A 57,671-nucleotide genomic window follows, 5' to 3' on the forward strand; every position below is an offset into this window, starting at 1 on the left:
TTTGACATATTAGGGGCTATTCCATTTCATCGTCCAACAAAATGGGTGCAGTACACTTTGATTTATAGTCAGGTGGGGCTTTTCTCTGTCTGCCTTTTGGTGAATACCTGAGACAAACAGTCTCAAGCACCCAGACTTATTTTAGCGTAATAACCTCTTTTCCTCTCCTTAATAAATTCCGAAAAAAAATCTCATGAAATTAATATATGAGATAATTTTTATTCAGCAGAAGATTATTACAGGTAGCTGTATTATTTAGTGATAAAAAAAGTCTGCCATCTGGCAGACTTTTTAATAAAGGAGTTATTACTGCAGTAAAGAAATATCCGCAACGCGCAGGAATAATTCGCGCAGTTTTTCCAGCATGGTCAGGCGGTTGATACGCAGATCTTTATCATCAACCATAACCATTACTTTATCGAAGAAGGCATCAACCGGTTCACGCAGCTCAGCCAGCTCGACCAACGCATCCTGGTAACGACCTTCAGCGAAGTACGGCTCCAGCTTGTCGCGCAATACGACCACCTGCATCGCCAGTTTAATTTCTTCCGGCTCTTTCAGGGTGGAGGCATTCACGCGATCGCTCAGCACTTCGTCTGATTTCGCCAGAATGTTAGATACACGCTTGTTCGCCGCCGCCAGTGCTGCCGCTGCTTCCAGGGTACGGAAGTGCGATACTGCTTTCATACGCGCATCGAAATCAGCCGGACGAGTCGGACGACGCGCCAGTACCGCCTGGATGGTGTCGACGGTGTAACCTTCGTCCTGATACCAGGCGCGGAAGCGACCGAGCATAAAGTCGATAACGTCATCAACCACATTGGCGTTAGTCAGCTTATCACCGTACAAGCGCACCGCTTCTTCGGTCAGCGTTTGCAGATCAAGATTGAGGTTCTTCTCAACGATAATACGCAGCACGCCCAGCGCCGCACGACGCAGCGCAAACGGGTCTTTATCACCTTTCGGATGCTGACCAATACCGAAGATGCCCGCCAGGGTATCCATCTTGTCAGCAATCGCCAGTGCGCAGGCTACCGGGTTAGACGGCAGGGAATCACCAGCAAAGCGCGGTTGATACTGCTCGTTCAGCGCCACCGCGACATCTTCCGCTTCACCATCATGACGCGCGTAGTGCATACCCATAACGCCCTGGGTGTCGGTGAACTCAAAGACCATGTTAGTCATCAGGTCACACTTGGACAGCAGCCCCGCACGAGTTGCGTGGTTAACGTCAGCGCCAATCTGTTCAGCGATCCAGCCAGCCAGAGCCTGAATGCGGTCAGTTTTATCGCGCAGTGTCCCCAACTGTTGCTGGAACAGTACGGTTTGCAGGCGCGGCAGGTTATCTTCCAGACGTTTTTTACGGTCGGTGTTGAAGAAGAACTCGGCATCCGCCAGACGCGGACGAACGACTTTCTCGTTACCGGAAATGATCTGCTGCGGATCTTTCGACTCAATGTTGGCAACGAAGATAAAGTTCGGCAGCAGTTTGCCGTCATTCGCATACACCGGGAAGTATTTCTGGTCACCTTTCATGGTATAAACCAGTGCTTCAGACGGTACAGCGAGGAATTTTTCTTCGAATTTCGCGGTCAGAACAACCGGCCATTCAACCAGCGAAGCCACTTCTTCCAGCAGGCTTTCGCTTAAGTCAGCATTACCACCAATCTTACGCGCCGCTTCTTCAGCATCGGCTTTAATCTTCGCTTTACGCTCTTCGTAATCGGCAATGACTTTACCGCGCTCACGCAGAATTTCCGGATACTGATCGGCATTGTCGATGGTAATTTCCGGCTCACCCATAAAGCGATGTCCGCGAATTACGCGATCGGACTGAATACCCAGAATAGTTGCCGGAATGACTTTATCGCCCAGCAGCAAAGTTACGGTGTGCACCGGACGCACAAAGTGCACGTCAGACGCGCCCCAGCGCATCAGTTTCGGGATCGGTAGTTTCGCCAGCGAAGTGGCTACCATGTTCGGTACAAGCACCTCGGTGCTTTCGCCCTTCACGTGAGCGCGATACAGCAACCATTCACCTTTGTCAGTAGTCAGACGCTCGGCCTGGTCAACGGAGATCCCGCAGCCACGCGCCCAGCCTTCTGCTGCTTTACTCGGTTTGCCTTCGGCGTCGAAAGCCTGGGCAATCGCCGGGCCGCGTTTTTCGATTTCACGATCCGGTTGCGCTTCCGCCAGGTTAGCTACTTTCAGCGCCAGACGACGCGGAGCAGCAAACCATTGAACGGTGCCATGAGCGAGGCCAGCGTTATCCAGCTCCGCAGTAAAGTTCGCAGCAAAGGACTCAGCCAGGCTGCGCAGTGCTTTTGGTGGCAGCTCTTCAGTGCCGATTTCCACCAGAAAAGTTTTCTCAGACATAGCCGCCTCTTACTTATCTTTGTTGCACATCGGGAAGCCGAGGGCTTCACGGGAAGCGTAGTATGCTTCTGCCACTGCTTTGGTCAGGGTGCGAATGCGCAAAATATAACGCTGACGCTCGGTGACGGAGATAGCTTTACGCGCATCCAGCAGGTTGAAGCTGTGGGCGGCTTTCAGAATACGCTCGTAGGCAGGCAGCGGCAGCGGATTTTCCAGTGCCAGTAGCTGCTGCGCTTCTTTCTCGTACTGCTCGAAGCAGGTGAACAGGAAGTCCACGTCCGCGTATTCGAAGTTATAAGTGGACTGCTCCACTTCGTTCTGATGGAACACGTCGCCATAAGTGGTTTTACCCAGCGGGCCGTCGCTCCAGACCAGGTCATAAACACTGTCTACGCCCTGAATGTACATCGCCAGACGTTCCAGACCATAGGTGATCTCGCCGGTAACCGGTTTACACTCCAGACCACCAACCTGCTGGAAGTAAGTGAACTGAGTCACTTCCATGCCGTTCAGCCACACTTCCCAGCCCAGACCCCAGGCACCCAGCGTCGGGTTTTCCCAGTTATCTTCCACGAAACGAATATCGTGGATAGTCGGATCCATGCCCAGCTCTTTCAGAGAACCGAGGTACAGCTCCTGGATATTGTCCGGCGATGGCTTAATCACCACCTGGAACTGATAGTAATGCTGTAAGCGGTTGGGGTTTTCGCCGTAGCGACCATCGGTCGGGCGACGAGAAGGCTGGACATAAGCAGCCGCCATCGGTTCTGGCCCCAGCGCGCGCAGACAGGTCATTGGGTGAGAGGTTCCCGCGCCGACTTCCATGTCCAATGGTTGAACAATGGTGCAGCCCTGGCGAGCCCAGTAATCCTGTAAGGTCAGGATCAAGCCCTGGAAGGTCCTGGTATCAAACTTTTGCATATTATTTCGTGCTGGATACGTGTGGATTTAAAGGAAGGGATCAGTATACCCGCTGGATGGAAGATATACAGTACGAAACGGGAAAAAGCAGGGCTTAACGCATGGAAAGATGCAAAAAATGGCCATCCGCGTCAAAAGAACAGACAAAGTGCTCTTTCCGAAAGGTATAGCCGCGCATTTCGTAACTCCCCTGGAACTGTTCAAATGCGGTGACGTCGATTTTTTGCTCGCCGGTGTTATAACGTTTTGCTGCCTGATCCTTGCACAAGGCTTCCATATTCAACGAACGCAGAGGATCAACTTTTACCCGTTGTGCTTTCTGTACGGGTGGCGGTGTCGAGCATCCCACTAACACCATAAGCACCATTGCCGGAAAGAAATAGTTCATCATCATTAAATTACCGTCTGGTTTGCAGGTGAGTCTTATTATTTATATCGGTATAGTGGCTGATATCTTACGAATTTCCTCAAGCCTCTATAAGCTGTAGTGATAAAACTCAGATTATTCCAGTGCGCCAACCGAATGATTTATCGGTCAGACTTTTTTTAACCAGATACAGAGACACAGATGCAGCCCAAAATTTACTGGATTGATAACCTGCGAGGGATAGCGTGTTTAATGGTGGTGATGATTCACACCACTACCTGGTATGTGACCAATGCCCATAGTGTTAACCCCATCACTTGGGATATCGCGAATATTCTAAATTCTGCCTCTCGTGTCAGCGTACCGCTATTTTTCATGATTTCCGGCTATCTCTTTTTTGGCGAACGTAGCGCCCAGCTGCGTCATTTCTTACGTATCGGCTTATGCCTGCTGTTTTATAGCACTGTCGCACTGCTCTACATTGCACTGTTTACTTCCATCAATGTGGAGTTATCGCTGAAAAATCTGCTGCAAAAGCCGGTGTTTTATCACTTATGGTTTTTCTTCGCGATTGCGGTGATTTATCTGGTTTCGCCGCTGATTCAGGTAAAGCACGTCGGCGGTAAAATGTTGTTGGTGCTAATGGTGGTGATTGGCATCATCGCCAACCCAAACACAGTGCCACAGAAGATCGACGGTTTTGAATGGCTACCAATTAACTTATATATCAATGGCGATACCTTTTACTACATCCTGTATGGCATGTTGGGCCGCGCCATTGGGATGATGGACACGCAACATAAGCCACTGTCGTGGATGAGCGCCGCACTATTTATAGCCGGGGTATTTATTATCTCTCGTGGGACATTATATGAATTACGGTGGCGCGGAAATTTTGCCGATACCTGGTATCTTTACTGTGGGCCGATGGTTTTTATCTGCGCAATTGCGTTACTGACTCTGGTAAAAAATACACTGGATACGCGTACTGTTAGCGGGCTTGGACTAATATCCCGTCATTCTCTGGGTATATACGGGTTCCACGCGTTGATTATCCATGCGCTGCGCACCAGTGGTATTGAGCTTAAAAGCTGGCCAATACTGGATATTATTTGGATCTTTTGCGCGACGCTGGCAGCAAGCTTGTTACTTTCTGTGCTGGTGCAACGAATCGATAAAAACAGATTAGTGAGTTAAGTAAAAACCCGGTCACACTGGGCTGACCGGGCTTACCTGGATTATTCGCTATATTCTTCCTGCGCAGCCATCGTTTCTTTTGGGGCGTTGATTCCGGCATCACGGATATTTTTCTGCACCGCTACTGCACCAAACAAGCTTAAAAAGAAGGCCAGACCATAAAAGCCTTTTTCACTGAGTAATAACGTTGCATTCCACAGACCTACCATCAGTAACGCGACAGAGATGATAAATACCACCAGGCAGGTCATATAATAAATAGATGTGGTAGGAATACCTTCATACTTATCCCGAACGGTCTTTTGATAGGAAGCTGCCGAAAACAGCCCTAACACCAATACGGCAAAATAATATCCCTTTTCATTTAGCTGCATCTCTGCATTCCATAGCCCCAACAGATAGGTAACGATACCACCAGCAAGAGCTACCCATGACACAATACTGAATGCCGGAGAATAGGTTGATATTTTGTTTTCCATCACAGATTTCCTTTCATTCCTGAACTATTAAGAGCTTTATGGCGATCATGCCGAGCGAAACAAGTGCATTTGACCAAACAAGCAAACAAAAAAGGCAATCGGGTAGATCACCATTTCATAAGCGTTAATGGGTGCGTTTAAAACGCCGATAAACAAAAGGCCGATAGTGATTAACGCAACTAACTGGCAAATGCGAATAAAGAAATCATCCAGTTGCCCGAGTTTCTCTGCGCGCAGATAGGCATAGTTGCCAAAAGTCCCCGTCATTAACACGCCAAGAAAATAGCCTTTGCCACTTAACAATGGACATGAGATCCATAATCCAATCAGATAAACCAGCGCCCCGACCACAAATAATAGTTTTGCCACAGTCTTTGAGGTTTTCATAACGATCTCCGTATCTACCGGTGATACATTACGAGTAACCAACGAAAGACAAAACTGAAAAACACCATTAACAAATGATTTTCAGAATAAATCCATATAAAAAATTAATATATTCTAAATATATATAGATGGAGATTATCCCCCGCCACATAAGGCAGGGGGAAATATTATGCCATTAGCGGCAGAAGTTGCTGATAGAGACGACGGAACGTTTCACGCCGTGGCTGATAAGCAGCATAACGCTGCGCGTTCGGCAGATGCGACTGTTCTAAAGGAAGTTGCGGCAACAACTCAATGAGAGATTTATCTGGATTTACCGCAATCTGTGCCAGCCTTGCTGCGCCTAATGCTGGCCCCACATCCCCCCCCGTGCGGTAATCCAGTTGCTGACCGCTAATATCCGCCAGCATCTGACGCCAGTACTCGCTACGCGCTCCGCCACCAATCAGTGTAATGCTTTGCGGTTGAATGCCACAGGCATGTACGACATCCATGCCATCCGCCAACGCATACCCCACGCCTTCCAGTACCGCGCGTGCCAGTTCTGCGGGGCCGTGTTGATGGGTGAGGCCGAAGAAAACGCCCTTTGCCTGTGGATTATTGTGCGGCGTACGCTCGCCAGAAAGATAAGGCAAAAACCAGACAGGATCGACGCTCTCATCGGCCTGCTGGGCTGCGGCAATTAAAACAGGGACATCACTCAGACCGGTTAATTTCGTCGCCCAGTCCAGACACGACGCCGCACTCAACATCACAGACATTAAATGCCAACGCTGCGGCAATGCATGACAAAAGCTATGTACGGCACTTTCCGGCTTACTTAGGAAACCTTCGCTCACCGCAAAATAAACGCCTGAAGTCCCCAGCGATAACATTGCCTGGTTGGCATCAACCATACCCACACCAACCGCGCCAGCCGCATTATCGCCGCCGCCCGCAACAACCGGCACTGCATTCATTCCCCACGCTTTTGCAACCTCAGGTAGCAAAGTGCCGGTAATTTCGCTGCCTTCGTATAATGCTGGCATCTGATCTCGAGATAACTGGCAAGCCTCCAGCATAACATCACTCCAGTCACGCTTTGCGACATCCAGCCACATGGTGCCAGCTGCATCAGACATATCACTGGCGAATTCTCCCGTCATCCGCAGACGCAAATAATCTTTCGGCAATAATACTTTGTCTACCTGAAGGAATATCTCTGGCTCATTTCGCTGAATCCACAGCAATTTAGGCGCGGTAAATCCGGGCATCATCAGGTTGCCTGTAATATCCCGCGACTGCGGAACTCGCGCTTCCAGCAAAGCACACTCCTCCGCGCAGCGCCCGTCGTTCCACAAAATGGCGGGACGTAGCACCCGCTGCTGAGCATCAAGTAAAGTTGCACCATGCATTTGCCCGGCAATACCCAATGCTTTAACGTCTCGCAGAGAATGCTGTTCACCCAGGGTTTTCATCGCGCGACCAGTCGCCAGCCACCACTGTTCCGGATCTTGCTCCGACCAGAGTGGATGCGGACGCGAAACGGTTAGTTTTTCCGTTTGCGAAGCGACCACTTCACCTTGCTCGTTGAGCAAAATAACTTTTACGCCCGATGTGCCAAGATCTATCCCGATATACATAGCGATTGTTCCTTAAAAAAATGCCCGGTATCGCTACCGATAACCGGGCTTGCGGACTGCACAATTAGCCGTTATTTGTCGAACAGATAATGATTTACCAGATTTTCCAGTTGCTCCTGGCGTCCACTCTGATGCACCGGCGCCAGATTGTTGTCCTGAGCATATTTTGCTAAATCAGCCAATGACATTTGGCCTTTCAGGATTTGCTGACCCAGTTCGCTATTCCAGCCGGAATAACGCTGCGCTACGCGTTTATCCAGTTCGCCGTCTTCAATCATGCGTGCTGCAATTTTCAGTGACAGCGCCATCGTATCCATCGCCCCAATATGACCGTAGAACAGATCGTATTTATCAGTGCTCTGACGACGTACTTTGGCATCAAAGTTCAGACCACCGGTCGTGAAACCACCTGCTTTGAGGATTTCATACATTACCAGCGCGTTCTCTTCCACGCTGTTCGGGAACTGGTCAGTATCCCAGCCCAATTGCGCGTCGCCACGGTTAGCATCGACAGAACCGAACAGACCAAGCGCAATGGCTGTGGCAATTTCATGGTGGAAAGAGTGACCCGCAAGCGTCGCGTGGTTCGCTTCAATATTCAGTTTAATCTCTTTTTCCAGGCCAAACTGTTTCAGGAAACCGTAAACCGTTGCGGCATCGTAATCATATTGATGTTTGGTCGGTTCTTGCGGTTTCGGTTCGATAAGCAGCGTGCCCTGGAAACCGATTTTATGTTTATGCTCAACCACCATCTGCATAAAGCGACCAAGCTGTTCACGCTCCTGACGAAGATCGGTATTCAACAGAGTTTCGTAACCTTCACGACCGCCCCACAGCACATAGTTTTCACCACCCAGTTTATGCGTTGCTTCCATCGCGGTAACAACTTGTGTAGCTGCCCAGCTAAAGACCTCGGGATCTGGGTTCGTCGCCGCGCCCGCGCCATAGCGAGGGTTAGTAAAGCAGTTAGCGGTTCCCCACAACAGTTTCACGCCGCTCTCTTCTTGCTTGCCAGCCAGCACATCGACCATTTGCGCAAAGTTATTGATGTACTCTTTTAACGATGTGCCTTCCGGGGAAACATCCACGTCATGGAAACAATAAAAAGGCACATGTAATTTGTGGAAAAACTCGAATGCGACATCGGCTTTACGCTTCGCCAGCGCCAGAGCTTCGCCAGGCTGCTGCCACGGACGATTAAAAGCGCCCACACCAAACATGTCCGCCCCGTTCCAGCAGAAGGTGTGCCAGTAGCAGGCGGCAAAACGCAAGTGGTCTTCCATACGCTTGCCCAACACCAGTTCGTCGGGATTGTAATGACGGAATGCTAACGGGTTAGAGGATTTCGGACCTTCATAACGAACGCGATCGAGCTGGTCAAAATAGGCTTGCATAATGAACTCCATAATCAGGTAATGCCGCGTGTGATGGATGATGTTGTAATATTGGGCACTCCCTTTCAGTTGCTCAATTATGTTATTTCACACTGCTATTGAGATAATTCACAAGTGTGCGCCCGCTCGCAAAAATAATATGGAATGATGAAATTGGGTGATTTCTCGAATAGAAAAATGCAACAAGTACAATTAATCAACAAAAGTAAGATCTCTGTCATAAATCAAGAAATAAACCAAAAATCGTAATCGAAAGATAAAAATCTGTAATTGTTTTCCCCTGTTTAGTTGCTAAAAATTGGTTACGTTTATCGCGGTGATTGTTACTTTTTTAAGCTGACCTCTAACAACAGAAGGCCTCTGAATCATGAAAATAAAGAACATCTTACTCACCCTTTGCACCTCACTCCTGCTTACTAACGTCGCAGCGCACGCCAAAGAAGTAAAAATAGGAATGGCGATTGACGATCTTCGTCTTGAACGCTGGCAAAAAGATCGGGATATCTTTGTTAAAAAAGCAGAATCTCTCGGCGCAAAAGTATTTGTACAATCTGCGAATGGCAATGAAGAAACCCAAATGTCGCAGATTGAAAACATGATTAACCGGGGCGTCGACGTTCTTGTCATTATTCCATATAACGGTCAGGTATTAAGTAACGTTGTAAAAGAAGCCAAACAAGAAGGTATAAAAGTATTAGCTTACGACCGCATGATTAATGATGCAGATATAGATTTTTATATTTCTTTCGATAATGAAAAAGTCGGCGAACTGCAAGCAAAAGCCCTGGTTGATATCGTCCCACAGGGCAATTATTTCCTGATGGGTGGCTCCCCGGTCGATAACAACGCCAAGCTATTTCGCGCCGGGCAAATGAAAGTATTAAAACCTTATGTTGACTCAGGAAAAATTAAAGTCGTTGGCGACCAATGGGTTGATGGCTGGTTACCGGAAAATGCGCTGAAAATTATGGAAAATGCGCTAACTGCCAACAATAACAAAATTGATGCGGTTGTTGCCTCAAACGATGCTACCGCTGGCGGGGCGATTCAGGCATTAAGTGCTCAAGGTTTATCAGGCAAAGTGGCAATTTCCGGTCAGGATGCGGATCTCGCGGGCATAAAACGTATTGCTGCCGGTACGCAAACTATGACGGTGTATAAACCCATTACGTTGTTGGCAAATACTGCCGCAGAAATTGCCGTTGAGTTGGGCAATGGTCAGGAACCAAAAGCAGATACCACACTGAATAATGGTCTGAAAGATGTTCCATCCCGCCTGCTGACACCAATCGATGTTAATAAAAACAACATCAAAGATACGGTAATTAAAGACGGATTCCACAAAGAGAGCGAGCTTTAAGCGTCACGCTCCGGCGCTGACCGGGGCGTGATTTCTCTCCATGCCGCATGAACTGATTGGCTTAGGTGGAGTCGTTATGTCTTATCTACTTGAAATGAAGAACATTACCAAAACCTTCGGCACCGTGAAGGCGATAGATAACGTCAGCTTGCGGCTAAACGCTGGCGAAATCGTCTCACTCTGTGGGGAAAATGGGTCTGGTAAATCAACGCTGATGAAAGTGCTGTGTGGAATTTATCCTCATGGTTCCTACGAAGGCGAAATTATTTTTGCTGGCGAAGAGATTCAGGCAAGTCACATCCGCGATACCGAACGCAAAGGTATCGCCATCATTCACCAGGAATTGGCCCTGGTGAAAGAATTGACCGTGCTGGAAAATATCTTCCTGGGTAACGAAATAACCCACAATGGGATTATGGATTATGACCAGATGACGCTACGCTGCCAGAAGCTATTAGCGCAGGTCAGTTTATCCATTTCACCAGATGCCCGTGTTGGCGATTTAGGGCTTGGGCAACAACAACTGGTTGAAATTGCCAAGGCGCTTAATAAGCAAGTGCGTTTATTAATTCTTGATGAACCGACAGCCTCATTAACTGAGCAGGAAACGTCGGTTTTACTGGATATTATTCGCGATCTGCAACAACACGGTATCGCCTGTATCTATATTTCGCACAAACTCAACGAAGTTAAAGCAATTTCCGATACGATTTGCGTTATTCGCGACGGTCAGCATATAGGAACACGTGATGCAGCCGGAATGAGCGAAGACGATATTATCACTATGATGGTAGGGCGAGAATTAACGGCACTTTACCCTAACGAACCGCATATCACTGGTGATGAAATATTACGTATTGAGCACTTGACGGCGTGGCATCCGGTTAATCGTCATATTAAACGGGTTAACGATGTCTCTTTTTCTCTGAAACGCGGTGAAATACTGGGTATTGCCGGACTGGTCGGTGCCGGACGCACCGAAACCATTCAATGCCTGTTTGGCGTTTGGCCCGGACAGTGGGAAGGGAAAATCTATATTGACGGCAAACAGGTGGATATTCACAACTGCCAGCAAGCGATCGCCCAGGGTATTGCGATGGTGCCAGAAGACAGAAAGCGCGATGGTATCGTTCCGGTAATGGCGGTTGGTAAAAATATCACTCTCGCCGCACTCAATAAATTTACCGGAGGGATCAGCCAGCTTGATGATGCCGCAGAGCAAAAATGTATTCTGGAATCCATCCAGCAACTCAAAGTTAAAACATCCTCCCCCGACCTTGCTATTGGACGTTTAAGCGGTGGCAATCAGCAAAAAGCGATCCTCGCACGCTGCCTGCTATTAAATCCACGCATTCTCATTCTTGATGAACCCACCAGGGGTATTGATATTGGCGCTAAATACGAGATCTACAAATTAATTAACCAACTCGTCCAGCAAGGTATTGCCGTTATTGTCATCTCTTCTGAATTACCTGAAGTACTCGGCCTTAGCGATCGTGTGCTGGTGATGCATGAAGGAAAACTAAAAGCCAACCTGATAAATCATAACCTGACTCAGGAGCAGGTGATGGAAGCCGCATTGAGGAGCGAACATCATGTCGAAAAGCAATCCGTCTGAAGTGAAATTAGCCGTACCGACATCCGGTGGCTTTTCTGGGCTGAAATCACTGAATTTACAGGTCTTCGTGATGATTGCAGCGATCATCGCAATCATGCTGTTCTTTACCTGGACCACCGATGGTGCCTACTTAAGCGCCCGTAACGTTTCCAACCTGCTGCGCCAGACCGCAATTACCGGCATTCTCGCGGTAGGTATGGTGTTCGTCATAATTTCTGCTGAAATCGACCTCTCGGTCGGCTCCATGATGGGGCTACTAGGCGGGGTCGCCGCTATCTGTGACGTTTGGTTGGGTTGGCCGCTGCCACTCACTATCATTGTGACATTGGTTCTGGGACTGCTTCTCGGAGCGTGGAATGGGTGGTGGGTCGCGTACCGCAAAGTCCCGTCATTTATTGTCACCCTGGCAGGTATGTTGGCATTTCGCGGCATCCTGATTGGTATCACCAACGGCACGACCGTTTCCCCCACCAGCGCCGCGATGTCACAAATTGGGCAAAGCTATCTACCAGCCAGTACCGGTTTCATCATCGGCGCGCTTGGTTTAATGGCTTTTGTCGGCTGGCAATGGCGCGGAAGAATGCGCCGTCAGGCTTTGGGTTTGCAGTCTCCGGCATCTACGGCGGTGGTCGGTCGCCAGGCATTAACGGCTATCATCGTTTTAGGCGCAATCTGGCTGCTAAATGATTACCGTGGCGTTCCCACTCCTGTTCTGCTGCTGACGTTGCTGTTACTCGGTGGAATGTTTATGGCAACACGGACAGCCTTTGGGCGACGTATTTACGCTATTGGCGGTAATCTGGAAGCGGCGCGGCTATCCGGGATTAACGTTGAACGAACAAAACTTGCCGTGTTTGCTATCAACGGTTTGATGGTAGCCATCGCCGGGTTAATTCTTAGTTCTCGACTTGGCGCTGGTTCACCTTCTGCGGGGAATATCGCCGAGCTGGACGCGATTGCAGCATGCGTAATTGGCGGTACTAGTCTGGCAGGCGGTGTGGGGAGTGTTGCCGGTGCAGTAATGGGGGCATTCATCATGGCTTCGTTGGATAACGGTATGAGTATGATGGATGTACCGACCTTCTGGCAGTATATCGTCAAAGGTGCGATTCTGTTGCTGGCAGTATGGATGGACTCCGCAACCAAACGCCGTTCCTGATTTTGATAAAAATTTTCTCAAAGCCGGTAACGTATTACCGGTTTTGAGTTTTTGCATGATTCAGCAGGAAAAGAACCATGTTTACTAAACGTCATCGCATCACGTTGCTGTTCAATGCTAATAAAGCCTATGACCGTCAAGTAGTAGAAGGTGTAGGGGAATATTTACAGGCGTCGCAATCGGAATGGGATATTTTCATTGAAGAAGATTTCCGCGCCCGCATTGATAAAATCAAGGACTGGTTAGGAGATGGCGTCATCGCCGACTTCGACGATAAACAAATCGAGCAAGCATTGGCTGATGTCAACGTCCCTATTGTTGGGGTTGGTGGCTCGTATCACCTGGCAGAAAGCTATCCGCCCGTACATTACATTGCCACCGATAACTATGCGCTGGTTGAAAGCGCATTTTTGCATTTAAAAGAGAAAGGCGTTAACCGCTTTGCTTTTTATGGTCTGCCAGAGTCGAGCGGCAAACGCTGGGCCGCCGAACGCGAGTATGCCTTTCGTCAGCTTGTGGCTGAAGAGAAGTACCGAGGTGTGGTTTATCAGGGGCTGGAAACCGCACCAGAGAACTGGCAACACGCGCAGAATCGGCTGGCAGACTGGCTGCAAACACTGCCACCGCAAACAGGGATTATTGCCGTCACTGACGCCCGGGCGCGGCATATTCTGCAAGTATGCGAGCATCTGCACATCCCCGTACCGGAAAAATTATGCGTGATTGGCATAGATAACGAAGAATTGACCCGCTATCTTTCGCGTGTCGCCCTCTCTTCTGTTGCGCAGGGTGCCCGACAAATGGGCTATCAGGCGGCAAAACTTTTGCATCGCTTATTAGATAAAGAAGAGATGCCGTTGCAGCGGATTTTGGTTCCGCCAGTCCGTGTCATCGAACGGCGTTCAACGGATTACCGTTCGTTGACCGATCCCGCCGTTATTCAGGCCATGCATTACATCCGCAATCATGCCTGCAAAGGAATTAAAGTGGATCAGGTTCTGGATGCGGTGGGCATATCGCGATCCAATCTTGAAAAACGGTTTAAAGAAGAAGTGGGTGAAACTATTCACGCCATGATTCATGCCGAGAAGCTGGAGAAAGCGCGCAGCCTGCTGATTTCTACTACCTTGTCGATCAATGAGATATCGCAAATGTGTGGTTATCCATCGCTGCAATATTTCTACTCTGTATTTAAAAAAGCGTATGACACGACACCAAAAGAGTATCGCGATGTAAATAGCGAGGTAATGCTGTAGCGGGAGGGGAAAATCCACCATGCGTGATGAGAAGCGTCGGATCAGGCAACGCTGCGTGGTTGTCGGATGCGGCGTGAACGCCTTATCCGACCTACCCGCCAGGCATGATAAAACGCGCCAGCGTCGCATCAGGTAACTCAGCACAACCACCTGATGCGAACAAAAGCCCTATCCGACCAACAAGTCGGATAAGGCTCAAGGGAATGCAATTACATATGCGCGGCGATTAACCGCTGGTTATCCTGGTACATCGCGAACAGGTAGTTGTTATAGCTCTGCCCTTTCGTGGAATAACCTTTCAGCTTATGAATCATCGCTGTGGCGGTAACTTCCTGATCCGCTTTACGCAATTGTGCACGTGATTTGCGGAAAGAAGCGTAAGCCGGATGCGTATTCAGGTTAGTGACATAGGCGCTCACCGATTCTTTTACAGAACTGAACTGTGAGTACCCCTTCACTTTACCCGGCGCATTGGTACAACGTCCTTTCATGCACTTCATGCCGAACAGGTTGTTGTTGCTACGCGCCAGTTTCGACGTTCCCCAACCGCTTTCTGCTGCAGCCATCGTCGCCACCATACTGGTCGGGATAATGTCTACACGTTCGAGCAGCGTATTCCACGGGATTTTTCGCGTATTACCGGACCACTTCACCTTATAGCGTTTGGCAATGTCTTGCAGACGTGCACGCTCTGAAGGCGACCATTGCCCCTGGTACTGTTTTGAGATCAGCCAGTTACGTTCCGCCGTAATGGCAGCATTTTGGCTGGTAATATAGGGCATTACAGTCCGGAGAAACGCTTTTTTTCTTGGTGTTCCGGAAGGGTATTTTCGCAAATCAGGAAGTGAACTGCTCTTTGCACTATTGCGAGAATACTCTTGTTTACTGCTTACCTGTTTATTACTAGCTTTAGTTAAGTGGGACTGTTGACTCGTTGTTGTCGTGTGCGTCTTCGCTAACACCTCACTCGAAAACACCAGAGTGAGTAACATAAGAATCATCGCCCCATATCGTCGTATGGGAGTCAAAATCATCAGGTCTCCTGATCGGATTTAATCATTCAAACACCTTATACTCGTCATACTTCAAGTTGCATGTGCTGCGTAAACGCTGTTCAAAACGCCATTGGTGTTTTGTCCTGCAACTCGAATGATTTAGAGTAATATTTTTCCCAAATTTGAGAGTTGAATCTCAAATCATATCAAAAATAGCGGTCAAGCGCACCCCAAGGAATAGTCCAAATCTGAAACAATGTCACGTGGTAATGGTTCAGATTGGTGCAAGATCGCAGAAAATGTGGATTTTATCGCAAAATTCAGCCGTTTTTTGCGCGCGATCGCTCACCCCTGCGTCTCATCCTGTGGACTTACTACTCAGGGATGAGTTTTGTCTGGTTATTCGCTGGCAAACTGTCTGAAATCGCAGCAATAAGGACTCACCCGCCATGAAACTTGCCGCCTGTTTTCTGACACTCCTTCCCGGCTTTGCCATTGCCGCCAGCTGGACTTCGCCGGGGTTCCCCGCCTTTACCGAACAGGGGACAGGAACATTTGTCAGCCACGCGAAGCTGGCTAAAGGTACGCGTCCACTAACGCTAAATTTTGACCAACAGTGCTGGCAGCCGGTGAATGCGATAAAACTCAATCAGATGCTTTCCCTGCAACCTTGCAACAACACACCGCCACAATGGCGATTGTTCAGAGATGGCGAATATACGCTGCAAATCGACACCCGCTCCGGCACGCCGACGCTGATGATATCGATCCCAAACACCGCCGAACCAATAGCAACCCCAATCCGTGAATGCCCGAAATGGGATGGTCGCCCACTTACGCTTGATGTCAGTGCCACCTTCCCGGAAGGTGCGCCTGTCCGTGATTATTACAGCCAACAAATCGCGACAGTGAAAAACGGCCAAATTACATTACAACCTGCCGCCACCAGTAACGGCTTACTACTACTGGAACGGGCAGAAACTGACACCTCTGCCTCTTTCGACTGGCATAACGCCACTGTTTACTTTGTGCTGACAGACCGTTTCGAAAACGGCGATCCCAGCAATGATCAGAGCTACGGTCGTCATAAAGACAGTATGGCGGAAATTGGCACTTTTCACGGCGGCGATTTACGCGGCCTGACCAACAAACTGGATTATCTCCAGCAGCTGGGCGTCAATGCCCTGTGGATCAGCGCCCCGTTTGAGCAAATTCACGGCTGGGTGGGCGGTGGTACAAAAGGCGATTTCCCGCACTATGCCTACCACGGTTATTACACACAGGACTGGACGAATCTTGATGCAAATATGGGCAACGAAGCCGATCTACAGGCGCTGGTTGATAGCGCACACCAGCGCGGTATTCGTATTCTCTTTGATGTGGTGATGAACCATACCGGTTATGCCACGCTGGCGGATATGCAGGAGTATCAGTTTGGCGCGTTATACCTTTCCGGTGATGAGCTGAAAAAAACACTGGGTGACCGCTGGAGCGACTGGAAACCCGCCGCCGGGCAAACCTGGCATAGCTTTAACGATTACATTAATTTCAGCGACAAAACAGGCTGGGATAAATGGTGGGGAAAAAACTGGATCAGAACGGATATTGGCGATTACGACAATCCTGGATTCGACGATCTCACCATGTCGCTGGCCTTTTTGCCGGATATAAAGACCGAATCTACCACCGCTTCAGGTCTGCCGGTGTTCTATAAAAACAAACCGGATACCCACGCTAAAGCCATCGATGGTTTTACCCCCCGCGATTATTTAACGCATTGGTTAAGCCAGTGGGTTCGCGACTACGGGATTGATGGTTTTCGGGTCGACACCGCCAAACATGTTGAGTTGCCCGCCTGGCAGCAACTGAAAACCGAAGCCAGCGCCGCACTTCGCGAATGGAAAAAAGCTAACCCCGATAAAGCGTTAGATGACAAACCTTTCTGGATGACCGGCGAAGCCTGGGGTCATGGCGTAATGCAAAGTGACTACTATCGCCACGGCTTCGATGCGATGATCAATTTCGATTATCAGGAACAGGCGGCGAAAGCTGTCGATTGTCTGGCACAGATGGATACCACCTGGCAGCAAATGGCAGATAAATTGCAGGATTTCAACGTGTTGAGCTACCTCTCGTCGCATGATACCCGCCTGTTCCGCGAAGGGGGCGACAAAGCAGCAGAGCTATTGCTATTAGCGCCAGGTGCGGTGCAAATCTTTTATGGTGATGAATCCTCGCGTCCGTTCGGAGCTACCGGTTCTGATCCGCTGCAAGGCACGCGTTCGGATATGAACTGGCAGGATGTTAACGGTAAATCTGCCGCCAGCGTTGCGCACTGGCAACGCCTCGGTCAGTTCCGCGCCCGCCATCCAGCGATTGGCGCGGGTAAGCAGACCACATTGTCACTGAAACAAGGTTATGGATTTGTCCGTGAACATGGCGACGATAAAGTGATGGTTGTCTGGGCGGGGCAACAGTAACTTTTCCGGCTTCCCACTTGCAGTATGTCGGGAAGCCGTATTCCAGTATAAAAGACCAGACATATCATAAAGCTTAGCATGATACGCCAATCCTCTTGCAGCAACCCGATTTGCACCCCAGCAAATGTAGCGTTATTGTTACTTTCCTTGCTACAGAGTTCGACAGATATCCCGCTATGACATTCTCCCTTTTTGGTGACAAATTTACCCGCCACTCCGGCATTACGCTGCTGATGGAAGATCTGAACGACGGCTTACGCACGCCCGGCGCGATTATGCTCGGCGGCGGCAATCCGGCGCAGATCCCAGAAATGCAGGACTACTTCCAGACGCTGCTTACCGACATGCTGGAAAGCGGCAAAGCCACTGATGCGCTGTGTAATTACGACGGCCCGCAGGGGAAAACGGAGCTACTCACACTACTTGCCGAAATGCTACGCGAGAAGCTGGGTTGGGATATCGAACCACAGAATATTGCACTAACAAACGGCAGCCAGAGCGCGTTTTTCTACTTATTTAATCTGTTTGCCGGACGCCGCGCCGATGGTCGGGTCAAAAAAGTGCTGTTCCCGCTGGCACCGGAATACATTGGCTACGCTGACGCCGGACTGGAAGAAGATCTTTTCGTCTCTGCGCGTCCAAATATTGAACTGCTGCCAGAAGGCCAGTTTAAATACCACGTCGATTTTGAACATCTGCATATTGGCGAAGAGACCGGGATGATTTGCGTCTCCCGACCGACGAACCCAACAGGCAATGTGATTACTGACGAAGAGTTGCTGAAGCTAGATGCATTGGCAAATCAGCACGGTATTCCGCTGGTGATTGATAACGCTTATGGTGTCCCGTTCCCTGGCATTATCTTCAGCGAAGCGCGCCCACTGTGGAATCCGAATATCGTGCTGTGCATGAGCCTTTCTAAATTGGGGCTGCCAGGTTCGCGCTGCGGCATTATCATCGCCAATGAAAAAATCATCACCGCCATCACGAATATGAACGGCATTATCAGCCTGGCGCCTGGTGGTATTGGTCCGGCGATGATGTGCGAAATGATTAAGCGTAACGATCTGCTGCGCCTGTCAGAAACGGTCATCAAGCCGTTCTACTACCAGCGTGTTCAGGAAACTATCGCCATCATTCGCCGTTATTTACCAGAAGATCGCTGCCTGATTCATAAACCCGAAGGCGCTATTTTCCTCTGGCTATGGTTTAAGGATTTACCGATTACCACCGAGCAGCTTTACCAGCGGCTTAAAGCGCGCGGCGTGCTGATGGTGCCAGGACACAACTTCTTCCCTGGGCTGGATAAACCGTGGCCGCATACGCATCAATGTATGCGCATGAACTATGTGCCGGAGCCGGAGAAAATCGAGGCAGGTGTGAAGATTCTGGCGGAAGAGATTGAACGCGCCTGGGCTGAGAGTCATTAAAAATTGCCTGATGCGCTGCGCTTATCAGGCCACATAATTTCTGCAATATATTGAATTTGTAAGATTTTGTAGGCCAGATAAGACGTTCACGCCGCACCCGGCATAAACGAAACGCACTATTCCGGCGTTGAGAACCGCCGGAATAATGTCTCAAACAGGCTGCTGTAGTAGCCGATTCCGCTGCACTTTCTCAACATCCATACATTGCAACGCCTTTGTCGGGCAAGCTTCAACACAGGCCGGTCCCGTCGCCCGATGCCAGCACAGATCGCACTTAATCGCCCTCGCCTTTGTGCGCGAAGAAACCACTTCCATCGCACCAAACGGACAAGCCAGCATACAACTTTTACAGCCAATACAACGTGATTGTTCAACGAAGATATGCCCATGTTCGCGGCGAATAGCGTCCACAGGGCAAACATTCGCGCACGGTGCATCTTCACACTGATGACAGGCTACTGCCGTGGTCCAGGTGTGGTCTTTGATGACACGAATACGGGAAATAAACTCGCCAGGTAACAACGAAGCGCAATCCTGATTCTCCTGATGCGACACTGCGCAAGCCACTTCACAGGTACGGCAACCGATACATTTCGTCGCATCAGCAATAATAAACCGGTTCATGATCACTCCTTTGCACTAAAACCGCAGCGTGCCAGAGAGTGCGCCATTATTGCTTTGATCCAACGAAGGAAATATTAAAGTTTTGCCACCTGCCAAAAGCGTTATGTGATCGCGCCCTGGTCATCCCGGACGGTAAATCCCAGTTCATTGGAGATAGCCTGCGCAGTTTCAAGCAGCGGTTTCAGGAGATTTTTCTCCCCCACCTGTTTCAGGCGTGATGTCGAAAGCGAAATCGACACCGCATACGGCACCCGCCCATGAATATCAAACACCGGAACAGCAATACAGGAGACGCCGAGTTCATTCTCTTCTCTGTCCATTGCCACGCCGCTTTCACGAATGCGCGCCAGTTCATCGAACATCGCGGGCAGTTCGGTAATGGTGTTGCGGGTTAGCGGCTGGATTTCATTCTGATGGCTTTCCCAATACGATTTCACGTAGTCCTGATGCCCAAACGCCATATAAACCTTACCCATCGCCGAACAGTAGAGCGGCATATGCTGACCAATATAGGCGCGAGTTCGTAGCATACCGGTAGTAGGTTCCAGTTTATAAATCAAAATAGCGTGATCATCTTCTCGACTGGAAAAGTTAATGGTTTCACCAGTGGAGATGTTCAGCGTCTCAAGATGCGGCGCGGCAATATGAATGATATTCAGCGACGACAGCGCCTTTTGCCCGACAGCAATAAATTTTGTGGTCAGGCGGTAACTCCCCGCAGCGGGCGCAGCTGTCACATAGCCACAGGACTGTAGCCCCTGCAATAAACGATGGACCGTGCTTTTATTTAAGCCAGCCAGTTCAGAGAGATGCGCCAGCGGACAACCGTTTGGATAGTTGCTCAAAATCTCAATCAGCATCAACCCGCGAAACAGGCTCTGACTTCCAGCTGGGCGCTCTTTTTCCTGCGCCAACTCGTGCTCTTTTTTTCCCATCGCTTTCTTCCCCTTTTTATCGCACCCTGATGGTAACGCAAAGTGTGTCGCAGTTCACGATCTCGACAGATAATTTGTAACTATTTGATTTTAATAATTTTTGAAAATCATGGCGCGGATTGCTTTGTTAAAAAGCGATCGATATATTTGAAATCAAATTTCGCATAGTGGAATTTTAAGCTAAAAAAGCGATCAACAAACACAAGGAAGCCAGGGATGAAAGTGACATTTGAGCAGTTAAAAACAGCCTTTAATCGGGTATTAATTTCACGTGGCGTTGACAGCGAAACAGCCGATGCCTGTGCAGAGATGTTCGCCCGCACCACCGAATCCGGCGTTTATTCTCATGGCGTTAACCGCTTCCCCCGTTTCATTCAGCAACTGGAAAACGGCGATATCATTCCTGACGCCCAACCCAAACGTATAACCAGCCTCGGCGCGATTGAGCAGTGGGACGCCCAGCGTTCGATCGGTAACCTGACGGCGAAAAAGATGATGGATCGCGCCATTGAACTGGCGGCAACTCACGGGATTGGCCTGGTCGCGTTACGCAATGCCAACCACTGGATGCGCGGCGGCAGCTACGGCTGGCAGGCGGCGGAAAAAGGCTATATCGGCATCTGCTGGACCAACTCTATCGCCGTAATGCCGCCGTGGGGCGCAAAAGAGTGTCGCATCGGCACCAACCCACTGATCGTCGCTATTCCTTCTTCACCCATCACCATGGTCGATATGTCGATGTCGATGTTCTCCTACGGCATGTTAGAAGTGAATCGTCTGGCGGGACGCGAGCTGCCGGTCGATGGCGGGTTTGATGATGAGGGCAATTTGACCAAAGAACCTTGCGTTATCGAGAAAAATCGCCGCATTTTACCGATGGGTTACTGGAAAGGTTCTGGCATGTCGATTGTGCTGGATATGATCGCCACTCTCCTTTCTGACGGCGCATCGGTTGCTGAAGTCACCCAGGACAACAGCGACGAGTACGGCATTTCACAAATCTTTATTGCCATTGAAGTGGACAAACTGATCGACGGTTCCACCCGCGATGCCAAACTGCAACGCATTATGGATTACGTTACTAGCGCCGAGCGCGCAGACGAAAACCAGGCCATTCGTTTACCCGGTCACGAATTCACTACCCTGCTGGCAGAAAACCGTCGTAACGGAATTACCATTGATGACAGCGTGTGGGCAAAAATCCAGGCATTATAAGGAGATAGACCATGATTTTTGGACATATCACACAACCTAATCCGTGCCGTTTGCCCGTCGCCATTGAAAAGGCGCTCGATTTTCTGCGCACCACCGATTTCAACGCCCTGCCGCCGGGCATTGTCGAAATCGACGGCAAGAATATTTTTGCGCAAATTATCGATTTAACCACACGCGAGACGGTGGAAAACCGTCCTGAAGTTCATCGGCGCTATCTGGATATTCAGTTTCTGGCCTGGGGCGAAGAGAAAATAGGTATCGCCATTGATACGGGAAATAATAAAGTCAGCGAATCACTATTAGAGCAACGCGATATTATTTTTTATCAAGATAGTGAACATGAATCATTTATAGAAATGATACCGGGTAGCTACGCTATTTTCTTCCCGCAGGATGTTCACCGACCGGCATGTAATAAAAATGCCCCAATGGCAATCCGCAAAATCGTGGTTAAAGTAGCCCTCTGCGCTTTATAAAAAGTTATTACTGGAGCACAAAATGAAAGCGAATAATGCCGGTTATATTATCGGTGCGTATCCCTGTGCACCTTCTTTCCACCAAAGAAGTGAAGAGGAAGAGAAGGAATTCTGGCGACAATTATCAGATACCCCTGATATTCGCGGTCTGGAACAACCCTGCCTGGAAAACTTCCATCCTCTTGGCGATCAATGGTTACTTCGCCATACGCCGGAAAGCTGGAAATTTGTCGTCACCGCTGTGATGGAAACCATGCGTCGCCGCAGCGAAAACAGCGGCTTTGGTCTCGCCTCCAGCGATGAAGAACAACGCAAGGCCTGCGTGGCGTACTATTGCCACCTGTTCCATAAAATCAACTCATTGCAGGCTAATAAAGTGCTCGCACTGGAGATCCAGGCCGCACCGTTAGCAACGAATCCCAATGTTATGCAAGCGACGGATGCTTTTGCCCGCTCGTTGAAAGAAATCGCCAGTTGGGACTGGCCGTGCAAACTGGTGCTGGAACACTGCGATGCCATGACGTCTGCCGCTCCCCGCAAAGGCTTTTTGCCTTTGGAAAATGTGCTGGAAGTCATTGCCGATTATGACGTCAGCATCTGTATCAACTGGGCGCGATCCGCCATTGAAGGTCGTAATACAGTGTTGCCGCTGACCCATACCCAAATGGCGAAACAGACCGGGAAACTCGGCGCGTTGATGTTCTCTGGTACGACGCTAAACGGAGCATACGGAGAATGGCAGGATTTACACGCGCCGTTTGCACCATTCTGTGCAGAAAGCCTGATGACCACAGATCATGTTCGGGAGTTATTTAATGTAGCAGAACCATCAACATTGCAATTTTCGGGCATCAAATTATTAGAAATCCATGCTGCTGCTGATGTTCAGCACCGCATCGAAATATTACGCAATGGCATTCACTCTCTAAATGAATCTATTTAAAACGATTCATTTATTTTGCCAGATTCTAATTAATCGCTCTCCAATAAATATTACGAATACCAACAACATTAATTAATGAAAACATATTGCATAACAAGAAGGACTCGTTATGAAACGGATACTCGAAGGCATTCTTGCGCTCATCATCGCAATACTGTCTTGTATTATTTTTATTAATATCATTCTTCGATATGGATTTCACACAAGCATATTATCGATTGATGAATTATCCCGGCTTTTATTTGTCTGGTTAACCTTTATTGGCGCTATCGTTGCTTATATGGACAACAGCCATGTGCAGGTTACTTTTTTAGTCGAAAAACTCTCTCCCACTAATCAACAACGTGTTTCGCTGCTAACCCATACGCTCATTTTATTGCTGTGTCTGGGTCTGGCCTGGGGTGCAATAGAAAAAACGTCACAGGACTGGAGTAACTTATCGCCCATTCTCGGCGTACCCATTGGCTTAATGTACGCCGCCGCTATCCCCACCAGCCTGATTATCGCATTGCTGGAATTGCGTCATTTATACCGGCAGTTCACAAATACCACCAGCCAAAATCAACAAGGAGTCTGACGATGACAATTCTTATATTTATTGTCAGTTTGTTAGGCGCTATCGCGATTGGTGTTCCCATCGCCTGGGCATTATTGCTGTGCGGCATCTCATTGATGTTCTGGATGGATATCTTTGATGTGCAAATTCTGGCGCAAACGCTGGTCAACGGTGCAGACAGTTTCTCTCTGTTAGCCATTCCCTTCTTTGTGCTGGCGGGTGAGATCATGAATGCGGGCGGCCTGTCGCAACGTATTGTCGACCTGCCAATGAAACTGGTGGGTCACAGGCCAGGCGGTCTGGGTTACGTTGGCGTGCTGGCGGCAATGATCATGGCAAGCCTTTCCGGTTCTGCGGTTGCTGATACCGCAGCTGTCGCGGCGCTGCTGGTGCCGATGATGCGTCAGGCCAACTATCCGGTAAATCGCGCCGCCGGACTTATCGGTTCTGGCGGTATTATTGCAGCCATTATCCCTCCCTCTATTCCACTCATTATCTTCGGCGTCTCCAGCGGACTCTCTATCAGTAAACTGTTTATGGCGGGCATCGCGCCGGGCATCATGATGGGCGTCACGCTGATGATTACCTGGTGGTGGCAGGCAAAACGGCTGAATCTGCCTTGCCAGCCAAAAGCCTCACTGCGGGAAGTCTGGCAATCTTTAGTCTCCGGTATTTGGGCGCTCTTTTTGCCGATAATTATTATTGGCGGTTTCCGTTCGGGGTTATTTACGCCTACCGAAGCAGGCGCGGTTGCCGCCTTCTACGCTCTGTTCGTCTCGGTGGTGGTCTATCGCGAAATGACCTTCTCCACGCTTTATCATGTTCTGATTAACGCGGCGAAAACCACATCCGTGGTCATGTTCCTGGTGGCTTCTGCTGCGGTATCGGCATGGCTTATTACTATCGCCGAATTACCCATGATGGTATCGGAGCTATTACAACCGTTGGTTGATTCGCCTCGCTTATTATTCATCGTCATTATGCTCGCTATTATGGTGATCAGCACGGTAATGGACTTAACGCCCACCGTATTAATTCTTACACCTGTATTAATGCCATTAGTGAAAGAAGCGGGAATAGATCCGGTCTATTTCGGCATCATGTTTATTATCAACTGTTCAATATCACTGATTACGCCCCCGGTCGGTAACGTCCTTAACGTGGTATGCGGCGTGGCAAAACTTAAATTTGACGATGCGGTAAAAGGCGTTGCGCCTTACGTCATGGTTTTATTCATGTTGTTAGCATTATTTATTTTTATACCGGAGCTTATTACCGCTCCTCTTAAATGGATGAGTTAAAAGGAAATCATAATGAAATTACGTTCTGTAACCTACGCTTTATTATTTGCCGGAGTGGCGGCGTTCAGTACATCTTCTCTGGCGGCACAATCATTACGTTTCGGTTATGAAACCTCGCAAACCGATTCACAACATATTGCAGCAAAAAAATTCAACGAATTATTGCAAGAAAAAACCAAAGGCGAACTGAAGTTAAAACTGTTCCCGGATAGCACCCTCGGCAATGCGCAGGCGATGATCAGCGGCGTGCGCGGCGGCACTATTGATATGGAGATGTCTGGCTCCAATAACTTTACGGGACTCTCGCCCGTCATCAACCTGCTCGATGTCCCTTTCCTGTTCCGCGATACCGCTCACGCGCATAAAACGCTCGACGGTAAAGTCGGTGATGAGCTGAAAATTTCCCTTGAAGGTAAAGGGCTGAAAGTGCTGGCTTACTGGGAAAACGGCTGGCGCGATGTCACCAACTCGCGTGCACCGGTTAAAACTCCCGCCGATCTGCAAGGGCTGAAGATCCGTACCAACAATAGTCCAATGAATATTGCGGCATTCAAAATCTTCGGTGCTAACCCGATCCCGATGCCATTTGCCGAAGTCTATACCGGGCTGGAAACCCGCACCATCGACGCCCAGGAACACCCGATTAACGTCGTCTGGTCAGCAAAATTTTATGAAGTGCAGAAGTACCTTTCTCTGACCCATCACGCCTACTCCCCACTTCTGGTGGTGATCAACAAAGCGAAGTTTGATGGCTTAACCCCTGAGTTCCAGCAGGCACTGATCACATCTGCGCAAGAAGCGGGTAACTATCAGCGCAAACTGGTTGCTGAAGATCAGCAAAAAATCATCGACGGCATGAAAGACGCGGGCGTTGAAGTGATTACCGATCTCGACCGCAAAGCCTTTAGCGATGCATTGGGTAATCAGGTTCGCGACATGTTTGTTAAAGATGTTCCGCAGGGCGCTGAACTGCTGAAAGCCGTGGATGAGGTGCAATAAACCATGACGCAATACTGGCTGGGGTTAGATTGTGGCGGTAGCTGGCTGAAAGCCGGACTGTATGACCGCGAAGGCCGGGAGGCGGGCGTGCAGCGCCTGCCGCTGTGCGCATTAAGCCCGCAGCCAGGCTGGGCAGAGCGCGATATGGCAGAACTGTGGCAATGCTGCATGGCTGTCATTCGCGCCCTGCTTACCCATTCCGGCGTTAGCGGGGAGCAAATTGTGGGTATCGGTATCTCCGCACAAGGGAAAGGTTTGTTTTTACTCGATAAAAATAACAAACCGCTAGGTAACGCCATTTTGTCCTCTGACCGCCGGGCGATGGAAATCGTCCGTTGCTGGCAGGAAGATGGCGTCCCGGAAAAACTCTACCCGCTGACCCGCCAAACCTTGTGGACCGGGCATCCGGTGTCGCTGTTACGCTGGCTGAAAATGCACGAACCTGAGCGTTATGCGCAAATTGGCTGCGTGATGATGACGCACGACTATCTGCGCTGGTGTTTAACCGGCGTCAAAGGCTGCGAAGAAAGCAATATTTCCGAGTCCAATCTCTACAACATGAGTCTTGGGGAATATGATCCGTGCCTCACCGACTGGCTGGGGATCGGTGAAATCAATCACGCCCTGCCGCCTGTTGTTGGATCTGCCGAAATCTGCGGGGAGATCACCGCTCAGACAGCCGCACTGACCGGTCTGAAAGCGGGTACGCCCGTTGTCGGCGGCCTGTTTGATGTGGTTTCCACCGCACTTTGTGCCGGGATCGAAGACGAATCTACCCTCAATGCGGTGATGGGAACCTGGGCGGTGACTAGCGGCATAACCAGCGGTTTACGTGACGGTGAAGCGCATCCGTATGTCTATGGCCGCTACGTTAATGACGGTCAATTTATCGTTCACGAAGCCAGCCCTACCTCTTCCGGCAATCTCGAATGGTTTACCGCGCAGTGGGGAGAAATCTCTTTTGCTGAGATTAATCAGGCCGTTGCCGGCTTGCCGAAAGCCGGAGGCGATCTGTTTTTCCTGCCGTTCCTGTACGGCAGTAACGCCGGACTTGAGATGACCAGCGGTTTCTACGGGATGCAGGCCATTCACACCCGCGCGCACCTGTTGCAGGCCATTTATGAAGGCGTGGTGTTCAGCCACATGACCCACCTCAACCGGATGCGTGAACGTTTTACCGCTGTTCACACCCTGCGCGTGACTGGCGGTCCGGCGCACTCCGATGTCTGGATGCAAATGCTGGCGGACGTCAGCGGTCTGCGTATCGAGCTGCCGCAGGTGGAAGAAACGGGATGCTTTGGTGCGGCGCTCGCTGCCCGTGTCGGTACGGGCGTTTATCGCAACTTCAGCGAGGCCCAGCGCAGCTCGCAACATCCGCTACGCACATTGCTGCCGGACATGACCGCGCATCAGCATTACCAACAAAAATATCAACGTTATCAGCAACTCATTGCCGCACTTCAGGGTTATCACACCCACATTAAGGAACACACATTATGAGCAGACCACTTCTGCAACTGGCTCTCGACCACTCATCACTTGAAGCCGCGCAGCGCGACGTGACGCTGTTAAAAGACAGCGTCGATATCGTCGAAGCGGGCACCATTCTCTGTTTAAACGAAGGTCTTGGCGCGGTGAAAGCCTTGCGTGAACAGTGCCCGAACAAAATCATCGTCGCTGACTGGAAGGTCGCTGATGCCGGTGAAACGCTCGCGCAACAGGCGTTTGGCGCGGGCGCCAACTGGATGACCATCATCTGCGCCGCGCCGCTCGCCACGGTGGAAAAAGGCCACGCGATGGCGCAACGCTGCGGCGGTGAAATCCAGATAGAGCTGTTCGGCAACTGGACACTGGACGACGCACGTGACTGGCATCGCATTGGTGTACGGCAGGCGATTTATCATCGTGGTCGCGACGCACAGGCCAGCGGGCAGCAATGGGGCGAGGCGGATCTGGCGAGGATGAAGGCACTTTCTGATATCGGCCTCGAACTTTCTATTACTGGCGGGATTACCCCTGCTGACCTGCCGCTGTTTAAAGATATCCGCGTGAAAGCGTTTATTGCCGGGCGCGCACTGGCGGGCGCTACCAATCCAGCGCAGGTTGCCGCTGATTTTCATGCGCAAATTGACGCAATCTGGGGAGGTGCTCGTGCGTAGTCATCCGTTAGGGATTTATGAAAAGGCGCTGGCGAAAGATCTCTCCTGGCCGGAGCGACTGGTGCTGGCAAAAAGCTGCGGTTTTGATTTTGTCGAAATGTCGGTGGATGAAACCGACGAACGTCTGTCACGCCTGGACTGGAGCGCCGCACAACGTGCTTCGCTGGTTACCGCGATGATCGAAACGGGCATTGCCATTCCATCAATGTGCCTGTCTGCCCATCGCCGTTTTCCTTTTGGTAGCCGCGACGAGGCGGTACGCCAGCGAGCGCGGGAAATCATGAGTAAAGCGATTTGCCTGGCTCGCGATCTCGGCATTCGCACCATTCAACTGGCGGGTTATGACGTCTATTACGAAGAGCATGACGAAGGCACACAGCAGCGATTTACTGAAGGGCTGGCGTGGGCGGTTGAACAAGCGGCTGCCGCACAGGTGATGCTGGCGGTGGAGATCATGGACACCGCGTTTATGAACTCCATCAGCAAATGGAAAAAATGGGACGAGATGCTCGCCTCGCCATGGTTCACCGTCTACCCGGATGTCGGCAACCTCAGCGCCTGGGGCAATGATGTGCCCGCCGAACTAAAACTGGGCATTGACCGTATCGCGGCTATTCACCTGAAAGACACCCTGCCAGTCACCGAGCAAAGCTCCGGACAGTTCCGTGATGTGCCGTTTGGCGAAGGCTGCGTCGATTTCGTTGGCATCTTCAAAACGCTGCATGAACTGAACTATCGCGGTTCTTTCCTGATTGAGATGTGGACCGAAAAAGCCAAAGAGCCGGTGCTGGAGATTATTCAGGCGCGGCGCTGGATTGAAGCGCGTATGCAGGAGGCGAGTTTCGTATGTTAGAGCAACTGAAAGCCGACGTGCTGGCGGCGAATCTGGCGCTTCCCGCTCACCATCTGGTGACGTTCACCTGGGGCAATGTCAGCGCGGTAGACGAAACGCGGCAATGGATGGTAATCAAACCTTCCGGCGTCGAGTACGACGTGATGACCGCCGACGATATGGTGGTGGTTGAGATAGCCAGCGGTAAGGCGGTGGAAGGCAGCAAAAAGCCCTCGTCCGACACGCCAACGCATCTGGCGCTTTATCGCCGCTATGCAGAAATTGGCGGCATTGTGCATACCCACTCGCGCCATGCAACTATCTGGTCGCAGGCAGGGATTGATCTCCCTGCCTGGGGTACGACTCACGCTGACTATTTTTACGGTGCGATCCCCTGCACGCGCCAGATGACCGCAGAGGAGATCAACGGTGAGTATGAATACCAGACTGGCGAAGTGATCATTAAAACCTTCGAAGAGCGCGGCAGGAGTCCGGCACAAATCCCGGCGGTACTGGTGCATTCCCACGGCCCGTTCGCCTGGGGTAAAAACGCCGCCGATGCGGTGCATAATGCCGTGGTGCTGGAAGAGTGCGCGTATATGGGGCTGTTCTCGCGCCAGCTCGCGCCGCAGCTTCCTGCCATGCAAAATGAACTCTTAGATAAGCACTATCTGCGTAAGCACGGGGCTAATGCCTATTACGGGCAGTAATCTCTCACGCCGGGGCTTCATCGCCCCGGTACTATGAATTGATATGCTCCCGCTTCCATGCGGTGGACGTTAAACCCGTGTGTTTGCGGAAGTCTGTCGGAAATAACTGACATTATTAAATCCGCACAACGCCGCCACTTCAGTTAGCGACTCGTCTGTTGCGCTGAATTTGCCCGGCTGGCGTCCACAGCGGAATCCAACATTACATTCCTCACAAGAATCAGAAACGTTTAACGTAGGCGATTATAATCATCGACCATTTCGTTGTACTCGCGTAACGCTCGTGGAAATGAGTCTTCGACCATCCAGCTTGAGTTTGCGTCCTGAAGTTGCTCTTTATCCCAGTCGGAGTACGGGACTTTATCTCTAATGCGGCGAACATATTTTTTAGCCTCAAGCTGATATTGGTCTGCCGAATGGATGAATGAGAAATTCATGCCACCTTTATCCGCTTCTTTGGCCTGCGCCACCAGCGTTTCCAGCTCAGTCACTTTCTTCATTGCCGCTTCGGCATCAAATTTATCTTGCGAGATCAGGTTATTAATTTGTTTCGCTGAAATCATGACTGCCAGAGAGTAGTAGTGGAATGTTTTCCCTTCTCTTTCTTCAATATTTTTCAGTTCCGCAAGCTGGCGCTTATCATTAATTTCCTGAATTGCCGCATGATAAGATTCTGCTACAGGTTCAAAGGCTTCAAGATTTTTTAAGAATGTCTGGTGCAGCGTTTTCCCTTTGGCAAACGCATCGTCTTTATAATTTTCCTGGGTGTAATATTTATCCATTTCGTTAATGGTATTACCCAACGCCACGGCAGCATCGATATAACTCACCGCCACGCCGTCAATAGGTTGCAGTGCAGGCGTTAACGCCACAGCACTTTTCACTCCTTTCTCACACTCTGAGAGATTGGATTCACTAATACTGTAGATGCCATAGACAGTCCTCTCTTTACCGGTAGGCCCCTGTTTAAAATCTTCCAGCCAGTCCGCATAACGCGCCAGACTACGCTGTACAGGGATCTGTAACTTGTTGTAGCACTTGATATAGACATCCATTTTTTCGTCGAAAACCGCTTGTTCATCGACCACCGGTTGCGCAGGCGTTTCAGGCTTAGCTTCTGCTTTTGCAACGGGGGCTTCAGGAGCTGGTGCGGCAGGTTGACTATTGGCGGGCGGGGGAGTTTCTGTTTCGGCTTTTTTATCATCACATCCGGTGATACCGAGGGCCATTATGGCGATAATAATAGCTGAAGATAATAAATTCCTTTTCATTTAATTGCCTTATAAATAGATAAATAAGAGAGTGAATATAATAAAGGAAAAAAGAAAGCGTCACTACACGCGTTTTGTTTATAAATAAATAGCTACAATTCACTGAATGAATAAGTCCTGTAATTTCATATATAAATTACAGGACTTAATTCAATTAACAGTTCAACCGTTGCGGGAGGGAAATTTCTGCCCCCCATTATTTAAACCTGCATTACATCCCATAACGTTCAGAAATAGCAGCATGTTTCTCTTCGTTCGCTCCGGCTTCTTTGGCAAGTCGCCACCAGCACAACGGATGTTCCCAGTCTGCGGTTAACTCACTTAGCGTTTTATCAATATTAGCTTTAGCAACCGAACGCGGCGCGCTGATAACAAAATATAACGCGGGCAGTGGCTCGGCATCTTCTCCCTGATGACTGTCCGTTAACGTATAGTCATCGTTACTGTTGCTCCAGTAGTACCAGTTTCGTTCACGTAGCGCCTCACGGAAGGCATTAAACTGTTCTTCACCAGGCATAACACCTTCGCAGAACCAGGACTCGCCGTACTCAGTCGGGATAATGGTTTTCAGGCAGGAATAAAGCGGCGTGAAATTCTTCTGTTCTTCCTCATCTTCAGGCCGGGTATTCAACATCTCCGCATCGAAAACGACAATTTCATCAACATGTTGTGGGTAATCAGTCCGGTAGGTTGGTTCAATAATCCTTGCCGTTACCGGTCCAATCCGCTGGGCATAGTAATAGCGATATTCGAAGTTTTCCCGGAAACGGATATTCAGTAGCCCCCATTTTTCGTCGATAAAACCTTCGCCTTCCGTGAGTACGATTTCCAGTTCTGCAGCAATAGCACGAACCAAATCCCATTGTTGTAAGATGCTGGCGGTCGCCATGATATCCCACTGGAGATTGCGAATATCTTCTTCACGGCTAATCATAAGTTGCTGCAATTGCTGTAAATAATCCAGCTGCCGATCCCAGGCTTCCTGTTTTTGTGCTGCCCAGGAGCACATGCGATAAACGCCGATCCACTCACGCCCTTTTTCATTTTGCAGCAACTGTTGCCCAATCGACTCCAGTTCACTCCAGTCTTCCTGTTGGTTGATCACTCGCGCGCGGAACCACAAGGCCATATGTAGTAGCCCAGCCCGTTCATACTGCTTCGCCAGTTGTTCGATCGCTTGCTGATCGCCACGGTGTAGCAGGAGATCCAGCAGATCGAAGCAAAGGCCGTTATCTTCCTGGATGTGGCTTTCAACATAGCTTTGCAGCAGTTCAATCGACTCATCAATCGCATTGCAAGCCTTTAACGCATTGACCAGTTTACCCAGCAATTCCGTATCATCTGGCGTGTTCAGGTAAGCACGGCGGAATATTTCGACGTCTTTTTCGGGGTCAGGCTGCGTTTCTTCATCGCTATTTTCAGGCGATTCAACAACCGGGCGAGCAAGCAGTTCCGCCTCTTTAGCGGCAATTTTTTCACTAAGTTCGAGAAACTCGCGATCAACCCCCAATAACGCGCGTAATTTCGGTATGTGCCGCTGAGCCAGTTTCATCGCCATTTTGGCAACCCAGACGGATTCACGCTCCAGTGCCAGAGTGATTTGCAGTTTCGCCAGATCAACCACTTTGCGGTGCGCCCCGGCCTGTGAACGGTGCTCCAGCATTTTTTGGATGATTCGCGCCAGTTGCCAGTGGTTTCTCTGTGGATTGCGGGGCAGTAATTCAGTAATAATCTTCAGCCATAGTCCCCATGAATAGGGAGTCAGATCTGACCAACGCGGCAATTCCTCCCAGACTTCTTTGTCCTGCCCGCATAACGCCATGATGTACAGTTTTTTGAGTTGATAATTGATGCGGTCGCGTCCCCAATAATCATTCTCTTTTGCCAGTTCATCAATCACTTCACGCGCTTCATCGTAACGCTGAAGGGCAACCAAAATATCGGCACGGGTTGCCAGCAGTGCTTCTAAATATTCACTCCCCGATGCTTTTACCGCGTCGATTTGCCTGTCGATATAAACCAACGCCTCTTCTGTTCTGTTGGAATCCATCAGCGCACTGGCATATTCGCAGGATAAACACATAAAGCAGCTCCAGGTCGGATCAATGCGCGCGATGGTTTCTTCACATACCGCCATGCGTTCATTGGCCCAGCCTGGGGCATCTATATTCTCGTAGCAGGCGGATAAATCCTGTGTAACGCAGATAGATTGCGGGCAATCTTTCGCCTCTTCCCGATGCGCTTTTTCAAACAGCGCCACCACGTCAGGCAGCACTTTTTCGCCTTCTTCGTAGTTGGTCAGACGATGGCGCATCTCCCAGTGTCCGATAAATATTTCCAGCCACGGATTTTTTGCCACCTGATTCAGTGCTTTCATTTCCGGTAATAACGAATCGCACTTTTCCATTTGCAGATGTAAAACACCTTCAGAAAAATCATCAATTATCTGCGGAATATACTCCTGCCCGGCATCACGCAACTCCTGGCTATATTTGTTGTACCACTCCCATGTATCCATTTTATTTTCCTTGATTAATTAAGACAGGAATAACCTGAGTAAAATCATCCAGCGCCTGGTGTAAATCCCACTGCTGTTCTTTATTACCGCTGGAGCACAAAATTACTTTCAGCGATTTTAATAACCGTAATGCCGCCGCTGGCTGTTGCTGATGTTGTAATGCCGTCACCAGTTGCATAACGCAGGGGTTATTGAGATTAATATACAGACTTGACGTTTTGGTCTTTTGGATTTGCGAGGTGAATTGCCGCGCCAACATTAACGCTGCGGTGCTAATACGTTTATCCGCGTCATCCTGTTCAAGAATTTGTTTTAATTCCGCTTCCCGATCTGGCGTTACCACTAATGGTAAAACGGCCGGTTCGAAGCGCGAGATAATTAATTGTTCGCCATCGCAAAGATGCTCTTCGAGATAAGCCACCTGCTCTTCGGGTAATTCCGCCAGGCTGAACAACTGCTCATTGCCCGTTTGCGTACCGACTTCGATAATCCGGCAATGATATAACAGCGCCCAGCGGCGTAAAAATGGCACCACCGCATAGCGATCGCCACGCGCTACAGGTCGTTGCAGAATATGGAACAACATCTCTTCAAAACCGCCGTCGCGGCTTAACAGAATATGAATGCTGTTATTAACGCGTAAATCTTTCGCCAGCAGCGCACCTTTTGACGTTGGCATCTGTAAACGGTCTTTGAGCAAATCAAACAGACGGTCATCACACAACGCAGCACCAAGCAACGCTTCGTTGTGGCGCATTAATACCCGTCGCCAGATTTCTGGCTGATTTTGTGCGAGATCGGATAAACCAGAAATCAGCGCCTCTTTTAACGCCTCCTGCACCGCGACCCAGGTTTCGTCCCGTTGCAGATCTTCCCGGCTCGCCGTCGGCGTCAGTTTCGATGACTCAATCACACCGCCGATAAAACCGGCCCAGGGCGGCAGCAGTTCACGCGCTTCATCATCAAGTAACATGCCGCGCAAAAACAGCGACAGGTTGCGGTTATCGCTGGTGCCGTAGGTTGCGCCATCCTGAATCCATAAAATTCCAACTGCATCGCTCATTCCCGCTGGCACCACCGGAATGGTGCAAATAGGTTCAAAAGAAGATTCAAACTGGGCGGCAAAGGCGAGATTTTTCCGCTGTACCAGCGCGCGGTGCATCGTTACGCCATCTGGCGTTTCTTCACGCCACGGTGGCTGGAGTTTGTTCACCGGCTCGCTGGCGTCCCCCACATAGACCGGTTCGTGCAGCAATATGCAGTAGCGGGAAAGGACGCGGTTCAGCAAATTGTTACTCGCCAGATGGCTGTACTCTTCTTTGAGCGTCAGAATCACCTGCGTCCCCGGCTCCGAGGCCTGATGCGGCGTAACGGTATATTTTTGCCCGTCGGTAGAGTGATATTTCCAGCTCTGATCCGGCGTTTGCCAGGATGTAGTCAACACCGTGACCTCTTTCGCCAGTACAAATGCCGACAAAAAACCGAGGCCGAACATACCAATTAAACCGGTGTTGTCATCCTGCTGGCGCAGCATTCGGGTATAACCCACGCCCACTGTAGCCAGGAAGCCGTGAATTTCGCTTTCTGTCAGGCCTGCGCCAGTATCGCTGATGGTGATGGTTGACTTCGCTACGTCTGCCACCACACGAATCGCGTTATCCTTTGGCGCATCGGGCTGCTCAATCCTCCGGCGCACGATCGCATCATGGCCGTTCTGCACCAGCTCGCGCACGGCAACCACGGGAGTGGAGTAAAGATGCTTACTGAGCACCTCAATTAAGCCGTTTAAATTAACTTCTGTAGAATATGAACTGCCAGGTAACTGTAATGTACTCATTTTTCAATACTCATAATCCATCACCCACTATTGAAAATACATCGCTGTTTTTACAACCGGTGCAAGGTTTGTTATTTTCATTCACTCATCGGAAACATTTATTTATTGACACGATGATTAAAACAAAATGTCTTATATAAATAATGATTAATTCTTAAAGGATTAATGCGACTGGAGTATATCGATATAAACCGGAGTTAACGAGATAATTTCTTGTGGTGAAATTATTATTTAAATGCTGAATAACATATTCAGCATTATTTAATAAAAAAATAAAACCGCAATCCAGGATCAGAATTGCGGTACTTCTTTAATTATGAATCAACCGTTGCGGATGGGTATAAATCGTCGCCCGTCCCGGCTTACAAAAGCCTACCAGCGTCAGGTTACATCGCTCGGCGACTTCTACGGCAAGCGTTGTCGCGGCAGACACCGCAAACAGAATTTCTACCCCGCACATCGCAGATTTTTGCACCATTTCATAGCTGGCGCGGCTGGAAACCAACACCGCACCCTGCTGCCAACGTTCACCTTCTTGTGCCCGTCGACCTAACAGTTTATCCAGCGCCACATGGCGGCCCACATCTTCATGTCCGCCCGCCAGTTCGCCAGACGGCAACATCCAGGCTGCGGCATGGGTACAACCGGTCAGTTGCCCCACGGGCTGGAAATCATTGAGATGGCGTAATGCATCATCCAGTTTGTTGAGATCAAACGTCTGGGTGAACGGCAGCGGCTGCACCGGTTTACCGATGTCATTAAGTTGCTCCACGCCGCATACGCCACAGCCCGTACGCCCTGCCAGCGCCCGGCGGCGCTCCTTCAGCCCCATAAAGCGACGGCTGGAAAGTTCGATTTGCACTTCCAGACCATTACACGAGGGAACAACATCCATGCCGAAAATATCACGCGGGCTTTCGATTATTCCTTCGGAAAGCGAAAAACCAAGCGCAAAGCGTTCAAGGTCTTTTGGCGAAGCCATCATCACTACGTGCGAAATGCCGTTGTAGACCAACGCAACGGGAACTTCTTCCGCGACTTCATCAAGCCGGGAATGTTGTAAATCGTCACGCTGCCATAACTCAATTTGTCGCATTCCCGTGATATTTGTCACATTTTTGATTTCTTTTTGCTGTGTTTTTTTCACTTTCTCTTAACCAGATAAGAACACACATACCAAGATTATGGTATTCTGTTACAAACCCTTCCTGGATGGAGGGAAATTGAGCCAATTCTGGACCTTTGCGGCCCCTTCCGCAAAGAAAAATAACTCCCACTCCCTGCACACGCAGCAAGCGAATGTAAATGGGACGTGACAATGTCGAAACAAGGAGCAATCCATGCAGGTCAGCAGAAGGCAGTTCTTTAAGATCTGCGCTGGCGGTATGGCAGGCACCACGGCAGCGGCACTGGGCTTTGCACCCAGCGTAGCACTCGCGGAAACAAGGCAGTATAAACTGCTGCGCACCCGCGAAACCCGTAATACCTGCACCTATTGTTCTGTTGGTTGCGGGCTGTTGATGTACAGCCTCGGTGACGGAGCAAAAAACGCCAAAGCATCTATCTTCCATATCGAAGGCGATCCGGATCACCCGGTCAACCGTGGTGCACTTTGTCCGAAAGGCGCTGGCCTGGTGGATTTCATCCACTCCGAAAGCCGTCTGAAGTTCCCGGAATACCGTGCGCCTGGTTCTGATAAATGGCAGCAAATCAGTTGGGAAGAGGCGTTTGATCGCATCGCCAAACTGATGAAAGAAGACCGCGATGCAAACTACATTGCGCAAAACGCCGAAGGCGTGACAGTTAACCGCTGGCTCTCCACCGGGATGCTGTGTGCTTCCGCGTCGAGTAACGAAACCGGCTATTTAACGCAAAAATTCTCCCGCGCGCTGGGTATGCTCGCGGTCGACAACCAGGCGCGTGTCTGACACGGACCAACGGTAGCAAGTCTTGCTCCAACATTTGGTCGCGGTGCGATGACCAACCACTGGGTCGACATCAAGAACGCCAACCTCGTCGTGGTGATGGGCGGTAATGCCGCTGAAGCTCACCCGGTAGGATTCCGCTGGGCGATGGAAGCCAAAATTCACAACGGCGCGAAGCTAATTGTGATTGATCCTCGCTTTACGCGTACGGCGGCGGTGGCTGACTACTATGCCCCTATTCGTTCCGGTACTGACATTGCTTTCCTGTCAGGCGTATTGCTGTACCTGCTGAACAATGAAAAATTCAACCGCGAATACACCGAAGCCTATACCAACGCCAGCTTGATCGTGCGTGAAGATTACGGCTTTGAAGATGGCCTGTTCACCGGCTACGACGCGGAAAAACGCAAGTACGATAAATCCTCCTGGACTTACGAACTGGACGAAAACGGCTTCGCCAAACGCGATACCACGCTGCAACATCCACGCTGCGTGTGGAACTTGCTGAAACAGCACGTTTCCCGTTATACGCCAGATGTGGTTGAAAACATCTGTGGTACGCCAAAAGACGCGTTCCTGAAAGTCTGCGAATACATCGCCGAAACCAGTGCACACGATAAAACCGCCTCGTTCCTCTACGCGCTCGGCTGGACGCAACACTCCGTTGGTGCGCAGAACATCCGTACCATGGCGATGATCCAGCTGCTGCTCGGCAACATGGGGATGGCAGGTGGCGGCGTTAACGCCCTGCGCGGTCACTCCAACATTCAGGGGCTGACGGATCTGGGGCTGCTGTCGCAGAGCCTGCCGGGTTACATGACGCTGCCAAGCGAGAAGCAGACCGATCTGCAAACCTACCTTACCGCCAACACGCCGAAACCGCTGCTGGAGGGCCAGGTAAACTACTGGGGCAACTACCCGAAATTCTTCGTCTCAATGATGAAGGCCTTCTTTGGTGATAAAGCGACGGCGGAAAATAGCTGGGGCTTTGACTGGTTGCCGAAGTGGGATAAAGGTTACGACGTCCTGCAATACTTCGAGATGATGAAAGAGGGCAAGGTCAATGGCTATATCTGCCAGGGCTTTAACCCCGTTGCCTCATTCCCGAACAAAAACAAAGTGATCGGTTGTCTGTCGAAACTGAAGTTCCTCGTCACCATCGACCCGCTGAACACTGAAACCTCTAACTTCTGGCAGAACCACGGTGAGCTGAACGAAGTTGACTCGTCGAAGATCCAGACCGAAGTGTTCCGCCTGCCATCGACCTGCTTCGCGGAAGAGAACGGTTCTATCGTTAACTCCGGTCGCTGGTTGCAGTGGCACTGGAAAGGTGCGGACGCCCCAGGGATTGCACTGACCGACGGCGAGATCCTCTCCGGTATCTTCCTGCGCTTGCGCAAAATGTATGCCGAACAGGGTGGCGCGAACCCGGATCAGGTACTGAACATGACCTGGAACTACGCCATTCCGCATGAGCCATCTTCAGAAGAAGTGGCGATGGAGAGCAACGGTAAGGCGCTGGCCGATATTACCGATCCAGCAACCGGTGCGGTTATCGTCAAGAAAGGCCAACAACTTAGTTCGTTCGCCCAACTGCGCGATGATGGTACGACTTCCTGTGGCTGCTGGATTTTCGCCGGTAGCTGGACGCCGGAAGGCAACCAGATGGCACGCCGAGATAACGCCGATCCGTCTGGCCTCGGTAACACGCTGGGCTGGGCATGGGCATGGCCGCTTAACCGCCGCATCCTGTATAACCGCGCCTCCGCAGACCCGCAGGGTAACCCGTGGGATCCGAAGCGTCAGTTGCTGAAATGGGACGGTACTAAGTGGACCGGCTGGGATATTCCGGACTACAGCGCAGCGCCTCCGGGCAGCGGCGTTGGGCCGTTTATCATGCAGCAGGAAGGCATGGGGCGTCTGTTTGCTCTCGATAAGATGGCGGAAGGTCCGTTCCCGGAACACTACGAGCCGTTTGAAACGCCGCTGGGAACTAACCCACTGCATCCAAACGTTATCTCGAACCCGGCTGCACGTATCTTTAAAGACGACGCCGAAGCATTGGGTAAAGCCGATAAGTTCCCGTATGTCGGAACCACCTATCGTCTGACCGAGCACTTCCACTACTGGACCAAACACGCGCTGTTGAACGCGATTTTGCAGCCAGAGCAGTTTGTGGAAATCGGTGAGTCGCTGGCGAATAAACTTGGCATTGCCCAGGGCGATACCGTGAAAGTCTCCTCCAACCGTGGCTATATCAAAGCCAAAGCGGTGGTGACCAAACGTATTCGCACGCTGAAAGCGAACGGCAAAGATATCGATACCATCGGTATTCCGATTCACTGGGGCTATGAAGGCGTGGCGAAAAAAGGCTTTATTGCCAATACGTTGACGCCATTCGTCGGTGATGCGAACACGCAGACGCCGGAGTTTAAGTCCTTCCTTGTGAATGTGGAAAAGGTGTAACGGAGACGACATATGGCTTATCAATCTCAAGATATCATTCGTCGTTCCGCGACTAACGGTCTGACCCCCGCGCCTCAGGCGCGGGACTTCCAGGAAGAAGTGGCGAAACTCATCGACGTCACCACCTGTATCGGCTGTAAAGCCTGTCAGGTGGCGTGTTCAGAGTGGAACGACATTCGCGATACCGTCGGCAATAACATTGGGGTGTACGATAACCCCAATGATTTAAGCGCCAAATCGTGGACGGTAATGCGCTTCTCGGAAGTGGAGCAGAATGACAAACTGGAATGGCTGATCCGCAAAGACGGCTGTATGCACTGTTCCGATCCGGGCTGCCTGAAAGCGTGCCCGGCGGAAGGTGCAATTATTCAGTATGCCAACGGTATCGTCGACTTCCAGTCCGAGCAGTGCATTGGCTGCGGTTATTGCATTGCGGGCTGTCCGTTCGACATTCCGCGCCTCAACCCGGAAGACAACCGCGTCTACAAATGTACGTTGTGCGTTGACCGCGTGGTGGTTGGGCAAGAACCGGCCTGTGTGAAGACCTGCCCGACGGGCGCGATTCATTTCGGTACGAAAGAGTCGATGAAAACGCTGGCGAGCGAGCGTGTGGCTGAGCTGAAAACCCGTGGTTACGACAATGCGGGTCTGTACGATCCGGCTGGCGTCGGTGGTACACACGTTATGTACGTGCTGCACCATGCTGACAAGCCGAATCTGTATCATGGCTTGCCGGAGAACCCGGAAATCAGCGAAACCGTGAAATTCTGGAAAGGCATCTGGAAACCGCTCGCGGCTGTTGGCTTTGCGGCTACCTTTGCGGCCAGTATCTTCCACTACGTGGGTGTCGGTCCGAACCGTGCGGATGAGGAAGAGAACAATCTGCACGAAGAGAAAGACGAGGAGCGCAAATGAAACGACGTGACACCATCGTGCGCTACACCGCGCCGGAACGTATCAACCACTGGGTAACCGCCTTCTGCTTCATCCTGGCGGCGGTGAGTGGGCTGGGCTTTTTGTTCCCATCCTTCAACTGGTTGATGCAAATCATGGGCACACCGCAGCTGGCGCGTATTCTGCACCCGTTTGTCGGCGTGGTTATGTTTGCCTCGTTCATCATCATGTTTTTCCGTTACTGGCATCACAACCTAATCAATCGGGATGATATCTTTTGGGCGAAGAATATTCGTAAGATCGTCGTCAACGAGGAAGTAGGTGACACCGGGCGTTATAACTTCGGTCAGAAATGCGTTTTCTGGGCAGCGATTATTTTCCTGGTTCTGCTGCTGGTGAGCGGTGTGATTATCTGGCGTCCTTATTTTGCGCCTGCTTTCTCAATCCCGGTGATCCGATTCGCGTTAATGCTGCATTCATTTGCCGCAGTAGCGTTAATTGTGGTTATCATGGTGCATATCTACGCCGCCCTTTGGGTGAAAGGCACGATTACCGCCATGGTGGAAGGATGGGTTACCAGCGCATGGGCGAAGAAACACCATCCACGCTGGTATCGTGAAGTCCGCAAGACAACGGAAAAGAAAGCTGAATGAGTATTCGCATAATCCCGCAAGATGAGCTGGGTTCGAGCGAGAAACGTACGGCGGATATGATTCCGCCGTTATTGTTCCCTCGGCTCAAAAATTTGTACAACCGCCGCGCCGAGCGTCTGCGCGAACTGGCAGAAAATAATCCGCTGGGTGATTACCTGCGCTTTGCTGCGCTTATCGCCCACGCCCAGGAAGTGGTGCTGTACGACCATCCGCTGGAGATGGATCTGACTGCACGCATTAAAGAAGCCAGCGCACAAGGCAAGCCACCGCTGGATATTCACGTTCTGCCGCGCGATAAGCACTGGCAAAAACTGTTGATGGCGCTGATTGCCGAGCTGAAACCTGAAATGAGCGGTCCGGCGCTGGCCGTGATTGAGAATCTGGAGAAGGCATCAACCCAGGAGCTGGAAGATATGGCCAGCGTGCTGTTTGCCTCTGATTTCTCCTCCGTCAGCAGCGATAAAGCACCGTTTATCTGGGCCGCGCTGTCGCTCTACTGGGCGCAAATGGCTAACCTGATCCCCGGCAAAGCCCGCGCAGAATACGGCGAACAACGTCAATATTGCCCGGTTTGTGGTTCTATGCCGGTGTCCAGCATGGTGCAAATTGGCACCACTCAGGGTTTGCGTTACCTGCACTGCAACCTGTGCGAAACCGAATGGCACGTGGTGCGCGTAAAATGCAGCAACTGCGAGCAGAGCGGCAAACTGCATTACTGGTCGCTGGATGACGAACAGGCCGCGATTAAAGCCGAAAGCTGCGATGACTGTGGCACTTACCTGAAGATTCTTTATCAGGAAAAAGAGCCGAAAGTTGAAGCCGTGGCAGATGACCTCGCCTCCTTGGTACTGGACGCACGAATGGAGCAAGAAGGCTATGCCCGTAGTTCCATCAACCCGTTCCTGTTTCCAGGTGAAGGGGAGTAATCTCTGACGTTTTCCGGGTGGCGCAGGTCGCCCGGATTACAGCTCATAGGGTGTGATACACCATCTCTCGTATTCCGCGTTACCAATTCAAGTCCATGCTGTCAGTGCCTGTTTGGTCTCAATTTTCCCAGCAACACATCGATAAGGTTATTGGTATGTCACTGATGACAAACGTAAGATTGCCTGATGCGCTACGCTTATCAGGCCTACCCCAAAAACTGCAATATATTGAATTGGCATGATTTTGTAGGTCGAATAAGGCGTGCAAGCCGCATCCGGTATGAACAACGCGCACTTTTCAGTATTCTGATTGGTATCATTTTTGCCATTACCATTCCTCGCGCAGCTTACACTATTCTTCAACACCTACTGCCTCACTCCTTTGCTTGCCGCCTTTTACCCTACGCACCGGAAATTGCTGACGCTCCAGATATTGCTCTACCGCTTCGCGTAAAATTGCAGATCGCGAAACCTTACGCCAGCCCCTGAGCTTATTCAGCCGTTTAATTGCCTCTTCTGATAAATGAAGAAAAACCGTATTCATCGCCATTTTCAACACCTTACATAAATTACTCATTAATGTATGTGCGAAAATTACGCCGAAAAATTAACTGACGAAAGCTTATTTTTTCATACGGTTTTGTTTTTGCGAGACGTTTTCCAGAAATAATACAACAGTTGCAATTATTTTAATTGTTACTCAAAAATGGCTTAGTTATCGCCCAGAATAATTTATTACTCTTAATTAGGCGGGGACACTCCCACAGAAAAGCGACAATAAATAATAAGGATGAATTATGGGTGTTATGAATATATTATATTCAAGAATATTTTTTTGATTGGGTCTTCATTTGCATCATCCAGGTGGTGTACCCGAAAAAAGTCAGCTTCTTTACAGCACCGGAGATTAAGGTGAAATTAATCATCCGTAACTGACCGGTCAGTGCCACCACCAACCGGTCTTTAATTAAAACGTCCACCCTACTCTTCTTCATTCCCGCCCTCTTCATACGGGCCAAATGGCTTAGCGGGAAGAACGATATACGTCCCTTCAAACACCGCACCTGGCGTCTCGTCGCCAAAGATTTCAACCTGCATTTGCACCCGCGCTTTACGCCCGCGCGCCAGACGGTCGAGATCGCCACTTAACGCACCGAGGTCGGCTACCGCATGGGGTTTACCGCTAATCGGTTTGCTGTAGCGGATATGCGCATCGGCCAGAATAATCGTTCCGCCGAGATGGCGTTCACGCAGCATCAGCCAGATAAGCCCCCAACCGGTGAGTGTTGCCAGCGAGAATAAACTCCCGGCAAATAACGTATGATGCGGATTCTGATTGCCGGTTTCCGGCATGGTGGTGATAAATTTTTGCCCAGTATATTGCTGAATACGCACGCCCATTTTTTCACTTAATGGGATGTGTTCATACCACGCCTGCTGGAGCTGTGCGCACCAGTCGCCGCGATGCAAAATATCATCCAGAGTAGCGACAGGTTTAATCATCAAAAAATGACGAATGGGCGTGGTAGTTGGTGTGGTGATTTCTCCCTGATTCACAAACCCCAGCTTGGCGAAAAACTCCACCGCATCTTCGCGGGCGCTACAGGTCACGCGTTTAACACCTTCCTGACGCGCCACCGACTCAAGCGTCATCGCCATCAGCGTCCCCAACCCTTTGTCCTGCACGTCCGGGTGTACCGCCATAAAACGGATGGAGGCTTCGTTATCGGCATTGATATACAGCCGCCCTACCGCCACCAGATTACCCTGCTCGTCAACGACCATCTGGTGATGCGCCATCGCATCCCACGCGTCGCGTTCCGAACCTTTCGGTTGATGCAGGGGTTTACGCAACATCTCCCAGCGAAACTGATAGTAACGCTCTAATTCTTCTTCTGTTTGTGGAACCCGAAGGTGATACATAGCGATACTCTCTCTTGTTTCCCGTGATACCCCTGGAAGCTGGCTCATACCTGCAACCAGAATGTCACGGGGCCATCATTGACCAGCGATACCTGCATATCCGCAGCGAAGCGTCCTGTTTGCGTGTTCATCTCCTGCTGACGGCAGCGTTCGACGAAATAGTCATATAACGCCTCTGCGCGATCCGGTGATGCGCCTTTGGAGAAACTTGGGCGCATCCCTCGTTCGGTATCTGCGGCAAGGGTAAACTGGGAAACCACCAGCACACTGCCGCCGGCCTGTTGCACGTTGAGATTCATCTTGCCTTCGGCATCGCTAAAGATGCGATAGCCGAGCACACGCTCGCACAGACGGTTTGCTTTCTGTTCGTCGTCATCCTTTTCGACACCCAATAACACCAAAAGTCCCGCGCCAATTTCGCCCGTCACTTCTCCCTCCACGGTGACGCTGGCACGGGTTACGCGTTGAATTAATGCAATCATGGCTCGTCGTCTTCTTCTTGTTCAGCTGCTTGTTTTAGTTTGCGGTATTCCCCGAGAGTGACAGTAATTTCCGCGCCAAGCAAGACGATACACCATGTCCAGTAGACCCAGACGAAGAGAATGGGGATCACCGCCAGTACACCGTAAATGAGCTGATATGACGGGAACATGGTGATATAAAGCGCGAAACCTTTCTTTCCTGCTTCGAACAGGAGCGCGGCGACAAACGCGCCGACAATAGCGTCGCGGTTAGGTACGCGGATGGTAGGAACAATGCTGTACAGCAGCCAGAAGGAGATCCACGACAACAGCAGCGGAAAAATACGCAGCACATTGTCGATGACGGTATTGAGATCGCTCGCCCAGCGCAGGGAGAGCAGATAGGAACTGATCGCCAGACTGGCACCTGCCAACAGCGGCCCTAACGTCAAAATCATCCAGTACACGGCAAACGAGTAAATTTTGGGACGCACCCGTTTACTGCGCCAGATGGCGTTAAGTGCGCTATCGATGGAGTACATCAGCAATAACGCCGTGACGATCAGGCCACATGCCCCGACGGCGGTCATCTTGTTGGAATTGGCAACAAACTGTTCGATATATTGCTGGATAACATCGCCGGTGGCAGGCAGAAAGTTGGCGAAAATAAAGTGACGCAACTGAATGCTGACGTCGGAAAACATGGGAAAAGCGGCGAAAAGCGCAAAAACAACGGCAACCAGCGGCACTAATGAGAGCAACGACACATAGGCAAGGTTACCTGCCAGGGTTGTCATGTTGTCCTCATTAATGCGTTGCCAGAGTAGTTTCAGCCAGGCCCATAGCGGACGGGTACGATGCCTGGCTTTTTCATGGATGGTTTTTAGCATAACACCTTCGCGAAATAGTCCGGGATGGTGGTTTTATCTTTTACCTGAATGCTGGTAATGCCTAGCTGATTAGCCCCTTCTATATTATCGGCGTTGTCATCGAAAAAGACGGTATCATCTGGTGAAAAACCTTCTGCCTGTAAAACATGCTGGTAGATCCGCGCTTCCGGTTTGCGCATACCTAAATCTTGCGACAGATAGATATGGTCGGCAGCGTTGCGGATTTCCGGGTATTCCTCCGGCCAGAAAGTGGTATGCAGGCGGTTAGTATTGGAAAGCACCACCACGCGATGCCCCTGTTCACGCAGTTTATGCATGATATCGATCACTTCCGGGCGCAGCGCGACAAACACTGCCTGCCAGCCGTGGGAGAACTGCTCGTAGCTTAGCGGTAAGGCCATCTCATGGCACAGCGCCTCTGCGAACGCTTCATCGCTAATTTCCCCACGTTCATGCTGATGAAACGCCTCCCCCATATGAAAACTCTTCTTAAGCGTAGCCAGCGGAACGCGCGTTAAATCGCTCCAGGTTCCCAGCACACGGTTAAAGTCGATATCGACAATCACATTACCTAAATCAAAGATATAGAGCATTTTTGCCTCCTTTCTCGCCACAGGAAATTAACTGTAGCGGGAAAGGAGGGGTTTGGCTATGTGGCAATATGGGTAATCTTGTGACGCTGATTGCGAAAAAGCAGAGTAATTTCACTGGCTTTTTCGCAATACATGAATGGTTAAGATTCAGGCGTAAATGGCCAACGGGTTTCGATGACCAGCGGCTTATCTGGCGTCACAAATTCCGGCGTTAGATTTATTGCGTCAGGTGCCTGGGTAAGCGGGTTAACCCAGGTGCATCGCGCTGGATGAAATCATAGCCTTTATTTTGAGGATGGCTGGGAAAGGCATTGCGATGGGTAATGGCGAGTGCCTGTGCTGAAAGTGTTATTGGTCACAACAACACTGACGCGATTGCGGATTTTCTCCGTGTGCAGGGCTTTCGATAATGCCTGATGCGATGCTGACGCATCTTATCAGACCTGCAAAGGCAAAAAAAAACCTGCCATCACTGGCAGGTTTTTCACGACTAAAAAGAAAAATTAATCTTCTTTTGGACCACGGTTCGCGCGGCGACGATCGTTTTCCGTCAGGTGACGTTTACGAATACGGATAGAGGTCGGAGTAACTTCTACCAGTTCGTCATCATCGATGAACTCCAGAGCTTGTTCCAGAGTCATGCGGATAGGCGGAACCAGAACAACGGCTTCGTCAGTACCGGAAGCACGCATGTTGGTCAGTTTCTTACCGGTCAGGCAGTTTACAGTCAGGTCGTTAGAGCGGCTGTGAATACCGATAATCTGACCTTCGTAAACTTCTGCACCGTGACCGAGGAACAGCTTACCGCGATCCTGCAGACCAAACAGCGCGAACGCTACCGCTTTACCCTGGCCGTTAGAGATCAGTACGCCGTTCTGACGCTGACCCACTTCACCCGGACGTACGTCGTCGTAGTGGCTGAAGGTGGAGTACAGCAGACCCGTACCGGAAGTCATGGTCATGAACTCAGAACGGAAGCCAATCAGACCACGGCTTGGGATCACGTAGTCGAGACGTACGCGGCCTTTACCGTCTGGATTCATGTTTTTCAGCTCGCCTTTACGCTCGCCCAGCGCCTGCATTACAGAACCCTGATGCTGTTCTTCAACGTCCAAAGTCACGTTTTCGAACGGCTCTTGTTTACGACCGTCGATTTCACGGAAGATAACTTTCGGACGGGATACCGCCAGTTCGAAACCTTCACGACGCATGTTCTCAATAAGAACAGACAGGTGCAGTTCGCCACGACCAGAAACGCGGAACGCATCGGCGTCTTCGGTTTCTTCTACGCGCAGCGCAACGTTGTGTACCAGTTCTTTGTTCAGACGATCCAGAATCTGACGAGACGTTACGAACTTACCTTCTTTACCGCAGAACGGAGAGGTGTTAACGCAGAAGAACATGGAAACGGTCGGCTCATCAACGGAGAGTGCCGGCAATGCTTCAACGTTTTGCGTGTCGCAAACGGTGTCAGAAATGTTCAGCTCGCCAAGGCCAGTGATCGCCACGATATCGCCAGCTTCCGCCAGATCGGTTTCGATACGCTCCAGACCGAGGTGGCCCAGCACTTTACCGACTTTCGCGTTACGGGTTTTGCCTTCGCTATCGATGATAGTAACCTGCTGGTTCGGCTTCACTTTACCGCGCTTGATGCGGCCAATGCCGATAACGCCAACATAGCTGTTGTAATCGAGCTGAGAAATCTGCATCTGGAACGGACCGTCAAGGTCAACGTCCGGCGCAGGAACGTGGTCAACAATCGCCTGGTACAGCGGGGTCATGTCTTCCGCCATATCTTCGTGATCCAGACCCGCGATGCCGTTCAGCGCAGAAGCGTAAACGATCGGGAAGTCCAGCTGCTCGTCGGTCGCGTCGAGGTTAACGAACAGGTCAAATACCTGATCCACAACCCAGTCAGGACGCGCGCCTGGGCGGTCAACTTTGTTGATAACAACAATCGGCTTCAGGCCGTAAGCAAACGCTTTTTTGGTTACGAAACGCGTTTGCGGCATCGGGCCGTCAAATGCGTCAACCACCAGCAGCACTGAGTCTACCATGGACATTACACGTTCAACTTCACCACCGAAGTCGGCGTGCCCCGGGGTATCAACGATGTTGATACGGTAATCATTCCATTTGATAGCGGTGTTTTTCGCGAGGATGGTAATCCCACGCTCTTTCTCCAAATCGTTGGAGTCCATCACGCGCTCTTGGGTTTCGGCACGAGAGTCGAACGTACCGGATTGTTGGAGCAGCTTGTCTACCAGGGTGGTTTTACCATGGTCGACGTGCGCGATGATGGCGATATTACGCAATTTTTCGATCACAACTTTGCCTCAGGCATTAGAAATAGCGCGTTATTGTACACGGATTAATCGCACTACAAAACAGGATCACAAACATCCTCCGCAAACAAGTATTGCAGAGTCCCTTTGTGATCGCTTTCACGGAGCATAAAAAGGGTTATCCAAAGGTCATTGCACCAACATGGTGCTTAATGTTTCCATTGAAGCACTATATTGGTGCAACATTCACATCACGGTGCAGCCCTTTTGCACGATGTTAAGCATGATAACGCCTTTTAGGGGCAATTTAAAAGTTGGCACAGATTTCGCTTTATCTTTTTTACGGCGACACGGCCAAAATAATTGCAGATTTCGTTACCACGACGACAATGACCAATCCAGGAGAGTTAAAGTATGTCCGCTGAACACGTACTGACGATGCTGAACGAGCACGAAGTGAAGTTTGTTGATTTGCGCTTCACCGATACCAAAGGTAAAGAACAGCACGTCACTATCCCTGCTCATCAGGTGAATGCTGAATTCTTCGAAGAAGGCAAAATGTTTGACGGCTCCTCGATTGGCGGCTGGAAAGGCATTAACGAATCCGACATGGTGCTGATGCCAGACGCATCCACCGCAGTGATTGACCCGTTCTTCGCCGACTCTACCCTGATTATCCGTTGCGACATCCTTGAACCTGGCACCCTGCAAGGCTATGACCGTGACCCGCGCTCCATCGCGAAACGCGCCGAAGATTACCTGCGCTCTACTGGCATTGCCGACACCGTACTGTTCGGGCCAGAACCAGAATTTTTCCTGTTCGATGACATCCGTTTCGGATCTTCTATCTCCGGTTCTCACGTTGCTATCGACGATATCGAAGGCGCATGGAACTCCTCCACCCAATACGAAGGTGGTAACAAAGGTCACCGTCCGGCAGTGAAAGGCGGTTACTTCCCGGTTCCGCCAGTAGACTCAGCTCAGGATATCCGTTCTGAAATGTGCCTGGTAATGGAACAGATGGGTCTGGTGGTTGAAGCACATCACCACGAAGTAGCGACCGCAGGTCAGAACGAAGTGGCAACCCGCTTCAATACCATGACCAAAAAAGCTGACGAAATTCAGATCTACAAATATGTCGTTCACAACGTGGCGCACCGCTTCGGTAAAACCGCGACCTTTATGCCAAAACCGATGTTTGGTGATAACGGCTCCGGTATGCACTGCCACATGTCGCTGTCTAAAAACGGCGTTAACCTGTTCGCAGGCGACAAATACGCGGGTCTTTCTGAGCAGGCGCTGTACTACATTGGCGGCGTAATCAAACACGCGAAAGCGATTAACGCGCTGGCAAACCCGACCACTAACTCTTACAAGCGTCTGGTTCCGGGTTACGAAGCACCGGTAATGCTGGCTTACTCTGCGCGTAACCGCTCTGCTTCTATCCGTATTCCGGTGGTTGCGTCTCCAAAAGCGCGTCGTATCGAAGTACGTTTCCCGGATCCGGCCGCTAACCCGTACCTGTGCTTTGCTGCCCTGCTGATGGCGGGTCTTGATGGTATCAAGAACAAGATCCACCCAGGCGAAGCGATGGACAAAAACCTGTATGACCTGCCGCCGGAAGAAGCGAAAGAGATCCCACAGGTTGCAGGCTCTCTGGAAGAAGCACTGAACGAACTGGATCTGGACCGCGAGTTCCTGAAAGCCGGTGGCGTGTTCACTGATGAAGCAATCGATGCGTACATCGCCCTGCGTCGCGAAGAAGATGACCGCGTGCGTATGACTCCGCATCCGGTAGAGTTTGAGCTGTACTACAGCGTCTAATAGTTGAAGTTGTACTACCCGGCGCGAACAACGCCGGGATTTAGTTGCCGTGGAAACTTTCAGCCCATCTCTGCATGGGCTTTTTTCTCCGTCATTTCTCTGATGCTTCGCGCTTTTTATCCGTAAAAAGCTATAATGCACTAAAATGGTGCAACCTGTTCAGGAGACTGCTTTATGGCAACAGGCACGCAGCCCGATGCTGGGCAGATCCTCAACTCGCTGATTAACAGTATTTTGTTAATTGATGACAATCTGGCGATACATTACGCCAACCCCGCCGCGCAACAACTGCTCGCCCAAAGCTCCCGCAAATTGTTCGGTACGCCGTTACCGGAACTGTTGAGCTACTTCTCATTAAATATCGAATTAATGCAAGAAAGTCTGGAGGCGGGGCAAGGGTTTACCGATAACGAAGTGACGCTGGTGATTGACGGGCGCTCGCATATCCTTTCTGTGACAGCTCAGCGTATGCCTGATGGCATGATCCTGCTGGAGATGGCACCGATGGATAACCAGCGCCGCTTAAGTCAGGAACAGCTACAGCACGCCCAGCAGGTGGCTGCCCGCGATTTGGTACGCGGCCTGGCACATGAGATTAAAAATCCGCTTGGCGGTTTACGTGGCGCGGCACAGCTACTCAGCAAAGCGTTGCCCGATCCATCGCTGCTGGAATATACCAAAGTAATTATCGAGCAGGCGGACAGATTACGTAATCTGGTCGACCGTCTGTTGGGGCCGCAACTGCCTGGTACGCGTGTTACCGAAAGTATTCACAAGGTGGCAGAGCGCGTAGTGGCGCTGGTATCGATGGAACTGCCGGGTAACGTGCGGTTGATTCGTGATTACGACCCCAGCCTGCCGGAACTGGCGCACGATCCGGATCAAATTGAACAGGTATTGCTGAATATTGTGCGCAATGCGTTACAGGCACTGGGACCGGAAGGCGGCGAAATTATTCTGCGTACCCGCACCGCGTTTCAACTGACCTTGCACGGCGAACGCTATCGGCTGGCAGCGCGGATCGATGTGGAAGATAACGGGCCGGGTATCCCGCCTCATTTGCAGGATACGCTGTTTTACCCGATGGTCAGCGGTCGCGAAGGCGGCACCGGGCTTGGCTTATCCATCGCCCGTAATTTGATTGATCAGCATTCAGGCAAAATTGAATTTACCAGTTGGCCAGGTCATACCGAGTTCTCGGTTTACCTGCCTATCAGGAAATAAAGGTGACGTTTATGCAACGAGGGATAGTCTGGGTAGTCGATGACGATAGTTCCATCCGTTGGGTGCTTGAACGTGCGCTCGCTGGGGCGGGTTTAACTTGTACGACGTTTGAGAACGGCGCGGAGGTGCTGGAGGCGCTGGCGAGCAAAACGCCGGATGTGCTGCTTTCAGATATCCGTATGCCCGGAATGGACGGGCTGGCGCTGCTCAAACAGATTAAACAGCGCCATCCGATGCTTCCGGTCATCATTATGACCGCGCACTCGGATCTGGATGCCGCCGTTAGCGCCTATCAACAAGGGGCGTTTGATTATCTGCCCAAACCGTTTGATATCGACGAAGCCGTGGCGCTGGTTGAGCGCGCCATCAGCCATTACCAGGAACAGCAGCAGCCGCGCAATATTCAGCTTAACGGCCCAACAACCGATATCATCGGCGAAGCACCAGCTATGCAGGATGTGTTCCGTATTATCGGTCGGCTCTCGCGCTCTTCTATTAGCGTGTTGATCAATGGCGAGTCCGGCACCGGTAAAGAGCTGGTCGCTCATGCCCTGCATCGCCACAGCCCGCGAGCCAAAGCGCCGTTTATCGCGCTGAATATGGCGGCTATCCCAAAAGACTTGATCGAATCAGAACTGTTTGGTCACGAGAAAGGCGCGTTTACCGGTGCCAATACCGTTCGTCAGGGCCGTTTTGAACAGGCCGATGGCGGCACGTTATTCCTTGATGAAATTGGCGATATGCCGCTGGATGTGCAGACACGGTTACTGCGCGTGCTGGCAGACGGTCAGTTTTACCGCGTTGGCGGCTATGCGCCGGTGAAAGTGGATGTGCGTATTATCGCTGCGACTCACCAGAACCTGGAACTGCGCGTGCAGGAAGGCAAGTTCCGCGAGGATCTGTTCCACCGCCTGAACGTTATCCGTGTTCATCTGCCGCCCCTGCGCGAACGCCGTGAAGATATTCCCCGCCTGGCGCGCCATTTTTTACAGGTTGCCGCGCGCGAATTGGGCGTAGAAGCGAAGTTGCTGCATCCGGAAACCGAAGCCGCCCTGACGCGTCTGGCGTGGCCGGGGAACGTGCGCCAACTGGAAAACACCTGCCGCTGGTTAACGGTGATGGCCGCCGGACAGGAAGTGTTGATTCAGGATTTGCCAAGCGAACTGTTTGAATCAACCGTACCGGAAAGTCCTTCCACTATGCAACCGGACAGTTGGGCAACATTGTTAGCACAGTGGGCAGATCGGGCGCTGCGTTCCGGTCATCAAAACCTGCTTTCTGAAGCGCAGCCAGAGCTGGAGCGGACGTTACTGACCACCGCATTGCGACATACGCAGGGACATAAACAGGAAGCAGCGCGACTGCTTGGTTGGGGACGTAACACCCTGACACGTAAGTTAAAAGAGTTGGGGATTGAGTGATTCACGGCTGGTGTGTAAAGATTGATTATTGAGCGCAAATTGCTGTTATTTTGCGCTTTACTGTTCCGATAAGTTCAGTATGATCTTGCCCGGAAAACGGGGGGAGTCATTATGCTGGAATCAATAATTAATCTGGTATCGAGTGGCGCAGTTGATAGCCACACACCGCAAACTGCCGTTGCGGCCATCCTGTGTGTCGCGATGATTGGACTGTTTAGCTGAAGCTCGTGGTTTATGCCGGATGCGGCCTACAAAAGCAATAATTTCAACAGGTTTTGTAGGCCTGATAAGCGTAGCGCATCAGGCAACCTTGTTCTCAGCACATTGATGGCGCTTTCGTTTTCTAACTTGTAAACGAAGCGCCATTCACTATTTAAATCACCCGTGAGAACTGCTGCATCCGCGCTTTCTGGCGCAGATAAGTATCGAAGCACATGCAAATGTTGCGGATCAGCAAGCGGCCTTTCGCCGTCACCTGAATCCCCTTCTCATTGACATCCACCAGCCCATCTTTTGCTAACGGGGCGAGAAGCTTGAGATCTTCCGCAAAGTAATCAGCGAAGTGCAAATCCCACTGTTGTTCAACGGGGGCGTAATCCAGACGGAAATTGCAGATAAGCGACTTAATCACATCGCGGCGAATACAGTCATCGCGCGTTAATGCAATACCGCGCCACAGCGCATTACCTTGTTCATCCACCTGCTGATAGTACTGCTTCAACTCTTTCTGGTTTTGCGCGTAGCAGTCGCCAATCATGCTGATGGCTGAAACGCCCATCCCCAGCAGGTCGGTATCCCCCTGGGTGGTGTAGCCCTGGAAGTTACGATGCAGCACGCCTTCACGCTGAGCCACAGCCAGCTCGTCATCCGGGCGGGCAAAGTGATCCATACCAATAAACTGATAGCCCGATTGCGTCAGGAAGGCGATGGTTTCTTGCAGAATATCGAGTTTCTGCTGCGGACTCGGCAGGTCAGCATCTTTGATTTTACGCTGAGCAGCAAAAATGGTCGGCAGATGTGCGTAGTTAAAGACACTCAGACGATCGGGGTTAAGTTCCGCTACGCGTTTCAGGGTAAAAGCGAAACTCTCCGGCGTCTGTTTCGGCAGGCCGTAAATCAGGTCAATGTTGGTGGAGGTAAAGCCAATCTCACGCGCATGGTTAAGCAGCGCAAAGATGAACTCTTCATCCTGCTCACGGTTAACCAGACGCTGCACTTCTTTGTTGAAGTCCTGCACGCCCATGCTCAGACGGTTAAAACCTTCGGCACGTAAATGATCGAGTACATCCAGTTCGATTTCACGCGGATCGACTTCGATCGAGATTTCCGCGTCGGCATTGAACTGGAAGTTTTCCCGCAGCAGCTTCATCAGGCGGCTGATTTGCGTTTTATTCAGATACGTCGGCGTACCACCGCCCCAGTGCAACTGACTAACGTGACGCCCGGCAAACAGCGGTGCACGATGGACGATTTCTTGCTCCAGCGCGTCCAGGTATTGGTCAGCCTTGTGCTGCTGGCGTGTGACAATCTTATTGCAACCGCAGAAGTAACAAAGCTTATGGCAGAACGGGATATGTACGTAGAGAGATAATGGACGCTCAGGATAGCGCGCCACGGCTTGTAAAAACGCCTGTTCGCCGAAGTCTTCTGAAAACTCCAGCGCGGTCGGGTACGAGGTGTATCGTGGCCCGGAATAATTATATTTCTGGATCAGGGCCAGATCCCAGTCGATTTGCTGTACAGACATGCTCACTCCTTCCGATGGCGTCTCTGGCGGCTACGGCGTACCGACGGATGCCCGGTTCGGGTCATCAGCCGGTTGCGCAGCCACTTTTGTCGCCGCGACAACCGTTGTAGTTTAACGAATAACCACACCAGATAACATATAACCGGAAGGGTTATCAGCAGAACGGGAAGGCCCACGGTGGCAATCCGTTAGTTGCCCCGCAGCAGACGCATCATGTCTTCTTGCTTCTCGTCTTCTTCCTCTTCTTCATCGTCGTCATAAGAGAGGCCGAGTTTCTGCATCAGCTCATCAATACGATCCAGTTTGGCATCAACCCAGGATTGCTCTTCGGCGCTCAGGGTTTCGCCTGCTTCCAGACGTTCCAGCAGCGCATCCAGACGCTCATCCGTTTCCAGTAACTCCAACTCCGCCTGCGGTGAAAGCATAGGTTTCTCACTCTTCGGTTTGTGCTGTTTGGTGACTTTTTCAGTCACACCCAATGGAATAGGGGTTTTACTGCCAATACGTGGATCTTTCGGTGCGTTCTGGCCTTTGTTGCCTGATGTAGTGTTACCGCCCGCTGCGCGACTGCCCGGCGCATGACCACGGCGTTTTTTCTGGCGCTTGCGGTCACGAGCTTCCTGATCCAGCTCCTCGCGTGTTTTTCGACGCGCTTTTGCGTGACCTTTGCTGCGTGAGTTTGAAGATGATGGTTTCATAATGGTTCGTCTTTTTGCCGTTTTATTCAGTATAGATTTGCGGCGGAATCTAACAGAAAGCAAGCAAAGAAAAAAGGCGACAGATTACTCTGTCGCCTTTTTTCCTGACTCATAACCCTTAACGGGTCTTACAATCCTTGCAGGCCGCCAACACACCCTGTTTTTCCATTAGCCAGAACATTCCGTGTTGATTCCATTTCCGTTTAATTACGTCTCCGGACGTTTGTCTTCCTGACAATCCTCTGTCTTCGCCTCCTGGCGCTCCTGACCCTCATCCTGAGTCATCTTCCTGTTAGCGTCCTCGCTCTATGGGTGCTACTTTACGCTTCTGCGCTAAACAAACAATAAACTATCATCAGTATTTTCTCATTTTCAGATTATTGTATAAAACTAATCACATGATTTATTTGACCTATTTGACATGCATCGCAGAATTTTCTCTTCGATTTCGCATAAAGATGATCGGCAATGTCTCACAAAGCATGTGGCTTTTACTTACACCATGTCCCCCGAAAAATCCGTCTTTTATTGTGGTTCAGGTATAATCGCTGAAAAGCTTTGACTGACGGAGACGACCGCTTTGACTAATTTCAATTATCAACAGACGCATTTTGTGATGAGTGCGCCTGATATTCGCCACTTACCTTCCGATACCGGGATCGAAGTGGCTTTTGCAGGCCGTTCCAACGCAGGTAAATCCAGCGCGCTGAACACGCTGACTAACCAGAAAAGCCTGGCTCGTACCTCGAAAACGCCAGGGCGCACCCAGCTTATCAACCTGTTTGAAGTGGCTGATGGCAAGCGTCTGGTTGACTTGCCTGGCTACGGTTATGCGGAAGTCCCGGAAGAGATGAAGCGCAAATGGCAGCGCGCGCTCGGCGAATACCTCGAAAAACGTCAGAGCCTGCAAGGTCTGGTGGTACTGATGGATATTCGCCATCCGCTGAAAGATCTCGATCAGCAGATGATTGAGTGGGCGGTGGACAGCAATATCGCCGTGTTGGTGCTACTGACCAAAGCGGACAAACTGGCGAGCGGTGCACGTAAAGCGCAATTGAATATGGTGCGTGAAGCGGTGCTGGCATTTAATGGTGATGTGCAGGTAGAAACCTTCTCTTCGCTGAAGAAACAAGGTGTGGATAAGCTGCGTCAGAAGCTGGATATCTGGTTTAGCGAAATGCAGCCCGTCGAAGAGAATCAGGACGGCGAATAATTTTCTTTCCCCGGTGCCGGATGCAGCTTAAATGCTTTGTCTGGCCTGGGTCTTCAAAATATTGCGACTCACGCCGTAAATCTGATAAGCGTTATGCATCAGGCAATTCAGATCTTTTCTCTCGCCCAATAAAAAACGCCCCAGTCATTACTGACTGGGGCGGCTAAAAAATTCAGCCAAATCCGATTACGTGAAGTAAAAGGTCTGAAAGATAGAACATCTTACCTCTGTACCCTACGCGAATAACTTTACTCTTTTTTGTTCAGTTCAGAAAGCATTTTTTGTAATTTTTTTTCAGTTGTTGCATAGGAATTTCTAATAGCCATCACAAAACGTGACAGCTTATGTTGCTTACTTACGAAAAAAGGGCATATTCAGGCGAATCTTAGTGCGCCTGATCCCAGTTTTCACCGCTTCCGACTTCCACCAGCAACGGCACATCCAGACGGGTACAGTTTTCCATCAATTGATGGATTTTCTTTGATACCACATCGAGATCATCTTTATGAACTTCAAATACCAGTTCATCGTGTACCTGCATGATCATACGAACGCGCGGTTGCTCGGCCTGTAACCATGCATCTACGGCAATCATAGCCCGTTTGATGATGTCGGCTGCGGTTCCCTGCATCGGTGCGTTAATTGCTGCACGTTCAGCCGCAGCACGACGCGCACCGTTGCTGGACTTGATATCCGGCAGATAGAGACGGCGTCCGTCCAGAGTTTCAACGTAACCCTGCTCTTTCGCCTGTGCGCGGGTACGTTCCATATACTCCAGCACGCCCGGATAGCGTTCGAAGTAAAGATCCATGTACTTCTGCGCTTCTTTGCGCGGAATGTTTAACTGGCGCGCCAGGCCGAAAGCACTCATGCCGTAAATCAGACCAAAGTTGATTGCTTTCGCACTGCGGCGTTGCTCGCTGGTGACGGTTTCTAGCGGCAAACCAAACACTTCTGCGGCCGTTGCCCGGTGAATATCTTTTCCTTCCGCGAATGCGGTCAGCAGGCCTTTATCTCGCGAGAGATGCGCCATAATACGCAGTTCAATCTGCGAGTAGTCCGCAGAAACAATCACGTAATCCTGCGGCGCAATAAACGCCTGGCGGATACG

51 protein-coding genes and 3 pseudogenes (1 of these 54 running past the window's edge) are annotated in these 57,671 nt (G+C 50.6%); 26 read left to right on the forward strand and 28 right to left on the reverse strand.

Going from position 1 to position 57,671, the window contains the following annotated elements; genetic code table 11:
* Positions 1 to 306: 306 nt before the first annotated feature.
* The 3 genes from glyS to HEN21_RS16870 form a co-directional block, all read right to left on the reverse strand.
* The gene (glyS, locus tag HEN21_RS16860; RefSeq protein WP_105285841.1) at positions 307 to 2,376 is read right to left on the reverse strand and encodes a glycine--tRNA ligase subunit beta; all 2,070 of its coding nucleotides are present in this window, start codon (positions 2,374 to 2,376) and stop codon (positions 307 to 309) included.
* Positions 2,377 to 2,385: 9 nt separating this feature from the next.
* A complete protein-coding gene (glyQ, locus tag HEN21_RS16865; RefSeq protein WP_001168544.1) occupies positions 2,386 to 3,297 on the reverse strand; it encodes a glycine--tRNA ligase subunit alpha in 912 nt (303 codons plus the stop codon).
* Positions 3,298 to 3,391: 94 nt separating this feature from the next.
* A complete protein-coding gene (locus HEN21_RS16870) occupies positions 3,392 to 3,691 on the reverse strand; it encodes a YsaB family lipoprotein (protein WP_000980219.1) in 300 nt (99 codons plus the stop codon).
* 174 nt (positions 3,692 to 3,865) lie between these two features.
* Between HEN21_RS16870 and HEN21_RS16875 the strand changes: the two genes are divergently transcribed.
* Positions 3,866 to 4,861 (forward strand): acyltransferase, encoded by a 996-nt coding sequence (locus HEN21_RS16875; RefSeq protein WP_001182629.1) that lies wholly within the window; start codon positions 3,866 to 3,868, stop codon positions 4,859 to 4,861.
* 41 nt (positions 4,862 to 4,902) lie between these two features.
* Here the strand turns inward: HEN21_RS16875 and yiaA are convergent, their stop codons facing one another.
* The 4 genes from yiaA to xylA all read right to left on the reverse strand — a co-directional run bounded on the left by yiaA (position 4,903) and on the right by xylA (position 8,743).
* Positions 4,903 to 5,340 carry an inner membrane protein YiaA gene (gene yiaA / locus HEN21_RS16880; RefSeq protein ID WP_010349690.1) on the reverse strand — a complete coding sequence of 146 codons (438 nt, stop codon included), beginning with the start codon at positions 5,338 to 5,340 and terminating at the stop codon, positions 4,903 to 4,905.
* A gap of 45 nt (positions 5,341 to 5,385) precedes the next feature.
* Complete coding sequence (gene yiaB / locus HEN21_RS16885; RefSeq protein ID WP_010349691.1) at positions 5,386 to 5,727, reverse strand: inner membrane protein YiaB; 342 nt, start codon at positions 5,725 to 5,727, stop codon at positions 5,386 to 5,388.
* A 167-nt stretch (positions 5,728 to 5,894) separates the two neighbouring features.
* Entirely contained in the window at positions 5,895 to 7,349 is a 1,455-nt protein-coding gene (gene xylB, locus HEN21_RS16890) for a xylulokinase (RefSeq protein ID WP_000275355.1), read from the reverse strand.
* Positions 7,350 to 7,420: 71 nt separating this feature from the next.
* Complete coding sequence (gene xylA / locus HEN21_RS16895) at positions 7,421 to 8,743, reverse strand: xylose isomerase (protein WP_001149551.1); 1,323 nt, start codon at positions 8,741 to 8,743, stop codon at positions 7,421 to 7,423.
* Between the two features lie 367 nt (positions 8,744 to 9,110).
* Between xylA and xylF the strand changes: the two genes are divergently transcribed.
* From xylF to xylR, 4 genes are all read left to right on the forward strand, one after another.
* Complete coding sequence (gene xylF, locus HEN21_RS16900) at positions 9,111 to 10,103, forward strand: D-xylose ABC transporter substrate-binding protein (RefSeq protein ID WP_000694881.1); 993 nt, start codon at positions 9,111 to 9,113, stop codon at positions 10,101 to 10,103.
* Between the two features lie 76 nt (positions 10,104 to 10,179).
* Positions 10,180 to 11,721, forward strand: a complete 1,542-nt coding sequence (xylG, locus tag HEN21_RS16905) for a D-xylose ABC transporter ATP-binding protein (protein ID WP_176252714.1) — start codon at positions 10,180 to 10,182, stop codon at positions 11,719 to 11,721.
* The gene (xylH, locus tag HEN21_RS16910; RefSeq protein WP_000045978.1) at positions 11,699 to 12,880 is read left to right on the forward strand and encodes a xylose ABC transporter permease XylH; all 1,182 of its coding nucleotides are present in this window, start codon (positions 11,699 to 11,701) and stop codon (positions 12,878 to 12,880) included. The genes xylG and xylH overlap by 23 nt, the downstream gene beginning before the upstream one ends.
* A gap of 77 nt (positions 12,881 to 12,957) precedes the next feature.
* Positions 12,958 to 14,136 (forward strand): D-xylose utilization transcriptional activator XylR, encoded by a 1,179-nt coding sequence (gene xylR / locus HEN21_RS16915; RefSeq protein ID WP_000494493.1) that lies wholly within the window; start codon positions 12,958 to 12,960, stop codon positions 14,134 to 14,136.
* A 209-nt stretch (positions 14,137 to 14,345) separates the two neighbouring features.
* Here the strand turns inward: xylR and HEN21_RS16920 are convergent, their stop codons facing one another.
* Complete coding sequence (locus HEN21_RS16920; protein WP_105285844.1) at positions 14,346 to 15,170, reverse strand: protein bax; 825 nt, start codon at positions 15,168 to 15,170, stop codon at positions 14,346 to 14,348.
* Positions 15,171 to 15,580: 410 nt separating this feature from the next.
* Between HEN21_RS16920 and malS the strand changes: the two genes are divergently transcribed.
* Together malS and avtA are read left to right on the forward strand one after the other, a co-directional pair.
* Positions 15,581 to 17,611, forward strand: coding sequence for an alpha-amylase (malS, locus tag HEN21_RS16925; protein ID WP_176252715.1), 2,031 nt, complete (start codon positions 15,581 to 15,583; stop codon positions 17,609 to 17,611).
* Positions 17,612 to 17,787: 176 nt separating this feature from the next.
* On the forward strand, positions 17,788 to 19,041 hold the full coding sequence (avtA, locus tag HEN21_RS16930; protein ID WP_000144334.1) for a valine--pyruvate transaminase: 1,254 nt from the start codon (positions 17,788 to 17,790) through the stop codon (positions 19,039 to 19,041).
* A gap of 150 nt (positions 19,042 to 19,191) precedes the next feature.
* Here avtA and HEN21_RS16935 read toward each other — a convergent pair whose 3' ends face one another.
* Together HEN21_RS16935 and yiaJ are read right to left on the reverse strand one after the other, a co-directional pair.
* Complete coding sequence (locus HEN21_RS16935) at positions 19,192 to 19,665, reverse strand: 4Fe-4S binding protein (RefSeq protein WP_021549999.1); 474 nt, start codon at positions 19,663 to 19,665, stop codon at positions 19,192 to 19,194.
* Between the two features lie 101 nt (positions 19,666 to 19,766).
* A complete protein-coding gene (gene yiaJ / locus HEN21_RS16940) occupies positions 19,767 to 20,600 on the reverse strand; it encodes an IclR family transcriptional regulator YiaJ (protein ID WP_105285846.1) in 834 nt (277 codons plus the stop codon).
* Positions 20,601 to 20,816: 216 nt separating this feature from the next.
* Here yiaJ and yiaK point away from each other — a divergent pair, with 216 nt between their 5' ends.
* The 10 genes from yiaK to araD all read left to right on the forward strand — a co-directional run bounded on the left by yiaK (position 20,817) and on the right by araD (position 29,791).
* Positions 20,817 to 21,815: a 3-dehydro-L-gulonate 2-dehydrogenase gene (gene yiaK, locus HEN21_RS16945; protein ID WP_176252716.1), complete on the forward strand. Its 999-nt coding sequence runs from the start codon at positions 20,817 to 20,819 to the stop codon at positions 21,813 to 21,815.
* An 11-nt stretch (positions 21,816 to 21,826) separates the two neighbouring features.
* Positions 21,827 to 22,291 carry a YhcH/YjgK/YiaL family protein gene (locus HEN21_RS16950; protein ID WP_176252717.1) on the forward strand — a complete coding sequence of 155 codons (465 nt, stop codon included), beginning with the start codon at positions 21,827 to 21,829 and terminating at the stop codon, positions 22,289 to 22,291.
* 22 nt (positions 22,292 to 22,313) lie between these two features.
* A complete protein-coding gene (locus HEN21_RS16955; protein ID WP_176252718.1) occupies positions 22,314 to 23,234 on the forward strand; it encodes a DUF4862 family protein in 921 nt (306 codons plus the stop codon).
* A 109-nt stretch (positions 23,235 to 23,343) separates the two neighbouring features.
* Positions 23,344 to 23,811, forward strand: a complete 468-nt coding sequence (gene yiaM / locus HEN21_RS16960) for a 2,3-diketo-L-gulonate TRAP transporter small permease YiaM (RefSeq protein ID WP_176252719.1) — start codon at positions 23,344 to 23,346, stop codon at positions 23,809 to 23,811.
* Positions 23,812 to 23,813: 2 nt separating this feature from the next.
* On the forward strand, positions 23,814 to 25,091 hold the full coding sequence (gene yiaN / locus HEN21_RS16965) for a 2,3-diketo-L-gulonate TRAP transporter large permease YiaN (protein ID WP_000153835.1): 1,278 nt from the start codon (positions 23,814 to 23,816) through the stop codon (positions 25,089 to 25,091).
* Positions 25,092 to 25,103: 12 nt separating this feature from the next.
* On the forward strand, positions 25,104 to 26,090 hold the full coding sequence (gene yiaO / locus HEN21_RS16970; RefSeq protein WP_000776920.1) for a 2,3-diketo-L-gulonate TRAP transporter substrate-binding protein YiaO: 987 nt from the start codon (positions 25,104 to 25,106) through the stop codon (positions 26,088 to 26,090).
* Positions 26,091 to 26,093: 3 nt separating this feature from the next.
* Positions 26,094 to 27,590 carry an L-xylulokinase gene (gene lyxK / locus HEN21_RS16975; protein ID WP_000196062.1) on the forward strand — a complete coding sequence of 499 codons (1,497 nt, stop codon included), beginning with the start codon at positions 26,094 to 26,096 and terminating at the stop codon, positions 27,588 to 27,590.
* Positions 27,587 to 28,249, forward strand: coding sequence for a 3-keto-L-gulonate-6-phosphate decarboxylase UlaD (gene ulaD / locus HEN21_RS16980; RefSeq protein ID WP_176252720.1), 663 nt, complete (start codon positions 27,587 to 27,589; stop codon positions 28,247 to 28,249). Before lyxK ends, ulaD begins: the two co-directional genes overlap by 4 nt.
* Entirely contained in the window at positions 28,242 to 29,102 is an 861-nt protein-coding gene (locus tag HEN21_RS16985; RefSeq protein ID WP_176252721.1) for an L-ribulose-5-phosphate 3-epimerase, read from the forward strand. The genes ulaD and HEN21_RS16985 overlap by 8 nt, the downstream gene beginning before the upstream one ends.
* The gene (gene araD / locus HEN21_RS16990) at positions 29,096 to 29,791 is read left to right on the forward strand and encodes an L-ribulose-5-phosphate 4-epimerase (RefSeq protein ID WP_176252722.1); all 696 of its coding nucleotides are present in this window, start codon (positions 29,096 to 29,098) and stop codon (positions 29,789 to 29,791) included. Before HEN21_RS16985 ends, araD begins: the two co-directional genes overlap by 7 nt.
* Positions 29,792 to 29,822: 31 nt before the next feature.
* On the opposite strand, the pseudogene HEN21_RS22830 reads toward araD, so the two are convergent.
* The 5 genes and pseudogenes from HEN21_RS22830 to fdhD all read right to left on the reverse strand — a co-directional run.
* Positions 29,823 to 29,941, reverse strand: a pseudogene (locus HEN21_RS22830) (helix-turn-helix domain-containing protein); the annotation flags it as partial.
* An 80-nt stretch (positions 29,942 to 30,021) separates the two neighbouring features.
* Positions 30,022 to 31,062 (reverse strand): YiiG family protein, encoded by a 1,041-nt coding sequence (locus HEN21_RS16995; RefSeq protein ID WP_105285853.1) that lies wholly within the window; start codon positions 31,060 to 31,062, stop codon positions 30,022 to 30,024.
* Positions 31,063 to 31,273: 211 nt separating this feature from the next.
* Entirely contained in the window at positions 31,274 to 33,580 is a 2,307-nt protein-coding gene (locus HEN21_RS17000) for a hypothetical protein (protein WP_176252723.1), read from the reverse strand.
* 1 nt (position 33,581) lies between these two features.
* Positions 33,582 to 35,417 (reverse strand): ATP-binding protein, encoded by a 1,836-nt coding sequence (locus tag HEN21_RS17005; protein WP_176252724.1) that lies wholly within the window; start codon positions 35,415 to 35,417, stop codon positions 33,582 to 33,584.
* Between the two features lie 310 nt (positions 35,418 to 35,727).
* Complete coding sequence (fdhD, locus tag HEN21_RS17010; protein WP_176252725.1) at positions 35,728 to 36,564, reverse strand: formate dehydrogenase accessory sulfurtransferase FdhD; 837 nt, start codon at positions 36,562 to 36,564, stop codon at positions 35,728 to 35,730.
* 193 nt (positions 36,565 to 36,757) lie between these two features.
* Here fdhD and fdnG point away from each other — a divergent pair, with 193 nt between their 5' ends.
* The 4 genes from fdnG to fdhE are packed head-to-tail and all read left to right on the forward strand — an operon-like array spanning position 36,758 to position 42,281.
* Positions 36,758 to 39,808, forward strand: a complete 3,051-nt coding sequence (fdnG, locus tag HEN21_RS17015; protein ID WP_010723259.1) for a formate dehydrogenase-N subunit alpha — start codon at positions 36,758 to 36,760, stop codon at positions 39,806 to 39,808.
* 12 nt (positions 39,809 to 39,820) lie between these two features.
* Positions 39,821 to 40,723, forward strand: coding sequence for a formate dehydrogenase O subunit beta (gene fdoH / locus HEN21_RS17020; RefSeq protein WP_000331377.1), 903 nt, complete (start codon positions 39,821 to 39,823; stop codon positions 40,721 to 40,723).
* Complete coding sequence (gene fdoI, locus HEN21_RS17025) at positions 40,720 to 41,355, forward strand: formate dehydrogenase cytochrome b556 subunit (RefSeq protein ID WP_000829031.1); 636 nt, start codon at positions 40,720 to 40,722, stop codon at positions 41,353 to 41,355. Before fdoH ends, fdoI begins: the two co-directional genes overlap by 4 nt.
* Entirely contained in the window at positions 41,352 to 42,281 is a 930-nt protein-coding gene (gene fdhE, locus HEN21_RS17030; RefSeq protein WP_176252726.1) for a formate dehydrogenase accessory protein FdhE, read from the forward strand. Before fdoI ends, fdhE begins: the two co-directional genes overlap by 4 nt.
* 352 nt (positions 42,282 to 42,633) lie before the next feature.
* Here fdhE and HEN21_RS17035 read toward each other — a convergent pair whose 3' ends face one another.
* The 8 genes and pseudogenes from HEN21_RS17035 to typA all read right to left on the reverse strand — a co-directional run bounded on the left by HEN21_RS17035 (position 42,634) and on the right by typA (position 48,475).
* Positions 42,634 to 42,831, reverse strand: coding sequence for a ribbon-helix-helix domain-containing protein (locus tag HEN21_RS17035; RefSeq protein WP_001251295.1), 198 nt, complete (start codon positions 42,829 to 42,831; stop codon positions 42,634 to 42,636).
* A gap of 271 nt (positions 42,832 to 43,102) precedes the next feature.
* Positions 43,103 to 43,261, reverse strand: a complete 159-nt coding sequence (locus HEN21_RS22835; RefSeq protein WP_187415968.1) for a hypothetical protein — start codon at positions 43,259 to 43,261, stop codon at positions 43,103 to 43,105.
* Position 43,262: 1 nt separating this feature from the next.
* Positions 43,263 to 44,204, reverse strand: a complete 942-nt coding sequence (gene fabY, locus HEN21_RS17045) for a fatty acid biosynthesis protein FabY (RefSeq protein ID WP_001297068.1) — start codon at positions 44,202 to 44,204, stop codon at positions 43,263 to 43,265.
* Between the two features lie 44 nt (positions 44,205 to 44,248).
* On the reverse strand, positions 44,249 to 44,686 hold the full coding sequence (dtd, locus tag HEN21_RS17050; protein ID WP_000560983.1) for a D-aminoacyl-tRNA deacylase: 438 nt from the start codon (positions 44,684 to 44,686) through the stop codon (positions 44,249 to 44,251).
* Positions 44,683 to 45,555, reverse strand: coding sequence for a virulence factor BrkB family protein (locus tag HEN21_RS17055; RefSeq protein ID WP_000920721.1), 873 nt, complete (start codon positions 45,553 to 45,555; stop codon positions 44,683 to 44,685). Before HEN21_RS17055 ends, dtd begins: the two co-directional genes overlap by 4 nt.
* Positions 45,549 to 46,148 (reverse strand): glucose-1-phosphatase, encoded by a 600-nt coding sequence (gene yihX, locus HEN21_RS17060; RefSeq protein WP_105287269.1) that lies wholly within the window; start codon positions 46,146 to 46,148, stop codon positions 45,549 to 45,551. The genes HEN21_RS17055 and yihX overlap by 7 nt, the downstream gene beginning before the upstream one ends.
* Before the next feature lie 140 nt (positions 46,149 to 46,288).
* A pseudogene (locus tag HEN21_RS17065) lies at positions 46,289 to 46,405 on the reverse strand (aldose 1-epimerase); the annotation flags it as partial.
* A 246-nt stretch (positions 46,406 to 46,651) separates the two neighbouring features.
* Entirely contained in the window at positions 46,652 to 48,475 is a 1,824-nt protein-coding gene (typA, locus tag HEN21_RS17070; protein WP_000570663.1) for a ribosome-dependent GTPase TypA, read from the reverse strand.
* A 372-nt stretch (positions 48,476 to 48,847) separates the two neighbouring features.
* On the opposite strand from typA, the gene glnA reads away from it, so the two are divergent.
* The 4 genes from glnA to HEN21_RS17090 all read left to right on the forward strand — a co-directional run bounded on the left by glnA (position 48,848) and on the right by HEN21_RS17090 (position 53,124).
* The gene (glnA, locus tag HEN21_RS17075; RefSeq protein WP_001271712.1) at positions 48,848 to 50,257 is read left to right on the forward strand and encodes a glutamate--ammonia ligase; all 1,410 of its coding nucleotides are present in this window, start codon (positions 48,848 to 48,850) and stop codon (positions 50,255 to 50,257) included.
* Between the two features lie 174 nt (positions 50,258 to 50,431).
* Positions 50,432 to 51,481 (forward strand): nitrogen regulation protein NR(II), encoded by a 1,050-nt coding sequence (gene glnL / locus HEN21_RS17080; protein WP_000190576.1) that lies wholly within the window; start codon positions 50,432 to 50,434, stop codon positions 51,479 to 51,481.
* Positions 51,482 to 51,492: 11 nt separating this feature from the next.
* Positions 51,493 to 52,902, forward strand: a complete 1,410-nt coding sequence (gene glnG / locus HEN21_RS17085; RefSeq protein ID WP_176252727.1) for a nitrogen regulation protein NR(I) — start codon at positions 51,493 to 51,495, stop codon at positions 52,900 to 52,902.
* A 111-nt stretch (positions 52,903 to 53,013) separates the two neighbouring features.
* Positions 53,014 to 53,124: a YshB family small membrane protein gene (locus HEN21_RS17090; RefSeq protein WP_000893993.1), complete on the forward strand. Its 111-nt coding sequence runs from the start codon at positions 53,014 to 53,016 to the stop codon at positions 53,122 to 53,124.
* 151 nt (positions 53,125 to 53,275) lie between these two features.
* On the opposite strand, the gene hemN is transcribed toward HEN21_RS17090, so the two are convergent.
* From hemN to HEN21_RS17105, 3 genes and pseudogenes are all read right to left on the reverse strand, one after another.
* Positions 53,276 to 54,649: an oxygen-independent coproporphyrinogen III oxidase gene (gene hemN / locus HEN21_RS17095; protein WP_000116105.1), complete on the reverse strand. Its 1,374-nt coding sequence runs from the start codon at positions 54,647 to 54,649 to the stop codon at positions 53,276 to 53,278.
* Positions 54,650 to 54,837: 188 nt separating this feature from the next.
* Positions 54,838 to 55,347 carry a Der GTPase-activating protein YihI gene (yihI, locus tag HEN21_RS17100; protein ID WP_010348274.1) on the reverse strand — a complete coding sequence of 170 codons (510 nt, stop codon included), beginning with the start codon at positions 55,345 to 55,347 and terminating at the stop codon, positions 54,838 to 54,840.
* 118 nt (positions 55,348 to 55,465) lie between these two features.
* A pseudogene (locus HEN21_RS17105) lies at positions 55,466 to 55,693 on the reverse strand (hypothetical protein).
* A gap of 234 nt (positions 55,694 to 55,927) precedes the next feature.
* Between HEN21_RS17105 and yihA the strand changes: the two are divergent.
* Positions 55,928 to 56,560, forward strand: a complete 633-nt coding sequence (yihA, locus tag HEN21_RS17110; protein ID WP_176252728.1) for a ribosome biogenesis GTP-binding protein YihA/YsxC — start codon at positions 55,928 to 55,930, stop codon at positions 56,558 to 56,560.
* A gap of 172 nt (positions 56,561 to 56,732) precedes the next feature.
* On the opposite strand, the gene HEN21_RS23615 is transcribed toward yihA, so the two are convergent.
* On the reverse strand, positions 56,733 to 56,780 hold the full coding sequence (locus tag HEN21_RS23615; protein ID WP_071892919.1) for a spot 42 RNA, inhibition of DNA synthesis: 48 nt from the start codon (positions 56,778 to 56,780) through the stop codon (positions 56,733 to 56,735).
* A 165-nt stretch (positions 56,781 to 56,945) separates the two neighbouring features.
* On the reverse strand, positions 56,946 to 57,671 hold the final stretch of the coding sequence (gene polA / locus HEN21_RS17115) for a DNA polymerase I (protein ID WP_176252729.1). It continues 2,061 nt past the right edge of the window; 726 of the gene's 2,787 nt are visible here — the last part of the coding sequence; its start codon lies beyond the right edge, outside the window — the gene reads right to left on this strand; its stop codon occupies positions 56,946 to 56,948.

Source organism: Escherichia sp. 93.1518, from assembly GCF_013368915.2.
Taxonomy (GTDB): domain Bacteria; phylum Pseudomonadota; class Gammaproteobacteria; order Enterobacterales; family Enterobacteriaceae; genus Escherichia; species Escherichia ruysiae.

Excerpts from the sequence above, each read along its gene's own strand:
- HEN21_RS17005 (WP_176252724.1), bottom strand. The coding sequence starts at position 35,417 with ATGAGTACATTACAGTTACCTGGCAGTTCATATTCTACAGAAGTTAAT.
- yiaM (WP_176252719.1), top strand. The coding sequence starts at position 23,344 with ATGAAACGGATACTCGAAGGCATTCTTGCGCTCATCATCGCAATACTG.
- yiaK (WP_176252716.1), top strand. The coding sequence starts at position 20,817 with ATGAAAGTGACATTTGAGCAGTTAAAAACAGCCTTTAATCGGGTATTA.
- yiaJ (WP_105285846.1), bottom strand. The coding sequence starts at position 20,600 with ATGGGAAAAAAAGAGCACGAGTTGGCGCAGGAAAAAGAGCGCCCAGCT.
- HEN21_RS16870 (WP_000980219.1), bottom strand. The coding sequence starts at position 3,691 with ATGATGATGAACTATTTCTTTCCGGCAATGGTGCTTATGGTGTTAGTG.
- xylG (WP_176252714.1), top strand. The coding sequence starts at position 10,180 with ATGTCTTATCTACTTGAAATGAAGAACATTACCAAAACCTTCGGCACC.
- dtd (WP_000560983.1), bottom strand. The coding sequence starts at position 44,686 with ATGATTGCATTAATTCAACGCGTAACCCGTGCCAGCGTCACCGTGGAG.
- xylH (WP_000045978.1), top strand. The coding sequence starts at position 11,699 with ATGTCGAAAAGCAATCCGTCTGAAGTGAAATTAGCCGTACCGACATCC.
- HEN21_RS16955 (WP_176252718.1), top strand. The coding sequence starts at position 22,314 with ATGAAAGCGAATAATGCCGGTTATATTATCGGTGCGTATCCCTGTGCA.
- glnL (WP_000190576.1), top strand. The coding sequence starts at position 50,432 with ATGGCAACAGGCACGCAGCCCGATGCTGGGCAGATCCTCAACTCGCTG.
- HEN21_RS17055 (WP_000920721.1), bottom strand. The coding sequence starts at position 45,555 with ATGCTAAAAACCATCCATGAAAAAGCCAGGCATCGTACCCGTCCGCTA.
- HEN21_RS16935 (WP_021549999.1), bottom strand. The coding sequence starts at position 19,665 with ATGAACCGGTTTATTATTGCTGATGCGACGAAATGTATCGGTTGCCGT.
- xylB (WP_000275355.1), bottom strand. The coding sequence starts at position 7,349 with ATGTATATCGGGATAGATCTTGGCACATCGGGCGTAAAAGTTATTTTG.
- ulaD (WP_176252720.1), top strand. The coding sequence starts at position 27,587 with ATGAGCAGACCACTTCTGCAACTGGCTCTCGACCACTCATCACTTGAA.
- glnA (WP_001271712.1), top strand. The coding sequence starts at position 48,848 with ATGTCCGCTGAACACGTACTGACGATGCTGAACGAGCACGAAGTGAAG.
- HEN21_RS17035 (WP_001251295.1), bottom strand. The coding sequence starts at position 42,831 with ATGGCGATGAATACGGTTTTTCTTCATTTATCAGAAGAGGCAATTAAA.
- HEN21_RS16875 (WP_001182629.1), top strand. The coding sequence starts at position 3,866 with ATGCAGCCCAAAATTTACTGGATTGATAACCTGCGAGGGATAGCGTGT.
- xylF (WP_000694881.1), top strand. The coding sequence starts at position 9,111 with ATGAAAATAAAGAACATCTTACTCACCCTTTGCACCTCACTCCTGCTT.
- glyS (WP_105285841.1), bottom strand. The coding sequence starts at position 2,376 with ATGTCTGAGAAAACTTTTCTGGTGGAAATCGGCACTGAAGAGCTGCCA.
- yihX (WP_105287269.1), bottom strand. The coding sequence starts at position 46,148 with ATGCTCTATATCTTTGATTTAGGTAATGTGATTGTCGATATCGACTTT.
- xylR (WP_000494493.1), top strand. The coding sequence starts at position 12,958 with ATGTTTACTAAACGTCATCGCATCACGTTGCTGTTCAATGCTAATAAA.
- xylA (WP_001149551.1), bottom strand. The coding sequence starts at position 8,743 with ATGCAAGCCTATTTTGACCAGCTCGATCGCGTTCGTTATGAAGGTCCG.
- lyxK (WP_000196062.1), top strand. The coding sequence starts at position 26,094 with ATGACGCAATACTGGCTGGGGTTAGATTGTGGCGGTAGCTGGCTGAAA.
- HEN21_RS16920 (WP_105285844.1), bottom strand. The coding sequence starts at position 15,170 with ATGATTTTGACTCCCATACGACGATATGGGGCGATGATTCTTATGTTA.
- fabY (WP_001297068.1), bottom strand. The coding sequence starts at position 44,204 with ATGTATCACCTTCGGGTTCCACAAACAGAAGAAGAATTAGAGCGTTAC.
- HEN21_RS16950 (WP_176252717.1), top strand. The coding sequence starts at position 21,827 with ATGATTTTTGGACATATCACACAACCTAATCCGTGCCGTTTGCCCGTC.
- fdoI (WP_000829031.1), top strand. The coding sequence starts at position 40,720 with ATGAAACGACGTGACACCATCGTGCGCTACACCGCGCCGGAACGTATC.
- malS (WP_176252715.1), top strand. The coding sequence starts at position 15,581 with ATGAAACTTGCCGCCTGTTTTCTGACACTCCTTCCCGGCTTTGCCATT.
- hemN (WP_000116105.1), bottom strand. The coding sequence starts at position 54,649 with ATGTCTGTACAGCAAATCGACTGGGATCTGGCCCTGATCCAGAAATAT.
- glyQ (WP_001168544.1), bottom strand. The coding sequence starts at position 3,297 with ATGCAAAAGTTTGATACCAGGACCTTCCAGGGCTTGATCCTGACCTTA.
- HEN21_RS17090 (WP_000893993.1), top strand. The coding sequence starts at position 53,014 with ATGCTGGAATCAATAATTAATCTGGTATCGAGTGGCGCAGTTGATAGC.
- yiaN (WP_000153835.1), top strand. The coding sequence starts at position 23,814 with ATGACAATTCTTATATTTATTGTCAGTTTGTTAGGCGCTATCGCGATT.
- yihI (WP_010348274.1), bottom strand. The coding sequence starts at position 55,347 with ATGAAACCATCATCTTCAAACTCACGCAGCAAAGGTCACGCAAAAGCG.
- glnG (WP_176252727.1), top strand. The coding sequence starts at position 51,493 with ATGCAACGAGGGATAGTCTGGGTAGTCGATGACGATAGTTCCATCCGT.
- fdoH (WP_000331377.1), top strand. The coding sequence starts at position 39,821 with ATGGCTTATCAATCTCAAGATATCATTCGTCGTTCCGCGACTAACGGT.
- HEN21_RS17000 (WP_176252723.1), bottom strand. The coding sequence starts at position 33,580 with ATGGATACATGGGAGTGGTACAACAAATATAGCCAGGAGTTGCGTGAT.
- avtA (WP_000144334.1), top strand. The coding sequence starts at position 17,788 with ATGACATTCTCCCTTTTTGGTGACAAATTTACCCGCCACTCCGGCATT.
- yiaA (WP_010349690.1), bottom strand. The coding sequence starts at position 5,340 with ATGGAAAACAAAATATCAACCTATTCTCCGGCATTCAGTATTGTGTCA.
- araD (WP_176252722.1), top strand. The coding sequence starts at position 29,096 with ATGTTAGAGCAACTGAAAGCCGACGTGCTGGCGGCGAATCTGGCGCTT.
- yiaO (WP_000776920.1), top strand. The coding sequence starts at position 25,104 with ATGAAATTACGTTCTGTAACCTACGCTTTATTATTTGCCGGAGTGGCG.
- HEN21_RS16995 (WP_105285853.1), bottom strand. The coding sequence starts at position 31,062 with ATGAAAAGGAATTTATTATCTTCAGCTATTATTATCGCCATAATGGCC.
- yiaB (WP_010349691.1), bottom strand. The coding sequence starts at position 5,727 with ATGAAAACCTCAAAGACTGTGGCAAAACTATTATTTGTGGTCGGGGCG.
- fdhE (WP_176252726.1), top strand. The coding sequence starts at position 41,352 with ATGAGTATTCGCATAATCCCGCAAGATGAGCTGGGTTCGAGCGAGAAA.